Origin of the sequence: Emticicia sp. SJ17W-69 (assembly GCF_051209875.1) — a bacterium.
Classification (GTDB): domain Bacteria; phylum Bacteroidota; class Bacteroidia; order Cytophagales; family Spirosomataceae; genus Emticicia.
In genome coordinates, this window is sequence record NZ_JBNTQY010000001.1 from 922,746 (window position 1) to 980,416 (window position 57,671).

Sequence of the window (57,671 nt, forward strand, 5' to 3'; positions counted from 1 at the left end):
TCTTCTTGCTTTGATATTTCATTGATATGAACTGTTTTGAAATTCATTTTAGACTTTTTCTCAAAAACAACCGATGATTGGAAAGTTAGCGAATCAGGCAATTTATTGGAGTTTTCGCTCGAAAATTCGATTTTTTTCGATGCAATGCTTTGTATCTGAAAATCTAATTTTCGAGGAATATTTGTTTTATTTTTCTTGAAACTTGACGCTTTTTCCTGCTTTTCTGAATGGATGATGTGTTTTTTTTTCTCACCCATAGCGATGGTCGCCCCAACAGGAGGGTGAGAGTTAGAAGAACCCTCCCTATTGGGTTGGGCAGGGTGGGGTAAAATCCACCAAGTCAATAAAACCACCAAACACGCTGCTGCTGAAATCCAATATCCAACTAAACGTTTAGGTTTTCGTAAATTTTGTTGGATATTTTCCCAAAGTAAAGTTTCGTCAAAAGCAGAATTTTCGGGTAATGTATCTTGTATGTTTTCTGTCTTTTTTTTGAAAAAATCATCTATATTTTGTGCCATAATCATATCCTCGTTTTTGTAATGCTGTCTGTAAAATGATTCGTGCTTTATGCAATTGAGTTTTTGAAGTATTTTCACTGATTTTGAGTTTTTCAGCAATTTCTTGGTGACTGTATCCTTCAATGGCAAAAAGATTAAAAACCGTTCGGTAGCCATCGGGAAGCTTTAATATTAAGTCATAAATTTCTTCTCCATCAATGTTTTCATAAAAGGAAAAGTTGTTAATTGGTTCACTATCAGCTATTTCGTCTAATGAAATTGTTGAAAATTGCTTTTGCCGAAGAAACATCAAACATTCATTAATCATTACTTTTTTCAAGTAAGCTTCAATAGAATTTTCGCCTCGAAACTCAATTTTATCAATCGAACGAAAAAATTTCAAAAAGCCATTCATCAATAATTCTTGGGCATCTTCCTCGACACGCACATACCGAATACATAGTCTAAACATTCGTTTTACGAACGTATCATACATACGCTTTTGCACGAATGGATTCTGTTTTTTCAGTTCTGCAATTAGTTGATTTTCAAGCATAAAATCTGTTTGGAGTGCCTTCAATGGTATATATGCAGAAAAACGTAGTTGGGTTGTCTATGGTATGAAAATTTTATATATTTGATAAAAATTCAGCAATTATGATAGCAACCAAAAGCATCAAAGAAACCATTTTAGAGAGGCTCGAAACCAACGAATTTGTCTGTATTCCCGCTTCGGAAGAAGATTATTTGTCCTTGGCTTTTGAAATGCCCTTTAAAATAGAATACCACAACAACGAAATTATAACGATGGGATTATCTACACCTTTACATGAAGCTCTTGTTATGAACATGGGCACAATTTTAAATATTTTATTTGGCGACAATGAAGATATAATGGTTTATGGTAGCAATGTGGGCATCCAAATTCCAAAGTTCGAAGGTGGGTACTATATGCCCGATGTGTTGGTTGTAAAAGGTGAACCAATTTTTAAAGAAAATTCAACAGCAATTATTACAAACCCGTATATTGTTGTTGAGGTTTTATCTAAAGCAACAGAGAATTTTGATTTGTCAGAAAAGCTACATGAATATAAACTTTTACCCAGCCTTCAACAAGTTATCTTTATCAACCAAAAGAAGGTCGGAGTAATGAATTTCCTGCGTTCGGAAAATCCTGATGTGTGGTTAAATCAAGATTTTTATACTGAAAATGATATTATGAAAATAGATGGAAAGGCAGTTTCAGTAAAGGATATTTACAAGAAAATTAAATTTTAATACTGACGGAGTAGGAAGTCTGTCTTACAAATAAGGCTATAAATGATTGATTATCAATCGTTTATAGCCTTATTTTATGTTTTCATCTAAAAATCAAAACTCTTCATCAAGCGAGAAAGCCATATCACTTTTTTGTGACATTACACCTGATTTTTGGTATTCGCCTACACGTTTTTCAAAGAAATTGGTTTTGCCTTGTAATGAAATCATATCCATGAAATCGAATGGATTTGTTGCATTATAAGTTTTAGCCAAACCAAGAGACTCTAACAAATGGTCGGCTACAAACTCAATGTATTGACACATCAATTCGGCATTCATACCAATCAATGAAACTGGCAAAGCATCAGTTACAAATTCTTTTTCTATTTCAACCGCATCACGTACTAATTCGTAAACTTTGGCAGCAGGATATTTATTTTGGATGTATTTGGTATAAAGCAAACATGCGAAATCACGGTGCAAACCTTCATCACGAGAGATAAGTTCGTTTGAGAAAGTCAAACCTGGCATCAAACCACGTTTTTTCATCCAAAATATTGAGCAGAATGAACCAGAAAAGAAGATTCCTTCTACTACTGCAAATGCCAACAAACGGTCAATGAAATTGCCATTTTCAATCCATTTCAAAGCCCAATCAGCTTTTTTCTTCACACATGGAATATGGTCAACTGCATTGAGCATTCTGTCACGTTCCACAGGGTCTTTGATGTAGGTATCAATCAGCAAAGAATATGTTTCTGAATGAATGTTTTCCATCATAATTTGGAAACCATAAAAACATTTTGCTTCCGCAAACTGAATACGAGAAATGAAATTTACAGCTAAATTTTCATTCACAATGCCATCAGATGCAGCAAAAAATGCCAATACGTGAGAAATAAAATGACGCTCACCATCGTTTAAGTTTTTCCAATCTTGTAAATCTGGTGAAAGATCAATTTCTTCGGCAGTCCAAAAGGATGCTTCATGTTTCTTATAATATTGCCAAATATCGTCGTGTTCGATAGGAAAAAGAACGAAACGGGTTTTATCCTCAATTAAAAGAGGCTCGACTTGCATCAATTCAGCGTCAGTCATAAAAGTTTTTTGTTTGGAGGTTTACAATCAGTTATTAGTACATCATGGTGTAGAATTGCAAATCAAATATACTTATATAATCAAAACTTAGCAATGATTGTTTTTAGAAATTAACTAAAAAATTTCTAAATGATTGATAATCAAGTAAATGAAAGTCAAAATTTTTCTGCAATAAAATTTTGTCAGTTTAGCAAGAATTACTGTAACTTTACCGTCTTAACAGCTATTATCTTATAGAAGATTAGTATTTCAACATTTCTGAATATTATGCAATCATCAGGTTTAAAACTTAGACTTATCATTGGTTTGGTCATGGCAGTTGTAGCACTATTTAGCTATTACAGCAAAAACCAAGTAAATCCTATCACTGGCGAAGCACAACACATAGACTTAACTCCTGAACAAGAAGTAGCAATGGGTTTACAATCTGCCCCGCAAATGGCTCAAGAATATGGTGGACTTTATAATGACAATGAAGTGCAACAAGAAACCAAAGCTGTAGGGTATAAGCTTGTGAAACAAGTGGATGATGAAGCAAAAGCCAAGGGCGTAAATATCCCATATCAATTTGATTTTCATGTTTTGGCAGATGACCAAACTGTCAATGCTTTTGCTTTGCCTGGCGGTCAGATTTTTATCACTGTTGGACTTTTGAAAAGACTAAAATCAGAAGACCAATTGGCGGGTGTGCTTGGACATGAGGTTGGACACGTTATTCATCGACATTCAGCACAACAAATGGCAAAATCAGACTTTTATCAAGGTTTGGTAGGAGCAGTGGCTACGGCCACTTCAGATGGAACTGGTATGGGTGGTGGACAAATTGCCCAATACGTGGCTCAGATTCAGCAAATGAAATTCGGTAGAAATGATGAGCTTCAGTCTGATGAATTTGGTGTTCGGTATATGATAAAAGCGAATTATAACCCCAATGCAATGATTGAGGTGATGAAAATATTGGAAGAAGCCAGTGGTGGACAGCAACGTGATGAATTTATGAGTACGCACCCAAGTCCCGAAAATCGCATTGCTAAAATCAAAGAGCATATTGCGAAATATGGTGGTGGAAAATATTAATTTTTTCTATCAAATATCAAGGGCAGTTTTTAAGAATCTGCCCTTTTTTTATGCCTTTTGTGAGTAGAATCTTACCTTTGTGAAAAGAAAAAACAAATTATGAACGTGCTTGACTTATTTTTTATCCTTCCTTTACTTTATGGAGCTTATCGTGGTTATCAAAAAGGGCTTTTTATCGAAATCATTGGTGTAGTCGCTTTTGTGATTGCTATTGTGATTGGTTTTAAATTCTTAGGCTACGGTATGAACTTAATTGCCCCAGCCATTGGCGAAAATTTGGCGAATCGCTTTTTACCTTATTTGAGCTTTACAATTATTTTTTTTCCGACAATATTTTTAATCAATAAAATGGGGTGGATGCTTCGTCGAGCTTTACGTTTTACCATTTTAGGTACGATTGATGGTTTTGCTGGAGCAATGGTAGGTATTTTTACTTGGCTTTTTGGAATTAGTACTTTTCTTTGGTTAATGACGAGTATTGACATAAAATTGCCCGAAAAATTAGTGAAAGAATCACTCACATATCCTGTTGTGGCAAAAGTTGCACCAACAGTTATTTCAAAGGTTTCTGATTGGATTCCTGCGGGAGGAAATATGATAAAAAAATTGACAGAAGATAATAAGAATAAAATTTAACCGATTTTTATGGTGAAGAAAATTAAAGGATTTTTAATGCGAGGAAATATTATTGACCTTGCGACGGGAGTGGTGATAGGTACAGCTTTTCAGAAGATAATTTCAGCTTTGGTGGATAAAATATTTATGCCTTTGGTGGGCGTAATGGTAGGAGGTGTAAATTTAAAAGATAGATATTTTGAAATTTTGTCCGTAAAACTTGGTTGGGGCGAAGCCTTTCAAGCATCCTTCGATTTTATCATTGTTGGTACAATTCTATATTTTTTCTTGCGTGCATTGGGACAAAATACCGAAGCAAAACCTCAAGTAGATGATTTATTGATTGATATTTTGGCCGAAATGAAGAAATTGAATGCAAAAAAGTAAAACTTACTTCTCAAACAAACGCATCAAACGTCCCGCCACAAAGCTAAAAACCAAGGAAATACCTGAGCCAGCAAAAGTGGCAAACATCGCCAAATCGGCATTGACGGGTTTTACGAGTTTTAGAAAATGAACTGTCATTAATACACAAATTTGTACCAACGCCAAAGCCCAACCTCTGTGGGGTTCTAAATAACCCATCAAAAACGCCGATAATGCCAAAGATGACATGGCAAGATATGCACCCGAACCATAAGTATGGTAAATGACATAAATGACTACTGATGAAACTGCAAGTGTAATGCCTATATTTCGGAGAAATGTGAGATTCATATGCTTAAACTTTAAATTTAGGACAAATGTACTAAAAATAAATTTAGAACAAACGTTCTAATAAATATTTTTTTCGTAACTTCGCTTAATTTCAAGCATTTTTATGACAACCAAACAACGAATTCTCAATACTTCGCTTCAATTATTTAATCAACAAGGTATAGATACGATTACTGTGCGACACATTGCTAAAGAATTGGGTATGAGTCACGGTAATTTATGTTATCATTTCCCCAACACCGATGTAATTATCGAAAAACTGTATGAACAACTCCTTAATGAATTGAATGAAACATTGACAAATCCAATGCTTTTGCAAGAGCTAAATTTGAAAATGTTTTACGAATTAACAAGTTTTATTTTTGGGAAATTGTATAAATATAAATTTTTAATGCAAGACTTTGTCAGTATTATGCGTCGAAATCCTAATTTAAAACAAAAACATCGAGCGTTGGTAAGTAGCAGAAGAATGTTGTTTCAAATGGGAATTGGTGCCGCTATTGAAGTCGGAATGTTGAAACCCGATATTATTGAAGGGCAATACGAGAACTATTTTGAACAACTTTTTATCATCAGTGATTTTTGGTTATCGAGTGCTGAGATACTCTATGAAGGCACAGAAGAAAATAAACTTGAAAAATATATTAATATCACTTTTACACTCATAGTTCCTTATTTAACCGAAAAAGGGTTAGCAGAATACCAAGAGATTTTGAAAAAATAAAAGCAAAAAGACATCTAAGTTAGATGTCTTTTTGCTTGAAAATTAACAATTTACCATTATATTAGTTTTTTCCACTTCCCGAAACACCACCTGGGGCAGTAGTACCAGGTGCAGCAACTTTTTTATCAAAATCGCCAGCTTTTACAATAGTGATTTTCTTTGGATCAATGAATTTCTTCATTGCAGCATTTACTTGTTCAACCGTAATTGCCTCAACTTTTTTCTCGAAATCGGCATCAAATTGAAGTGTTCTGTCCAAATACAAGTAGTTGTTCAAACGTCCTGAAAGTTCGTTATCTTGTGAGCGAGAAACGCTACGACTTTGTAACCAACCTGCTTTTGCAGCTTTTAATTCTTCTGCAGTGAAACCTTCGTTGACAACTTTGGTAATTTCTTCATAAAATGCTTTTTCTAATTTTTCAGCATTTTCAGGAGCATAAATAGCATAAGTCATAAAACTACCCGATTTATCCATCGGACTACCACTTAAATTTGAACCAACACCATAGCTGATACCTTCTTTTTGACGAATTCTAACCGCCAAACGTGAACTCAAAAATCCACCACCTAACATATAATTCCCTAAAACCAAGCCTGGGTAATCTGGGTCAGTATCTTGTAATTGTAGGTTTTGGCCTGCCAAGAAAAGAGCATTGGCTTTGTCTGGCGTTTTGATTGCATTGGCTGTTGGGGCAATGTCTTGGAAAACTGCTTGAATGCGTTTGAAAGGAATAGGAGATTTCCAAGAACCAAAATTATTGCTGATAATTTTACGAACAGTAGCCTCATCAAAATCTCCAACTACCGAAACTGTTGCTGCTGATGCTCCATAAAAATCTTTGTAAAATTTCTTGGCATCTTCTACTTTAATGGCTTTGTTATTCTCCAATTGCTCATCAATGGTAGCAACATAACGAATATCTGACTTTGGATAAGGATTCATTGTGCGTTGGAAAGCATTGAAAGCCAAACCTTGTGGATCACTTTTTTGAGATTCAATTCCAGCCAAATTTTCTTGACGAAGTTTCTCAAATTCCTCTGCATCAAAAGTTGGGTTTTTCAAAATATCAGTTACAATTTCTAATACTTTTGGTAAATTATCTTTAGTTGTTTCGATACTTGCACTCACCGAATTACCGCCACCGCCAATGTTTACTTGTGCCTTCAATTTATCCAAAGTATCTTTCAATTGCTGACGGCTCATGGTTTTTGTGCCTTTATTAAGCATTGAAGCAGTATAACCGGCTACTGTTGATTTATTTTGTAAACTTTGTTCATCGCCAATGCGAAGTGTGATATTGGCTCTAACGCTATTTCCACGAGTTGATTTTGGTAATAGAGCAAACTCAATTCCGCTTGCCTCTTGTCCACGTTTGGTTCGGCTTTCGATATTAGCTGGCGATGGGTCGAATGCTTCACCTTGAGCAATCAGTGCTTTTCCTTTATAATCTTTGACTAAAGCATCCACGTCAGGCGTAGCAGGTATGATTACTCTATCAGGTTTTTCCTCTGGAATAAATACACCTATCGTGCGATTGGAAGGCTTGAAATAGAATTTTGCCACTCTTTTTACATCATCCAAAGTTGTTTTTGTTACAGCATCACGATACAAAAATGCCAAACGCCAATCACCTGCACCGATGTATTCACTCAATTGTAAGCCAATTCTATCCGAACTTTGGAAAGTAATGCCAAAGTTTTTCAAAATATCATTTTTAGCTCGCTCCACATCTTCTTTGGAAATCTCCATTGTTGGCACAGCGTCAAGTGTCGAAAGCATCGTTTTCTTAACATCCTCTAAGTCTTTATCTTTCAAAACACCCGCTCCAAAATAAAGGAATGTAGGGTCTTTGTTTGTGAAAGAGTAGGCGTATTGGTAGGATGCTTTTTTGCTATCAATCAAGGCTTTATAGAGAGTTCCTGCTGGTTCGCTTGTCAAAATAACTTGTAAAAGATCTAATGCCGCATAATCAGGGTGGCTTGATGCACAAATATGGTAAGCAGCTCCGATAGATTGCACATCGCCTACACGACGCAATGTTACTGAACGCTCGCCATCTTGGGTTGGTTCAACAGTATAGGTCGGTTGAAGTTTACGAGTTGGACGAGGAATGCCACCAAAATATTCTTCATTAATCATTTTCAAGGTTTTTGCCTCATCAAATTTCCCTGCAACTAACAAAACAGCATTGTCAGGTTGATAATATTTACGGTAAAACGCTTGTAAATTATCAATTGGCACTCGCTCGATGTCTTCACGAGAACCAATCGTTGAATTTCCGTAATTATGCCATAAGTAAGCAGTAGCAATGATTCGTTCGCTTAAAACACTTTCAGGGTTATTTTCGCCAGATTCAAACTCATTACGAACAACTGAAAACTCTTTATCAAGTTCTTCTTTTTTGATGAAAGAGTTTACCATACGATCTGATTCCAAATCTAATGCCCAACGAAGGTTTTCTTCGGTGGCGGCAAAAGTTTCAAAATAATTGGTACGGTCGAGCCAAGTTGTACCATTAGGTCTTGCTCCGTGGTCAGAAAGTTCCTTAGGGATGTCAAGATGTTTGGTTGAGCCTTTAAAAACCATGTGTTCGAGCAAGTGAGCCATACCTGTTTCGCCATATCCTTCGTGGCGTGAGCCAACCAAATAAGTAATATTTACAGTAGCCGTTTGCTTAGAAGGGTCGGGGAAAAGTAATACACGAAGCCCATTCCCTAATACATATTCTGTAATACCTTCAACAGAAGTTACTTTTAAAGGAGCAGGAATAGGTGCTTTTTCTTCAACAAGAGCAGTTTTGTTTTTCTTTTTACGCTTTCTTTCTTTTTTCTGGGCAAAAGCATCGCCTCCCAAAAAGAAAATACCAACAAGCATTGTAATCACTAATTGCCTGAAAGTGAGGGTTCGGTAACAGTTTAACATAATTTTTGAAATGGATTAAATGTGTAAGATACAAGGTTAGACAAAAACTATAAATTTTTGTCATTCAATAACGAAGAAAGTCGTTAAAATAATTTATTCCAAATAGAAAATGTTAAAATGCGTTAATCGTTGATAGAAGGTTGTAATTAACTATTCAAACCTTCGAGGCCTCTTTCAGACGGGTCACCCTGATCTTACAGGTTTTTTCACTTATCTTTGTCTTATGCAAAAACTCCTTAAAACATATCTTCGTCGGCTAACAAACCTAACTTCGAGAAATCGCTCATTGCTATTGCTCAATTTACCCCAAGAGCAATTCCTTGATTTGAACGAACTCAATTTTTTAGACGGAAAGCCTTCTTTTGAATATATCAATCAACTCATTGTTCAAAAAACAACGATTCCACTTTGTGATTTACTGGATAGTCGCATGGAAAAAGTCAATGAAGCAAGCAAACGTCTGAAAAAAATTGCTCGTACCGAAGCTTTTATTGAAGAAGAGCGTGGTTCTGAAGATTTGTATGTAGGTTATCCATTTGTAAAAGGCAAGCTTTCAGATGGAACGGTGGTGCGTTGTCCGCTGTTGTTTTTTCCTGTTACCTTAAAAAACAACAGCAAAAAGTGGATTTTGGAAAAGCGAGATGAAGCAATTTCGCTCAATCGGAGTTTTTTATTGGCTTATTCTCATTTTAATCAAATTCGTATTTCAGATGAATTTTTGGAAACTTCTTTTGAAGATTTTGATAAAGTTAGCCTTGTTTTTCGCACGCAATTATACGAATTGTTGAAAGAAAGTAAACTTGAAATAAATTTCAATCAAGATTTATTCACTGACCAACTAATTGATTTTCAAAAACTTACAAAAGCTGATTTAGAACTTTCTGAACTTAATGGCGAACTCAAACTTTTTCCACAAGCTGTACTTGGTATCTTTCCGCAGGCAGGGTCATATTTAGTGCCAGATTATGAGAAGTTATTAACCCCACCCCTTCCCCTCCCCGATGGAGAGGGGTATAATAAGGAAAATGTTTTTTTTAGAACCCTCCCTATCGGGGAGGGCAGGGAGGGGTTGGTCAAAGAAGAAACAACCTTTCTGCCATTTGCTGTGGATGCTTCGCAAGAAGCGGCCATTAAACAAATAAAAGAAGGAAAATCATTGGTGGTGCAAGGCCCTCCAGGAACTGGCAAATCACAGTTAATTGCCAATTTGGTTGCTGATTTTACGGCAAGGGGCAAACGGGTATTGGTGGTTTGCCAAAAAAGAGTGGCCTTAGATACTGTTTTCCAAAGGTTAGAAAAAGTCAAAATGGGCAATTTCGTGGCTTTAATACACGATTTTAAAAATGACCGAAAAGCCCTTTTTGAAAAAATAGCTAATCAAATTGAACAAATTGAAGATTATCAAAAGAAGAACAAAGGCTTAGATGCGATCTTCTTAGAACGAAATTTTACGCAAATCAGCAGAAGAATTGATAAGATTTCTGAAGAATTACAAGGCTTTAAAATTGCACTTTTTGACGAGTCAATCTGCGGACTTTCAGTAAAGGAATTGTATCTTACGAGCAGTTTGGAAAAACCATATATCAAGCTAAAAGAATTATATAAATCATTTGTATTCAATGAATTAGCTGATTTTGAAGGTCGATTGAAACGCTATTTTCAATATGAAGAAAAATTGCAAGAAACTGAAGAATATGAGTTTTGGAAAAACCGAGTTTCGTTTGCAAAATTTACAAATTCTGACCTGTCTAAAATCATTGGAACGGTGGAGGATGTGGAGAATTTTCAAGCAAAAAACACCACTGATTTTTCATTAATAGCACTCAATAGTTTTGATGAAAAACAAGTAGAGCAATTTTTGAAATTGCTCGAAAATAACGATATAGTAAAGATATTTGAAGCTATTTTATATGAAAAAAAATATCTAGAAAATCGACAATTCGATTTAACCAAAATCAAAGATGAAATAGAAAATCTGAATACAAATGATTGGATTGAAACGATATTGCCACAAACAGAGCTTCTTGTTAGAAAAACACAAATTGAGAAAGCATATTTGGCAAGTAAATCTGGATTAAATTGGTTTGTATGGAAGTTGTTTTCAAAAGATAAAAAAGATATTGAAAAGTTAGTTTTTCAGAATAAATTATCCTTGCAAACCACTGATTTAGAATTACTTAGTAAAAAAATAGACAACCGAATTTCTTTCGAGCAAATCAAAGAAAAGTTAGCTAAAAAAGATATTTTGATTGATCCACAAGATGATTTTGATTGGATTAGTCAAACATTAAAAAATTATATTTTGGCCAATAAAGCAAATGTAATTTATCAAGCCAATGGTTTTCTTAAAAAACCTGATTTTAGCCTTCCATATTATCATTATTTAGAGACATTAATTCTTGAAACTAAGCAGAAAATGCTTGTTTGGAAGCTGTATTTGACAAAAGAGCAGATTGAAGACTCTGGTGAAGCAACAAGTGAAATGTCGATAAGGTTTTTACGACAAAATTTCGATTATCTCGTTGAAACTGATCAATTGAAAGAATCATTCAGTCGAACAGAATGGGAAGTGGTCAAAAAACTCAGTGAAAATCCAAAAGATGCGATTGCTATTTTTCAAAATTCTTTGCGTTTGGCTTGGACAGAGCATATTGAAAATTTATATCCGATTTTAAGAAGTGTGAGTTCTTTGAAAATGAGTCAAATGGAAGAAGAATTACAAACTTCTATCAAACAAAAACAGGCATTAAGTGAAGAGATTTTATTGTTGAAATTGCGAGAACAAACCTATAAAGATTTAATAATCAATCGTTTACAAAATGTAGTAACATATCGAGAATTACAACACCAAACCACCAAAAAACGTAAAATTTGGTCAGTAAGGAAAGTTTTAGAACATTATTCCGATGAAATTTTCAAACTAATTCCTTGTTGGATGGCTTCGCCAGAGTCAGTTTCTGCTATGTTTCCAATGAATGTAGGAATGGATGAAAAATTGTTTGATTTAGTCATTTTTGATGAAGCATCACAATGCTTTGCGGAGTACGGTATTCCTGCAATTTTTCGAGGAAAACAAGTGCTTATTGCGGGTGATTCTAAACAATTACAGCCGAATGATTTATATCAGATTCGTTATGAAGAAGACTTAATTGATGAACCGATTTTAGAAATTGATTCATTACTTGATTTGGCGGCTCAGTATCTCCCGCAAGTTTCTTTACAAGGGCATTATCGGAGTCGTTCTTTAGATTTAATTGATTTTTCAAACCAGTTTTTTTACAAAAACTCTTTGCGGTTATTGCCTGATTATGAGGAAATTAATAAAAATAAACCTTCAATAAATTATATAAAAGTGGAGGGAGTTTGGGAAAAGAATACCAATGAAATTGAAGTGCAAATGGTGCTTGGAATTATCAAAAATTTGAAAGAAATTTCTCCTGAAAAAAGCATTGGAGTGGTAACTTTCAACCATAAACAAGCCGATTTGATTGAATTGCGAATGACCAATGAGATTCAAAAACAAACGCAAGTTTCTATCAAAAATATAGAGAATATTCAGGGAGATGAGTTTGATATTGTTATTTTTTCGATAGGATATGCCCCCGATGCACAAGGAAAAATGTTGATGAATTTTGGTAGTTTGAACCAACAAGGAGGCGAAAATCGCTTAAACGTAGGAATTACGAGAGCAAGAGAGAAAATTTATATAGTAAGTAGTATTTTTCCAAACCAACTCCGAGTAGAAGATGCCCAAAATCAAGGGCCCAAATTATTAAAAAAATACTTAGAATATGCTCTGGAAGTTTCTGATGGAAAGTATTTACCTAAGATTGTTCTCAATGAAAACTTCCGAATGGATTGGTTTTTAAAAGAGCAGTTGAAGAAAGATAATCCATTGTATATCAGCGAATTACCATTTGCTGACATTACTGTTAAAAACAATACAGGCAACTATGAATCACTTATTTTAACTGATGATGATTTGTATTATGCAAGTATTTCACCAAAGGAAGCTCACGCTTATTTGCTTCTTAACTTACAAGAAAAAGGCTGGAAAGTTGAACGCTTGTGGAGTCGAACTTATTTAAGATAAATTTATCGTTGAGCAAGTAATTTTGGAGAATTGGTAAGTGATTTCTTCAAAATATAATGAGCAACTACTGGAAAATGGTCTGAAATATTGATACCTGACAAGGTTGTGCAAGACTGAACGTTCCAGTCGGAGCTGAAAAATTGTTGATCTATTCGAGCATAGTAAGGTTGGCGGTTGAGCGTAAATCCCATGCCATGTCCTGCTTCTTCAAAAGCATTTTTAAAACTTAGTTTGAGTTTTCCGTAAGAATAACCAAAAGGGGTTTCGTTGAAATCTCCACAGATAATTACTGGGTATTGACTACCAGAAACATACGATTCTACTTCTTTCATTTGCTCATCACGCTTTTCAAATCCTTCTTTTAGCCGATAAAAACTATCTAATAATTCAAAAGTAAAGGTCTTGATTTGACCTTTTTTGAGAGCATCAAAAGCCAAATTAATACGAACCCCCATTGACCATAAATGAACATTTACCACCCGAACCGTATCTTGATTATAGGCAATATCCGCACACAGATAACCATTGATATTGGGTTGGTTTCTTCTGTCCCAAATTTTACTGTATTGCTTCAATATTGGATATTGAGAAAACAAAGCAAGTCCTATCAATTTGTTATTCTCAAAAGTAGTAAGATTTACAATGTTATTGGCGTATTGTTTTTCAATGGTTGGATTAGGTGAATATTCTTGAAAACAGGCAATGTCGGACTGTAAAGTTGACCAATAACGGTCATTTTTATTGCTTTTATCAAAAGATTCGCCATTGAAACTTAATACTTTTAGTGAAGATACTGGCTGAAAATTAATTTCTCCATTGCCTATTCCTACCATCCTTTTAACTAACGGAAAAGTAAATAAAATCCAAATAAATCCCGCAGTTGCGATCATTTTTTGCTTCTTGACCAATAGATAGCATGAGGCAATAAGTCCACCTAAAATGGCAATAGGAAGGCTCATCATTACAAATCCAGTTATCCAATGGTCGAAAATTGGGTAGTAGCAAAATGCCATTGTCATAAATAGGTAAGCTATGCTTATGTAGGCTGTTGGATATTGACGAAATTTTTTGAAAATGAAATGAATTATTTCAAAAAACATTTCTCCAAAAACATGAGTAATGGCCAATAAAAATATTTTAAAATCGTAGAATGTCATGGCTAAATTAATTGGGTATGGCTAATTTCAGGGTTTGCAAACTTGGTTGTTTGCGTATTTTTCAAAAAAAAGACGGTATATGTTAAACACATACCGTCTTTGAGGCTACGTTTTTTTATTTTACTTCAAAAGCACCTCTTCCTATTTTGAAGCCCTCTGAATACAATTCTACATTGTATTTTCCTTTGCTATAAGTTGCACCCTTTCCTGAGATTATATTTACCTTTTGGTCGTTGTTCTCAAACGGAACGCTTTGTTTGAAACTGTAACCAATCTCTTTTCCGTCAATTTGTGCGATACCGCCATTACCATTTTCAAGCACAGCACCGTTGGCATCAAGCACTCTCACATAAATATCTTTGTTGTTTTGCACTGCTACTGGATTAGATGGCATGATGAATGACACTTTCAATTGATCAATTCTTGATGCTTTATAAGCTCCTCCATCGCGTTCTTTTCCTTTTGATGACAAGGCAGTGACTTCAACATTTACTGCTTTCATGGCTGAAGCCAAAGTTACTTGACGTTTTAGGTCATTGTTTTTAGCTGTAAAATCATCAACAGTTTGGGTTAAAGTTGTTGATAATGCCTCTTTTTCAGTTTTTAAGCTTGTATTTTCAACCAATACTTGTTGCTTTTCGGTTTCAAGTGTTTGGGTACGAGCTACTAAAATACCATTTTCTTCTTTCAATTTGCGAATATCATCGTCTTTAGCAACCAAGAAAGTTTCGTATTCTTTGATTTTAGTTTCATATTTTTGAAGTGAAAAACTAAAATCAGATTTTAATTTTTTCTTGTCACTTTCCAATTGAGCTTTTACTTCTTCTAATTCAGCGATATTTCCACCTAAACTTTGAACTTCTGCGATTTTGAGATCTAATGATTTTGAAATTGAATCGAGTTTGATTTGTGTGGAGGAAAGTTGTTCTACCTTAGAAGTCAAAGATTTTTGTAATTCGATAGTTTCGTTTCTTGCTCCCATGAACAAATAGCCTAAAAGAGCTAAAATCCCAACAAGCACACCGATGACTACTTTTAAAACACCTTGATTGTTTGATTGAACAGTTGTCGTTTCCATAGGTTATATTGATTTTGTTTAAACTTAAATTATTTGATAATGCAAATCAACAACACCAATGTTAAGCACGACTTAAATCGACTTTAAATTTAGCTTAAAATTCCATGATCGGTAAATTTCTTGTTTGCTGAATGATTTAAAAGAAAGTTACTTTACAAAATTCAGTGTAAAAGTAGTACCTTCATTATTTGAAACTACACTAATAGTCCCATTATGAAGTTTAGTTATTTGTGCAACAATTGCTAAACCTACCCCATGACCTTTGGTAGCTTTTGCTGTTGCATTACTTCTGTAGAATGGATGAAAAATATAAGGCAAATCAGCTTCGGGAATAATAGGTCCTTTATTAAAAAATGAGATTTTTATTTCACTAATAGATGCTTCAAAATTAACAAATACAGTTTTATTATCTGAAAACTTACAGGCATTATCCATGAGATTCATCATTGCAACTTTCAGCGAAGCCTCATTGCCTTCTATGATTAATGCTTCTTCGTCTTCTGGGAAATCCTCAAAATTAATTTGAATATCATAATCTTCATGCCATTTTTTTAATTGACTTTTTGCCTCCCATAAAAGTTCATCAACTCTAATGGCTACACGCTGAATAGTCTCTGAACTAACAACAGTATTTGCCAAGTCGAGAAGGGTGTTGGTCAGTTGTGTAAGTGTTCGTGTATCTTCTTGAAGTGCTTTTAGACTTGTTTCATAGACCTCAGGAGTACGTCTTTGAAGTAAGGTAATATCAATTTGTGAGTAAATTTTAGTTAATGGGTTTTTGAGTTCGTGCGAAACATTGGCAATAAACATTTTTTGCATCACTAATGCCTCTTCGATGCGGTCGAGAAGTTGATTAAAAGTAGCTACAAGTAAGCCAATTTCATCAGAACGATTGGGGTGCTGCACTCGTTTTTCGACATTAGCTGGAAAAATATCATTGACTTGTCTGATAATACTCGACATAGGAGCGAGGGCTTTATCAGCAAAAAACCAACCTGAGATACCAAGTAGAAGAATGCCAATCAAAACCATCACCACCAAAATCTTGCGTAAGTCTTCGAGGGCTTCTTTTCCATTTGTATCAATGGCACTTACAATAACCCAATAACTAAAAGCTCCTTTTTTGAGTTGAATGCCAAGCGTTTGATAATAACCTGCATGAAAATAGGTTGGTTTATTTTGTTTTTGAATATTAGGAATAAGCTCTTTAAATAATCCAGAATAAGGTTCTTGTGTGGAGAAAATGATTTTTTTTTGTTTTTCATCATAAACAAAAATACTTTCATCACTTAGAAACTCTTTTTCTGAAGCATTAACCATTTTCAGGACTGTTGTATTGGCCGTTTTTAAATCAAAAAGTAATGTTGTAGTAGTGATGGCACGGTCTTGTAGGCGTTTAAAAAAACGTTTTTCGAGATAAAGTTTGCTAAAAAAATAGACACCTACCGAAAAAAACAGTAGAATGGCAGTTACAATTGCCATAAATTGGTAGGTAAGTCGAGAGCGAATATTTATCATGATAAGAGTTCTGAATGCTGAGTTCTGAATTCTGAGTTTTTTAGAATGTTACAGAGAATGAGCCACTTATAGCCCAAAACTCAGAATTCTGAATCTGTTAGAAAGTTATAGAGAATGTGCTACTCAGAACTCAAGACTCAGAATTCAGCACTCTTTAGGTTGTTACTTTCATTACATAGCCCATACCAATTTGGGTATGTAAAAGCTTTGGTTCAAAGTCTTTATCTATTTTTTTACGAAGGAAATTAAGATAAACCTCTATCACATTTGTACCAGTATCGAAGGTGATATCCCATATTTTTTCTGCTAATTCAACTTTTGAAATCACTCGTCCTTGGTGTCTAATGAAATATTCAAGTAGGGCAAATTCTTTGGCAGTAAGTATAATTTCCTTGCCATTTCGAGTGACAGTTTTGGCATCTAAGTCCATTTCGAGGTCGGCAATTTTGAGTAAATTAGCTGTTTGAATCGAACCAAAATTTCGGCGAGTCAATGCCCTTATTCGAGCCATTAATTCTCGAAATTCAAATGGTTTTACCAAATAATCATCCGCACCAGCATCAAGACCTACAATTTTATCATCGGTTGTGCCTAAAGCTGTCAATAATAAGATAGGAGAAACAACTCCTTTTTCTCGGAGTTTTCGACATAAATCTAAACCACTCATTCCAGGAAGTATGATGTCCGAAATAATAATGGCATAAGGACTTCGGGTAGCCAATTGTAATCCAATTAGGCCATCGTAAGCCACATCAACTTCCCACTGCTGTTCTTCCAACCCTTGTTTGATGAGTTGAACAGTTCTTGCTTCATCTTCGATTACTAATATTTTCATAGCATTACCATTGGCTTTGCGTCAAAATTAGGAAAATTTAAAGATAAACGAAGAAAAGAGTTCAATAATTAGTGTTGGGATAAAAAAACTATTGCATTTCTAAAGGTGTCAGTGTTACTTTTTCTAATAAACCCGAGGGCAATGGTTGCCAATTTTTGGTGGTAAAATAGCCTTCTTTTCCTAAGTTTGGTCTGAGTCTGGCCGATACATTGATGTTATAAAACTTTTGCCAAACCTCACCTTGTTTTTCAATTGCTATTACTCGGTTTGCCATAGAATTGGATACATTGATGACCAAGGTATTTTGAGCTTTAAACATGCTATTGGGGACAAATACTTTATAAGTTGGGCCAAGTAAAGTACCTAAAAAATGCCCATTTATTGTCACACTTGCACTTTCTGCTACTTTGCCTAAGTCGAGCCAATACCCTGATGTTGAGCTACTTGGATTTGAGAATTCAAGCGAATACGAGGCTGTTCCTGAGAAGTTTTTGTAACTTTCGTCATCTAAATTTGTCCATGAGCCAAGTGTTTGGGTTTCAACTGTTTTTGGCAAACTTGGACCACCTTCGAGGAATGTAATTTTCCATTTTCCAGTTAATTCTTGAGGCTCGGCTTTTGTTTTCCAGTAGGCATATTCTGTGCTTTTTATTGGTGTTTTATAGGTTTCAATGATGCAAGATTCGCCAGCAGCTAATTGTAAATAAACTTCGTTGGTTTTTGAATTAAACTTTGCCATGCCTAAAGCTCCTGTCATTGGGTTGTATAATGCAGCCGATTTCGCAATTGCCTCTAATTTTACCCAACCTTCATAGGCTTTTGAAGTTTTGTTATTGATAAAATAATAATTGCCTTTTTCAGAGCTTTTTCTGATAAACTGCAAACCATTATCAATCATTGTTTCACGATGAATTTTAGCGAAGATCATCATTTCTTCTAAGTTCTCGCCTACCAAAATGGATCCTTGACCAATTTTGGCTTGACTAAACCCTAAAGCTGTTTTACTAAAATTTAATTGAGCTAAAATATTCTTAAATTTAGTTCTTCTTGCTTCTAAATTTCCTAAACCTGGCACATCAATAGGGAGTTTTTTATGAAAAATAATATTGGCCCCTTGCTTTGCTAAGGTGACTAATTTTTCAAAAGTTTCAAGAGGAATTTGCTCACTTTCGGCTAATAAAATAGTTTTATAGCTAATGCCACCAGTCAAAATTTCTTGATTTTTAGCATTTAAATGGCCAATTTGTTTGTCTGAAATAAAATCGAAGCCATAACCACGGTCGAGGAGTTTTTGCCCTAATTCTTTAAAATCTGTGCCGTTGAATTCTGGCGTTACGCCATCAAAATGCTCCAATAAACCTTTAGGAGAAGGCTCGGTCAGGCGGTCAGTAATAGGAAAGTAAAATAATACATCGTTGTTTCCCTTGCTATCTTGAAGGAAAGTTTGACATCGAGCTACGTAATTGTTTAAAGTACCAAAATCTTTCCAAAAAGGATTGTGAGGCGTAAAATGTACGGCAGCATAAAATAACCAACCTGGAAATGCAGCTTCTTTGGGCGAATAATTGGTGCCATGATAAAAAAGATGATTGATGCCACCCACCATAAAAAGGTCTAATGCTCGCTTCACATCAGCTAAATTTGAAAGAAAATGCTCATTTTCCCAAGTTGCCGACTCGGCTGATGCGAGTTTTTTACCCATTACATTGGCTGCAGATGAAGCAAATTTTATTCTCAACAAATCTGTTCCTTCGATTTCAGGAATATCAACGACACTATATAAGTCCAAAGTATTAGCAGGCGAACCATGAGCTTGATTTCTAACAATTTTGCCACGTGCATGAGCCCATTTTGCCCATTCAGTCGTATATTTTTCAAGAATCAAATCGCCAATTGTCGCTCTATAATCAAACAAAACTCGGTGATTGAGGTCAGTATTTTCTTTATTGAAAAGATCGGGTAAATGGTTACGAAGGTCATAACCTCGACGAGTTTTGAATTCATCAAATAATGCCTCAGTCCAATCAGATTGCCCACGAGCATCATCGACTTCGTAAGAATCATTGAAGAATGCCCTCATACTTGAAATATCATCTTTCGACAAAGCCTTATCGAAAGCTGTAAGGTGATTTTTGATAGCTTTTGCCGAAAAATGGTCGATTACATCACCTTCGCCACCTGGGCCAGCACGTTCCACCATTTTGCCATGCCAACCTTGAAAAATGGCATAAAGTGCCCAGTTGCCTGTTGGGGCTTTCCAGTTAAGTTTTCCTTCTTTGCTTACTTTTTCTGTTAAATTTAAAACTTCACCTTTATCTGAATAAGCCATTAAAGTCTGTAAAGGCATTGCCTTCTCAAAACGTACTTGGTCAATGGCCAATTCTTGTAAATTTTCATTGGCTGAAATCGGGTATTTCAAAGCTCCAATTTCAGTCTTTTTAGGTAATACATATCTCAATAAAGGCGTTTGATTGAGTGCGATGGTTTCATTAAGTTGTTCTCCTTCTTTCAAAAGGTAAGTTTTATGAGCAACATATTTGCAGGCATCTTCTGGTGTAACCCAACGTCCTCCAAATGGCCAACCCGAAGCATTTGCCAAGTCGATGCCCATGCCTAAGCGAGTTCCTTCTTTGAGGGTATGCTTAAACATATCAACCCATTTGGGTGAAAGAAAATCAATAAACTGTGATTCGTAACCTTTTACACCATAAATAGGCGTAATCTCCAAACCTCCTAACCCTACTTTTTGGTAATTTTCCATATTGTAGGTCAAATCTTTTGGGTTTACAGCATTACCTTCCCACCACCAACGAGACCAAGGTTTGGATTGCTGAGTAATAGGCTTCCATTTTGGTTGAGCAGTAGCAATAGTGTTTGTAAGAAGGATTATAATTAATCCTACTCCTAAAAGTGGGAGGAAGATAAAAACCCTCCCTATCGGGGAGGGTTGGGTGGAGTTGTTAGTAGAGAATACTTTATTAAACATTTTTGTAAAATATTAATTATCAATGTTTTATTTCATTTTATAAACCTCAGCACCAGCCAAAAGGAAGCAGCCAACACCAAAATCATCAAAGTTTGGTACCTTGTCATAACTTAAAGGCTGACCGTCTTTTGGCTCTTTTCCTGTGCCTTGTACATAACCCAAAAATCCATTTGGATGGACACAATCTTTTATCATGGCATTCATGGCTTTGGCAATGATAGGGGTATAAGTTTTTTTGTTCAATAAACCTTTATTCACGCCCCAAGCCATTCCATAAGTAAATAATGCAGTGCCGGTAAGTTCCTTTCCACCAAAATCAGATGCATCCGTAAGGCTTACATTCCAAAATCCATCAGTTCGTTGGAGTGGGGGCAAGGCTTGCATCATTTCCAAATAGGTTTTTTCATATTCCTCTCGGTGTGGAGCATTTTTAGGCATAATATCCAACACTCGAACCAATGCCGCTATTACCCAACCATCCCCACGAGACCAATAACAACTTTTGCCCGCTGGTGTTGTATAGGGTGGGTCAAAATCCTTATCTCGGTACCAAAGTTTTTCAACGGGATTGTACAAGCCTTTTTCACCTTGAACTGTTTTGGTGTGCATATACATTTGGTACATTTTTTCATAATAGCGGTCATCTTTGTAAATCACACCTAATTGGGCAAAAACAGGCATAGCCATTTGTAAGGCATCAATCCAAGTCCAATCATCCTTTTTTTCGCTATTCACCATATTGTCTATGCACTCCTTGATGTCTTTGATTCGTTCTGGTTTTGGGTCAATCAAATACAAATCTATGTAGGTTTGTCCGCAACATTGGTCATCACCATTTCGAGTTTTTGTGCCATTACGGAGTCCCCATTGATGTGCTTCTCCCCACGAAACTGCATAGTCGTAGTAACGTTTTTGTTTATCAACTTTATAAAGAGCCATGAGTCCTTCGTAATAAACACCCCTAGTCCAAATATTACTTGGACGAGTTTTATCAATTGCCCAAATGGGTTTACTGACATCTGACCATTCATTCATAAAATAGTCATTTGCAACCGTTAAGGCTTTCAAAACTTCAGTTTTTGGCGGTAATTTTTGTGCTTTTAATTGACTAAAAATAGAGATAAGTAGGAGGAATATGATACGCTTTTGCATTTTTATTGATTTTAAATAATAGGTAGTAAGTAAATATAAAACGACTTTAATTAATTACCAGCAACTTAAACGAGTTTGCCCTCAGCCATTGTATTACTAAAAAAACTTTTTACTACTTATGAAAAATATTCTTTGCTTGGATAATAGATTTTAGATGCTATCTGAATATATCATGAGTCAACTTTGCCCACACAAAATTGAATTTTTGATTGAGCAAAGTTGCTAAAAATAAAAAGTTTATCAGGCTATAAATGAGAAATATTTTGCTTACTATTATTGAAACTTTATTACAATTAATGTAACAAATATAAGCCGTTGGTCATTTTTTAACCCTCCTGTGGTCTCACGGATCACTAAAATTTTAGAGTTGAAGAAGAAACCTAGTTATCGTTTAGATGATTTTCTGATAATTAGTTCGGGCGAAAGAACGATATTACTTGAAGCAGATGGATGAGTAATCTGTTTCAAAAATAACTTAGCGGCCTCCTCGCCAATTGGTTGACTTTGGCGGCCTACCGTACTAAGAGGAGGATAAAAATATTGCGAAATGGGTGAATTATCAAAGCCGATAATTGCTATTTCTTCTGGTATTTTGATGCCCTTTTCACGAATAACTTTCAATGCTCCAAAGCAAACTTGGTCATTTACGCCAAAAATACCGTCCGGGGGATTAGCTAAATCTAAAAAATATTGGGTCGGCTCTATTGCACTTTCTGGCTTGAAGTTAGAAAATCGAATTAGTGCTTCATCAATAGGGAAATGATGCTTTACCAAGCAATCTTTATAACCATTAAGACGTTGTTCGGAAACTGTTAACCCTTTTGGTCCACGCAAATGTGCGATCCTTGTACAACCTACATCAATAAGGTGTTCGGTAGCCATAAATGCTCCATGATAGTCATCAATTGTGACGCCATCGGCCTTAATTTCATCATATTTTCGGTCGATAAAAATCAAGGGAATGTTTCGGTGAAAAGCCATTTGAAGATGCTCATACCGACCTTCATTATACGTTTCTTGTGAAATTGAGATAAAAATTCCATCCACCCGATTGGCTAAAAGTCGCTCAGTATATTCTTTTTCAATTAAAAAATGCTCATTTGTTACACAGATATTCAATAAATAACCCAATGGTTGCAAAATTGATTGTAAACCTTCAACCATCGAGGATTCATGAAATTGGCTAATGTTTGGTAGAATGATTCCAATCGTTTTGGTACTTTTATGAAGTAAACTCAATGAAAGGGAATTTCGTTGATAACCCATTTTTTGAGCATATTCTTGAATGGTTTTTCGTGTTTCAATATTGATAGTCGGATGGTCATTTAAAGCCCTCGACACTGTTGAAGGAGAACATTTGAACTTTCGAGCAATGTCTTTAATCGTTATATTAGGATTGGTGTTCAAGGTGCAACTACTCTTTTTTTAGTAAATCTACACAAATTAACAAGATTTGACAGGTAATTTCAAAATGATTTTTTCTTACCAGAATTCATTTGCCAAAGCTGCTAAATGATTAATAAGTAAAATTACGCTTTGATCAGCTTAATTGACAAAACCTACGGGGAAATTTTCGTGTAAAACAATACAAGGTATTTGAGTGGTTTAATTCTTTTTTTAATCGAGCTGATTTCATAAATCTATGTCAAATGACCTATTATGGCTTTTGGAGCTTTATAAAATCAAGTGCTTTTCAACCAAAAATACCTAAGAAACTCCAAGTTATCGAAATATCTTCTGCTCATGCCTATCTAAGGATTAACTTCGTTAAAAAAAAGCTTAGTGCCAATTAAGCAATGCTATGAAAACAAAATCTTATCTTTTTTTAGTATATATTATTGCTATAACTCTTAGTCTTGCAAGTTGCTTCCCTAAAAAAGATATTGCTCCAATAAATGCCATCCCTGCCACAGCAACATCATCAATGGAAGCCCTTCATGTTCCACTAAATTTTGATTATAAGACAACCATTGAAATAAAGTTTGCGATACAAACACTCGACAATGATGATAAACCTATCAAAGGAATTCCCATAGTTGTTTATAGCTTTCCCGAACAACAATTATTATTTAAAAGTATTACACCAAAAACAGGTTTATTACAAATTAATCGAAAACTTCCAACTTATATACAAAAGGTTTTGGTAAGAACAGAATTTATAGGTTTACCCCAAGAGTTTATAGTTGATGTTGTTAATAATACAGTAGAATTGACTTTTGGAGGGAAAAACCCAGTGATCACAGCAAGCATGATTGATAATGCACTGTTGTTACCTAATTTGAATAGTTCACGTGATTTAAATAAATTAAACCAATTATCTCCAACAATCACAAACTTTGGAACTTGGAATGCCAATGGTGTCCCTCATTATTTGGAAAAAGAAAGAGATTTGATTTCTTCTGAGTTTTTAAGCATAATTGACGCTAACCTTTCGGAGAATGTAGCGGTAACAAAGGCAAATCCTAAGTATTTAAGTGCCTCAAATGTCAATACACTAAATATTACTGAAGATGCCGATGTATGGATTACCTTTGTACATGAAAGTGCTTCATTGAAGAACACGCTTGGTTTTTATACTTTCGATTTAAAAAATCCTCCAAGCAAAATTACAGAGGTATCTTCATTGAATATTATTTTCCCAAATATTTCTTATGTCGGTAATGGTGGTGGATTAAATTCGGGCGATAAAGTTAAAATAGGACGATTCAAAGCAGGTACAGGTATTGGTTTTGCCTTATTGGTAAATGCTTTTACATCCAAATCTACTGTTGAAAGCAACAATAATATCTATTATAGCCATGATGTATTGAATGTTGAAACAGTTGCCGAGAATAAACGTCACATAATCATGCTAAATGACCCCAAAACCAACCGTTTAATTTTTAGCTTTGAAGACACTAATCGACAAAATATCAGTTACGACCAAGATTTTAATGATGCTATTTTCTTTGCAAGTTCAGATCCTGTAAGAGCGGTTAATAAAGATCATATTCCTTCTATTATAGAAAGCAAAAATGATGTTGATATCGATGGTATAAGTGATTTGCATGATGAATATCCAAACGATGCAAGTAGAGCGATGAATAACTTTACTCCTTCAAAAAATACTTATAGCTCACTCGCCTATGAAGATTTGTGGCCATTTCGAGGAGATTATGATATGAATGATCTTGTGGTAAACTACCAATTTCAGGAAGTTATGAATGCTAATAACCAAATTGTAGAATTAAAAGCAAAAATTTATGTAAAATCATGCCTAGCAAGTATCATCAATGGATGGGGGTTTCAATTACCAATTCCTTCGTCAAGTATTGCTAGTGTTACGGGGCAATCGCTTTTGCATGGTGTCATTATAAATGCTGCCAATGGTACAGAAACTGGGCAAAAATATGCAACAGTTATTGCTTTCGATAATGCTTTTAAACAAGTAATAGGTAATAAAGCCGATACGCTTAATCTCAGAATTAGGTTTACTTCACCAATTAATAAATCTGATTTAGGTACAGCACCTTTCAACCCTTTTATGTTTCAAAAAGATAACCGAGGTATTGAAATTCATTTAGCTAATTTTGCTCCTACTCAGAAAGCTAACTTAAGTGTTTTGGGTACGTCCGATGATAATTCAGTGACTGCTAAGGGGATTTATTACATAAATAAAACAGGTTTACCTTGGGCATTGAACTTAAATGAAAATTTTAACTTCCCCAAAGAAACACAAAAAATTATTAATGGGTATTTGCATTTTCAAGAATGGGTAGAAAGTGGTGGCTCAAAATACCCAGATTGGTACCTTGATAAGCCAGGCTATAGAAATAACTCTTTGTTGTCAAATGAAAAATAAATTTGATAAATTATCAACAACCTGGACGAAGTGATTTAGAATTGTCTTGGATGTGAATTTTTTGTGCTTCTTTTAAACTATCGGTTACATTATGTAATTTACGAATGATTTCTTTCGCAATGGCTCCCGAAGCACACGGGCTTTGTCCAGTAATGATTTGTTGGTCGGATACTAAAAATAGAGCATAAGGAAGTAACGCTTTTTTGAAGATTGCACCTCTTTTTTTGAGCTCATTTTCAATAGAAAATGGTACGTATTTTCTATTACCAGCTAATATTTCTTCCAAATTAGAGAAAGCTGTGACTTGCTTGTTATCAACCATGTATTTGCCATTGTTGAGTCGAATATTCATTAAGCCACTGACACCATGAGCAACAGCAGCTATTACTCCTCCGTTCTCATAAATTGTTTTGGTAATTTCGTGAAAAGCTTGATTGTTTGGAAAGTCTTCTAAAGCTCCATATCCACCTGCAAAATAGATCGCATCATAATACTGAGCATTGATTTGTTGAGGAGATAGGGTATAGCGTAATTTTTCTCGAAAGTTTTCATTATTGTAGTATTCCCAATCGCTTTTCTTAGCAAATATCCAATTGAGACTGTGTTTATCAATGAGTACTTCACCACCTTTGGGGCTGATAAAAGTGTAGTTATATCCATGCTTTTCAAGTACTCGAGCAAAACGAGCAATTGTGCTAAGCCATACGCCAGAAGATGCCTTCCCACCAGGAAAAACCCGTTGGCTGGTTGTTGCAATTAAAACATTCCTACTCATTATAGTAATAGCTTTGTGTTTCCATAACGAAATTAAATTAAAAGAAGTGAGATTTCATAAACAAATATTATGTAAAATTATAAAAATGCAATATTTTTCAAAATAGAAATTAATTTAAGTGTGATGAGCCAACTAATAGATAAATTTACGGTTGTAACAAGTCTTTATCAAATAATCATAGTTTGTCTTCTGCCTCATAAACCCATTCTGGTGCATTGTTTATTTCTTGCCGTAATAATAAGTTGAGTTGTGCTGCGTGGTGCTGAACGTGTCGCATATTATAAAGTAATATTTCAATGACATTGTAGCTCATCGTTTTAGACTCATTTGTCCAAAAACTCTTTGATATTTCGTCTGTCATTTCGCCAATTAAATTTTGGCATTTTTGTCGGCAAAATAGCAAATAAGTTAACAATTCCTCTTTAGAATACACTCGTTCGGGCATTCTGTCTTCAAATTCAGAAAGTGTAAATGGCTTTGGTGGCAAAAAATTGCTTGGCTCAAGTGTGAGGTAGTAATCTAAAAAGAATAAGCAGTGATAAGCATTATACCAAAACTTCTTTTCGGTATCCCAAAATTCTGTTGGACAGAGAATAATTGCATTTTTAAGCATATCAATACTTGCTCCAAACTGCCGCCATAGTATTTGTTTTAAGGAATTTTCCATATTGTGCCTATTTTACTTTGAAGAAAACTTATCAGATTTATCGCTAAAAGATAATACCACTGCTAAGACACTTACTACAAAAGCACTGATAGCCAAAGGCAAAACGCCATCTGAAAGCTGGCTACTAATGGCTGCACCGATACTTGATCCAATAAAGAAAAAGATTGTTCCGTAAACTGAAGCAGCTAAGCCTGCGTTTTCACCCATAAACTCTAATGCCATTGCACTACTGTTGGGGTCGCCTGCGGTAGTAAATGCCATTAAAAGTGCAATAAGTGCAAAAAAATGAATCATTGGAGGTGGATTTCCTAAGAAAAAGGTTGCGAGTACAAGTAAAGCCGAAACACCGAGATACATCAAAAGTATGGCTCGAAGTGTGTTTTTTGCACCAAACTTTCGAGTAAAGAACGAATTACTCAACGATAAAATGGCCATCAGTAGACCAATCGTACCAAAAATAGTGGGAAAGAGTTGCGGTTTTTGATAAATTTCGCCAATGATTCGTTCGGAGCTTGAAACGTAGCTACTCAAAATCGCAAACAGAAGGGTGGCAATAATGGAGTAGCGTAGAAAATGCCAATCGGTAATGATGGATTTGAATTTGGGCAATAAATTTTTGATAGGTAAATGAATTCGGGCTTCTTCGGGGTGCGACTCATCAATTCGAAACGACCACAAAAGCACAATGATGGCAAACGTAGGCGGAATCAGAAATACCCATTTCCAAGAATAAAATTTTAACACAAAAGCCCCCAAAGCAGGTGCAATAACGGGCGTAAACAAGAATAACGCCAGTACTAACGACATAATTCGAGCCATTTCATCTCCCGAATACCTATCACGCACTGATGCAATGGAGGTCATCAATACGGCGGCCGCCCCCATACCTGATACAAATCGAAAAACAAACATCCACTCGATACTTGGTGCATAAACAGTAGCAAAACCGCAGGTAATATATAAAATCACACCAAACCGTAAGATAGGCAATCGGCCCATTTTATCGGTTAAATAGCCAAAAACTATCTGAGTGATTTGCCCCATAAAAAAATACGAAATCAGTTTATCGGTTTGGGCAGTTTGTTCGACAATCGAAAAATGACGACGTAAATCAGCAAAAGCAGGAAGCATAATATCAATGCCAAGAGCTGTAAGTACCATTGAACAAGATGTAAAAGCAATTATTTCTTTCGGTACTTTACTGTGGGTTTTCATTTAATATAGCGGGTAGTTTTTCGCACAAAGGTAGGACAGAATTTACACTTTATAAATAGGAGAATCTGACATTTTGAGCGAGATTGAGATAAGATTTTTGATGTAGAAGTCTTATTAAGTCTTTTGTATGTTTCTCATTCAAGGTTTATGGTACCTTTTGGAACAGAGAGCTTTAAAGAAAAAAACTCATTCTAAATAATTATCAGAATGAGTTTTTATATGTTTGAATAATATTTCACAATCAATTGCCCGCAAATGGACTTCCGAAAATCCCAACGGCTAATTCGGCCCAAATTAGAAATAGTACTATCAATATTCCTAAAATCACCCAAATTCTTGTTCCTACTTTGTTAATTTTTCGTATAGCCAGTTCAATCAGTCCGCCAGTGCCAAATAATAAAATACCCGCTACGATGAAGTCAGAAAAAGTCCAATTTACTTCGCTCGTAAACTGCATCGCCATCAAAGGTAGCAATAATAAAAGACCTGCGACTGATAAGATAATCATTAATCGGTTGTTATTTGCTGTCATAATTTTATGTTTTTAATTATTAAAAAGTACTTTGTATTACAAAGTAAATAATTAATAATTTATTTTCCAAGAAAACGTAGAAAAAATGTAAGCATCCGTATAAATAATAAACAAAGCGAATGTTAGACTATTAATATTTTAAGAAGTTTGAATTGAGGATGCTCAATTTTTACAGGAGTGTTATGTATCTTTTTATTTAGATTGATAGTTACGAGCATTCGGGCGAACGCATATATATGTAGAATTAAAAGCCCAATTAATTGTAAGGCTATTTATTTTTGTCAGAAATTTTCTGCTTGACATCCTTAACAAAGTCCACCGTAACACCTGCAATATCAGCAATCTGGTCAAGAGTTCTATTCGCCTCTTTTAGTAAATAACTTACAAACTTGGTTTGCTCTTTTTCTTTGCCTATCAAATAGGCAACATCTCTTTCTTCATCTATGAGTTACGCAATTGTGCTAAAATACGCAATTGGTTGAAATATCTTTTTAACGAAAAACCTCCTTCGGCAGTTTCTTCAATTCTGTGAATTATTTGTTTGATAGCATTTTCAGGCTCATCTTCTTTGAAATCTGCCAAAATACCCAGAATTATTTCTTCAGGTTTGTTCGATTTTAGAAATAAGTGATAGTCAAGTTTGGATAGAGAAATCAAATGAAATTTGAATTTTAACATTTCTCTGTCAAGTTGCGTGGGCATTTTAGGAATATCTGACCCAAGAAAGATGACAAACTACCTAATAGCCATTTTGTACTTTCTTTCAAGCATTATGAAATATTCAGCCATACGATAAATCATTTCAGATTCGTCTGCTACTTGAAACTCAATTTGTAAAACAAAGGTATTGCCCTGATTATCAACAACTTTCTTTAAAACATTGGGTTTTCGTTCTTTGGTGTGTTGAATATCATCAGGCAGTTCTTCCAAAGAAATAGCTTTAATTTTAAGTATATTTTGCGTGATGCTTAAAATGGCAGCTTCGATATTTTCCTTAAAAATCTTGTCGTATTGGTTTGATTGATGTGTAGTTTCATAAGGCAAATAACCTCAAAATCAATGAATTGTACAAGATTTTGTAATAAATTCAGCAAGATAGAGCTATGTGATGTTCGTAGTTAGCTAAATTTTAATTTAGTCAATGTTTAGAACGTATTAAGCAAATGCCATTGTAACAACGGCTGACATAAAAACTCAATAAATATTTAGACTAACTGAGTGACTTTTTGATTTGATGGAATGTCTTAATTTAAGATTGAAAAGCCAACATCTATATTTATTTGGATGAAGGTTCAGCTCAATCAATTATAAACTTAAATTCACATTGATTTTTTTGCAAATTTTTAATTAAAAACATTGATGAAAAAAAAACATTTACTATCTTTTCTTTTACTACTATTTAGCTCAGGAGCATGGGCACAAAACTGCGATACAGGATATGATATTATCTTAGTTGCTGGGCAATCAAATACCCATTATGGCTATCCATTAATACCTGCAAAAGATACTGTTAGTACCAAAGTTTATGCATTGAAACGATATGATGGAAAAGATTATAGAATTGATAAAGCTTCTCCAGCTTTGGATTTTTGGACAAAGGCAACAAATAGAAATAGTTTTGCAATTACATTTGCTAACCTTTATGTCAAAAATATTTTATCTAATTCTGGAAGAAAAATTCTTATTATTCCTTGTGGCTATGCTGGTACAGCTATTGCTTCTTGGATCAAAGGTACAGCTTTGTATAATGATGCTATTGATAGAACCAATTATGTATTAAACAACATACCTGGTAGTAAAGTAGTAGCTATTTTGTGGCATCAAGGAGAATATGATGCTGGTCCTACGAGTGGGTATCAAGCAACCTTAGATAAATTAATTTCAAATATGAGAAATGATATTAAACAGGCTAATCCTACCCAATTAAAATTTATTTTAGGTGGATTTGTCCCATTTTGGGCAAATGCTTATCCTTCTCGAATAGCCACAAATACTATTATTAAAAATACGCCTAATAGAATAACCTATACGGGGTTTGCCGATCCAACACTACCTTTTGTTATTTCAAAACCTAATAATTATTTGGATGATATTCACTTCGATTCTGACGGACAGCGAGAAATGGGTAAACGCTATTATAATGAATTTGTTCGTTTAAATAATCCATCAGCGAGAACAACAGATACAAATTCACAAACAAGCGATGATAATGTAGAAGAGACAGATATTCAATATTACCCTAATCCTACTAATGGATTGGTTAGATTGGAATCAAAAGAAATTATAAAATCTATTGAGGTTTATTCTTCTCTTTTGAAAAAAGTTTTGGAAGTTCAACCAACAGAAAAGATATTTACTCTTGACCTAAGACATTTGCAACCCGATACATATTTTATTCGTTTAACTACCAAAATAGATAAATTGAATAAATTTACTATTATTAAAGAATAGGATAAGAGTGTGTTTTGGAATTTATTAAAATTGCAATAAAACGAGAAGCGGCGTAACTTTGGGTTAATCAGAACTACAGTAAATAAAAATAAAATTTCAATAATTCGTCAACTCTTAAGAGCAAATTATTAAAGACCAAAGAAAGGGTAAGCATAGTTTAAGGACAAAACAAACCCAGTTTGGCTAAATGTTCAATAAGTAATATGTAGTGGGGTTATGTTTAATTTATCCTTTCGATGGCATCTTGTTTTGTAGGTTTAGGGTTGATAAATATATCTTTTATACAATATCACAACAATCTTAGCTCAATCCCAAATAAAATTAATTTTCAGTAGCGTTCGCCTTTTTCAAGCTCAAATTCCACATCGAAAGAGCGACTAAAATTACATAAACAACTGATATACAATAAGATAGAATGATAAAAAAGTCGAGGTAATTGATGCTTTTTTGGAAGAAGTTTTTGTAAAAAAGTACTAAAATACTACCCAAATAAGCATAATAGTCAGCAAATGTAATCAAGAAACCAACGGTACCCGATTTCTTAAAAGCCGCAATCATTCGTTCAAAATACAAACTATTACACATCGAATAGGCCATATAAACGCCCAAACCCAAGCTCGTAAGCCATGCCACAGGCGATAGGAGATGTTGTTGAAAAAGTAGCGTACTTACACCAATCAAAACTCCCCCTGCCAACATCAATAATTGTATGATTATAAATGCCTTGTAGTTGTTTTGTACCCAACGCATGGCAGCCATCATCAACAAAACTGTAATCGCAATCGGCGTTTCGGTTTGTGTAAAAATGGCAGAATTATTACCATAACCAAGCAATTTCCAAATCTCAGGTGTAAAATTATCTCGGAACTCCCGAAAGGTTGTGAGCAATACATAAGAAATGACAAAAATAATCATGCTTAACGAAAACTCTTTGATAAATGCCTTTCTATCAGCTTTTTGCATAGGCTTTCGTTCGGTGCGATTTTCTTTGTCGGCCTCTGTCGGTGGTGGAATTTGTCCCATTAACCAAGTACAAATAGAAAACGGTACAATCATAATGGCACAAGCTACAAACGGCATCCAAAATTGACTCACTTCAAGGCTAGTCATTACCCATTTACCGATACTTTTGGCAAAACCCGAACCCATAATAAAAGAAGCCGTCAGCACAGCAACCAATAAATCAGTTGTTTTTCTACCCTCTAAAAAACCTAAAATTGTACCATAGACCATCCCCAAAGGTAAACTCGCCATAAATATGAAAATCAGATTGAACGGGGCAGGAGTAAGGGCAAAAAATAAATAACAAATCCAAGATAAAGCAATCATTATCAATAAGTTACGTGAGCGATTGGCTGGCAACATTTCTGATACATACTTAATGCCTAAACCCTTAGAAACAGCAAAGCCCAATACTTGGGCAGTAATGATTAATATTTTAAAATTGACACCAAAAAATGCTAAATCTTCATAAGTTGCTGCAGTGTAGGCTCGCCTAAATGGATAAAAACACATATAGGTTAGAAATGCAGTGATAGAAGCAAACAAGGTAAAATTGAATGAACTACGGGCAATCAATTCGTTGAGTTTCTTAGGCATAGTGATTGATGAAAGATAGAAATCAAATATAGTTTTTTTAATGAAGAATTATTAAAAAAAATAAAATTTTGTTTCATCTACGAAAATATTCGTAATAAAATTTGGAACTACGAATCATTTCGTATTATATTTGCTACGAAATAATTCGTAAGTAAAGTTTATGGAAAATATACAATCAATAAAGCCCACCGAGTCGGAATTAGAAATTTTGCAGATTTTGTGGCAATTGGGCAAAGCCACAGTCAGGCAAGTAAATGACGAACTGCTAAAAATAAAGGAGGTTGGATATACAACAACACTCAAACTTTTGCAGATAATGCACGAAAAACACATTGTTAGCCGCACAGAGGAAGGTCGTTATCATCTCTATGAAGCAGCCATAGGAGAGGAGCAAACCCAACAGCTATTACTCGGAAAATTTGTTGATGCTACTTTCAGAGGTTCGGCAATGAAACTTGTGATGCAAATGCTTGGTAATCAAGAGGTTAGTGTAGATGAGTTAGAGGAAATAAAGAAATTAATTGCAGAAAAAGAAAAAAGTTTAGGTTTATAAAATTATCAATTCAATCAATTTATGTCTTATACCCTCATAAGGCATAATGTAAAAACTGAGGACTAAATATGAAAAAGCTATTTGAAATTATTCCATCAAACCTTAGTTCGGCATTAGGCTGGACACTTATTCACTCAATTTGGCAAGGAATTGCTATTGTGTTGATATTCAGTATTTTGTATTATTTTTACAAGCCTTCAAATACTCGTTATTGGCTAGGGCTTGGTGCTTTGTGTTTACAATTTTTATCTTCGTTAGTCAGTTTTATTGCAATTTATGAGCCCGTCAAAAATTTAAGTTATGTATCAGAAAATCAAGTATTTTCAAACTTTTTGACTCAAACATCTAATTTGGCATTTACACCCAAAAAATTAAGTTTTTTGCAACAAGTTGAGTTATTCTTGCAAAGTAATCTTGATTTATTCGTTACTTTCTGGATGATTGGTACAAGTATTTTATTGCTTCGTTTGGTGCTTGGTTTTACTTATGTACAAGGCTTGAAAGTACAACAAGTAAAGCCGATAAGTACTGATATTCAGGAGTTGATGGATAAGCTTCTTGAAAAAATACAAATGCCTACTACTATTAAATTGCTCGAATCAGCCCGTGCAACTGTACCAATGACAATTGGTTGGTTAAAACCAGTTGTTTTGCTACCAGTTGGAATAACTACTGGGCTGTCAGTCAAGCAGTTAGAGGCTATTTTGGCTCATGAATTGGCACATATCAAACGCTATGATTATTTGGTCAATATCTTCCAAAACTTTGTTGAGATCCTGTTTTTCTTTCATCCTGCAACATGGTTTATTTCGGCAAAAGTACGTGACGAAAGAGAAAACTGTTGTGATGATTATGCCGTCAAAATCTGTGGTGATAGAATGATTTTAGCAAAAGCTCTTACGCAAGTAGCAAGCTACCAACAACAACCACGTTTGGCAATGGCATTTGGGGCAAAACGCCAAACTTTTATGGATAGAATTAAAAGAATTATTGGCATAAATGACTCAAAACCAATGAGTTATGGCAATTGGGCTGCTGTATTAGGAATGATTTTGGTGGTTGCTTTGGGTGTAGTTTATGCACAAAAAGAAACAACAAAAAAAGATAAAACATTGACGAGCAAGCAATTAATTGAAACAAAAAAGTCATTGGATTTAGCTGTTAAAAATAGTGTTATGAACAAACAAAACATAGCTATATCAGATACTTCTGCTCTTGATGAAGTAGAAGCCGAAATGGAGCGTTTGGGTAAGGAGATGGAAAAATATGGCAAAGAAATGGAGATTTATGGCAAACAAATGGAAGAGAAATATGGCCGACAAATGGAAAAGCATGGAGCTGAAATGGAACAAATTCAACGCAAAATGCAGCTTCCACAGAAAAAAATTCAAGAACTTTCGATAGAAATGCAAGAGGCAAGTTTGGCAATGCAAAAATTAGAAATGAAATATGATGATGGAAAGATGCCAGCCGAAGTCAAACATAAAATCGCAGATTTACAGAAAAAAGAGCGTGAATTAGAAAAATTGATGCACCAACAAGAAGCAGAAATGAATAAAATTGAAGCAGAAATGCGACCTTTTGAACAAAAAATGAATAGTTTACAATCTCCTATGGATAGTCTCAGTCGATTGATGGAACGTTACAGTAAGCCAATGGATAGTTTGGGAAGAATCATGGAAGAAAAAGGAAAAGTACTTGAAAAATTGGCCAAAGAAGAAGAAGTACGTTTCAAAAAACAAATGCTTGATTTTGCAGATATGCTTTTCAATGCAGGTTTGATAAAAGATAAAAAAGATTTTGAAGTACGTTTGAAGGGTGAAAAGCTTTTAATTGATCTTGAACCCCAAACACCAGCAGTTTATGAAAAAGTTTGGAATTGGATTAACCAAACTTGGGGTAGTCGTCATAAAAACATTGGCGAAAAAGATTTGAGAATTAGCGTGAAAGGCGATAATATTAATTTTAACACTTATGGTAAAAACTATAATTATAATCGTTCAGGATACCTTTCAGCTCCAATGCCACCTTTGCCTTTGATGAGAGAAGTTTCACCAACTCCAAGAGTAGCACCTTCAGCTCCTCGTAGTTCGTATGCACCAACACCTACGCCACGAGTAGCACCTCGTCCAGCGAGAGTTAGCACACCAATTCCACCAAAAGCACCCAAAGTAGAAGAATGAGGACTGGTAGAGACGCATTGAAATGCGTCTCCAAAAACACATCGCACGAAAAGTAAAAAAAATGTGCCACTTTTATTAAAAGTGGCACATTCTTACAAATGTTACTAACAATTGATTACAATCTTCTAATCCAAATATTTTTGAATTGTGTTTTATTGTTATGGTCTTGCAAATGAATCACATCTTCACCATGAGCAGTAGTATATAAGTGTAAACCAATATAGTTGGTAAGTCCTAAAATCGAAGTATTATTTTGAACCAAAACGCCATTGTGCAAAACAGTGATGCGTGCAGGATAGTCTAAACGACCATCGGGCTTGAATCGAGGAGCTGTATAAATCACATCATAAGTGTTCCACTCTAATGGACTACGCATGGCATTTACAAGCGGTGCGGTGTCTTTGTAGATACTTCCAGCTTGACCATTGCGGTAGGTACGGTTTTGGTAAGAATCTAAAATCTGTAATTCATAGCGGTCTTGAAAGAAAACACCACTATTGCCACGACCTTGGCTTGCACCTGCAACTTCATCTGGTGCTGAAAATTCGATATGTAATTGACAGTCACCAAATTTCAATTTGGTTTTGATATCGCCTGTACCTGGTACGACCTCCATTCTACCATCAATAACCAACCATTTGGCTGGAGAACCGTCTTTAGCACTAACCCATTGTGATAAATCTTTGCCGTCAAATAATATGATTGCATCAGATGGGGCATCTGCACTGGTTTTACCAGGTGTTACAACAGCAACCTCTGGCTCCCAAATCTCTGTCATTTCTGGTTTCATAGGCATTGGAGAAACGGCAGGTGGAGTGGAAGTTTGTTGAGCGTTAGATGAACAACTAAAAAGCACAACGATTGTAAATGCTGAAATAATGATTTGTATTTTTTTCATCTTAATTAATAAGGTTGATTTTTGATTTTCAAATGTAATAAAGTTTTGTGAATCAAAATGAAATAGTGTACGAAAATGACATTAAAATGTACGAAAATGGACAATTTTTCGACGAAACATATTTTTTTAAATTTGTTATTTGATTATTAAAGTATTGATAATCAACTGGTTATGTGTTTTTTAACAAATCTTAATTTTTTTTGGCACGAGTTTGTCATATATATAAATATCAGAATGGCAAAATTAACTTAAAAACAAAATATTATTCTGTAATTGACTATTTACATAGTGTTTTTTATAAAAATAAAGAATTATATTTTGTTACAAGGTGTATTTTTGGCCATCTAATCTAATTACCGTTCGTCCTTTTAAAATAACCATTTGAGTAGTTTGTATTACATAGTACCAAGTTTTACCCATACCTTTGAATCATCAAACAAGGCAACAAAAATTAAAAGAGCAAGAGTAGCATTATATAATAAATGAAGTTTCATCACATAGTTTACTTACTTCATCACTAATCTTACTTGAGCAAAATTTGAGACGCTAAATTTGAGACATCAAAATAAAAAAAATAGAAAAAGCTATAAACATTAAAACTTGCGGTTTGCCGCTCACAAAATTATGAAAAAGTTAACATCAATTATCGCCATCGCTTTATTAGCAACAACAACTGTTTTCAACGCAAATGCAGAAGACAAAAAAACAGCAACAACAAACACATCATCAAGCTCGGTGTTTGAGTACAAAAGTAGCCAACTTAATGTAGGTATGTATGAATCTGGCAAAGTAAACTCAATGAAATTGAATTTAGCTTTGACTAAAGATGCAGGCAAAAAAGCAACCATCAAATTGATGGATAGCAAAGGTACAGTTTTGAACGAAGAAAGAATTGGAAAGAAATTGACGGGTTATAACTTCCGTTTCGATTTCAGTACTGTTGAGGCAGGAAAATATTTCATCGAAATCACAGAAGGTGACAGCATTATCACAAAAGAAATTATTAAATCAACGAACACTTTGAGTTATTAATTTCCATACATCAAGTAATATGACCGATTATGGTAAAACTTGAAACGCATCATTCACACAACTCATCTTATAATTGAAAAAGCTATAAAATTAAAAACATTTAACATTTGCGGTTCGCCGCTCACAAAATTATGAAAACGTTACAATCAAAAATCGCCATCGCTTTATTAGCAACAACAGTATTCTTCAATGCAAACGCAGAAGACAAAAAAACAACAACATCAAATACATCGTCGAGTACGATGCTTGAGTACAAAAGTAGCAATCTGAATGTAGGTATGTATGAGTTGGGTAAAGTTAATTCAATGAAATTAAACATGGCTTTGACAAAGGATGCTGGTAAAAATGCCATAGTAAAAATAATGGACGAAAAAGGTGCAGTATTAAATGAAGAAAGAATTGGAAAGAAATTGACAGGCTATAATTTCTGCTTCGATTTCAACAATGTTAAAGTTGGTAAATATTTTATTGAAATCACTGAGGGGGATAATATTATTACCAAAGAAATTATCAAATCAAACAATACTTTGAGTTACTAATTCCACTCATCAAGCAATACAACCGATTACGGTAAAACTTGAAACGTATAGTACACACAACACATCTTATAATCGAAAAAGCTATAAAATTTAACAACATTCAAAACTTGCGGTTCGCCGCTCACAAAATTATGAAAAAGAACTTAAAAAACTTCGCAATGGCTCTTGTAGCTGGAATCTTCACATTCTCAACAGTATTGGCAGCTGAACCAGTGGAGACAAAATTAGATGCAAACAAAACATTTGGTGTTGGTATGTATCGCATCGTAAATTCGATGAAAGTAAATGTTGCAGTTGAAAAATTAAAAGGTAATACCGTAGAGATTACTTTAAAAAATGAAAGAAATGAAACCATATATACCGAATTTGTAGGTAAAAAATTGGTTAAATTTTCAAAGAAATTTGATTTGACAGGCTTGGCTGATGGTAAGTACCGTTTTGAAATTACCAATGGGAAAGAAAAGATCACGAAAGAAGTTAATTTAGAAACACGTCAACCAATACCCGCAGATTATCGCACCGTTGAGGTTAAGTAATCATATCAAAAGATAAGAAACATTAGTATTTTAGTTTAGGGGATTTGGACAGCGTCGTGGTATTTTCCGCAACGCTGTTTTTTTTTGTTTTATGATGATATCTTTTTACTTTCGTAAAATCATATTCAAACCTAAAAAAACTAAATGAAAAAGACGTTCAAAACTTTTATTATTATTTTATTTTCTCTTTCTATGTTTTCTTTGAAACAAGACAAGCCAACAAAAATTATTTTCTTCGGAGATTCTATCACACAAGCAGGTGTCGAGCCAGGTGGGTATATTACTAAAATGAAAGAGATGCTTGCAAAACAAGGCATTAAAGATAAATATCAACTGATAGGAGCAGGTATTGGCGGTAATAAAGTATATGATTTGTTTCTTCGCATGGAAGATGATGTACTTTCTCAAAAACCAGATGTTGTTGTCATTTATATAGGTGTAAATGATGTTTGGCATAAAGCAAGCCATGGTACGGGTACAGATGCCGACAAATTTGGCAATTTTTATACAGCAATTATCAAAAAGTTGCAATCGCAAGGAATTAAAGTTATTTGTTGCACGCCAGCCGCTATTGGAGAACGTACAGATAATAGCAATCAACAAGATGGAGATCTGAATCATTATTCAAATATTATTCGTACAATTTCAGCTAAATTTGATTGTCCATTGATTGATTTACGTAAAGAGTTTATTTCATATAATCTTAAAAATAATTCGAGCAACAAAGAATCTGGCGTTTTGACTACTGACCGTGTACACCTTAATGATACAGGTAATCAGTTTGTTGCCGATTTAATGATGAAAGCTTTGATAAAATAATTTTTTGTTACCAAGAAGCTCGGTTACTACTAAGGTTCACTAAGATTTTATAGTTTATTTCTTTAGTGAACCTTAGTTGAGACCGATGCTCGGTAAAATTAGAAAACAGATGAGATTTCCTTTTTTATTCTTAATACTCATAACTTTTGTTACAAAGGCCCAAAAACAAATCGCTATTACGGTTGATGATTTGCCTTTTGTGCAAGAGCTTTCACTCAAACACGCCCAAGAATCGACCGCTAAGTTGCTTAGTAAAATGAAGAAGCAAAATCTCAAAACAGTAGGTTTTGTGAATGAGAACTCGGTATATAAATTTGGTGAAATTGACGAGCGAGTAGCTCTATTAGATGCATGGATGGCAAATGGACAGCAATTAGGCAACCATACCTTTTCTCATCCATCTTTTAGTAAATTATCCTTAGAAAATTTTGAAGCTGAAACACTCAAAGGCGAAGTCATTACTGATAAAATTAAGCAAAAATACGGACAAACTGAGCGTTATTTTCGCTACCCTTTTTTGCATACGGGTTCGGATAGCCTAAAAAAATATGGTTTTCAAGCATTTTTAACTGAAAAAGGTTATCAAAATGCCCCCGTTACCATTGATGCTGATGATTGGCTTTTTAATAAAGTTTATATGGATGCCATGAAAGCAAATAACAAAGATTTGATGAAAAGTGTGGCTGAAAAATACTTAAAGCATACCGATAACTATTTTGAATATTACGAAAAACTTACGCAGGAAGTTGTTGGTCGTCCAATCAAACATATTTTTTTATGCCATGCCAATGCTCTCAATGCTGATTATTTCAATGAATTAATAGAAATTATAAGAAAGCGAGGTTATACATTTGTTACCCTAAAAGATGCCCTTCAGGACGAAATTTATAGTCGGTCGGAAAGAGTAATAACAAGCAATGGTTTTTCATGGATACATCGTTGGCGAATAACCGATAAGAAAAAAACAAGCCTAAAAGACATAGAAATACCAGCCGATATTCAGGCTTTGTACGATGGAAAATAAAAATAGAATACTTTTTAATATAAAAACAGCAAGATTTTAGGTAAAAACTCTTAATTTGCATCATATTTCTTTAAATTAGGCTTCATCTACAATTATAATAACATTTTTTCTTTTTAAAATTCAAAAACGTTACTCATGAGTCAATCTTTGATTAAGTCAGGCGTAGTTACAGGTGAGGCATTGAATGCTTTGTTACGCCATGCCAACGAAAATGATTATGCCCTTCCTGCGGTGAATGTAGTTGGTACTAACTCTGTTAATGCCGTAATGGAAGCAGCTAAGGCTGTAAACTCACCAGTTATTATCCAGTTTTCTAATGGTGGTGCGATATTTTATGCGGGTAAAAGTTTGCCTAATAAAAACCAAGAAGCTGCCATTGCTGGAGCTATTTCGGGAGCAATGCACGTGCATCAAATCGCTGAAATGTATGGTATCCCAGTTGTACTTCATACTGACCACTGTGCCAAAAAATTATTGCCTTGGATAGATGGCTTATTAGATGCTGGTGAAAAATTCTTTGCTCAACACGGCAAACCATTGTTTAGCTCACACATGATTGATTTATCAGAAGAGCCATTGGAAGAAAATATCGAAATCTGTGCAAAATATTTAGAGAGAATGTCAAAAATGGGCATGACACTCGAAATCGAATTAGGTGTTACAGGTGGCGAAGAAGACGGTGTTGATAACTCAGACGTTGATAGCTCGAAACTTTATACACAACCTTCGGAAGTAGCTTTTGCTTATGAAGAATTGTTGAAAATTTCTCCAAATTTCACTATTGCAGCAGCATTCGGAAACGTACACGGTGTTTATAAGCCAGGTAATGTGAAATTATCACCAATTATCTTGAAAAATTCACAAGACTATATTCAAGAACATTTCGGAACGGGCGAATTGCCAGTAAACTTTGTATTCCACGGTGGTTCGGGTAGCTCACGTGAAGAAATCAGAGAAGCCATCAAATACGGTGCAGTAAAAATGAACATTGATACAGATGTTCAATGGTCAACTTGGGAAGGTATCTTGAAATATTACAAAGACAAAGAAGGATATTTGCAATCGCAGTTGGGTAATCCAGAAGGCGAAGATTCTCCGAACAAAAAATATTATGACCCACGTGTATGGTTACGTAAGGGCGAAGAAAATATGATTGCTCGTTTGAAAGTAGCTTTTGAAGACTTAGATTGTATTAACCGTAATGAAGGTTTGATTTAATTCTGAAGTTGTTTTTTGAGAAATCCTGTAAGGTTTTATAAACCTTGCAGGATTTTTTTTTATGCCAAATAAATCAAATTATAATAGTCAGCCTACACCCATTACCAATACTTGACACAACAGACAAACGTCCTTTTAAATTGGCCACACGCCTTCGAATGCTATATAAGCCATGCCCATCTACTTTTTTATTTGTATCAAATCCAATACCATTATCACGAATAGTTAAGGAGATGTTGTTGTTTTTAAGTGAAATATCTATTATTACCATTGATGCTTTTGAATGTCGAACGATATTCACCAAAATTTCTTTATATATCAAGAAAAAATGTTTTTTGATGCTATCATTTATTTGTTCCCAATCTTTCTCATTATTGATATTGATCGTATATTTCACATCCATTGGCTCAAATAAAATAGCAGGCATTTCATTAATAAAAATTGGTTTGTTTTCATTTATATCTTCTGCTTCATTATTAGTAATAATATTTTCTATTTTATAGGGTATTGTGTCAAGGGCTTTTTTCATATCATTTACATATTTTATGGCTTTTTTTGGCTCTTTGTCAAGCCATTGCAATGCTAATTGGTTGAGTGAATTAATTACACTTAATTGAGAGCCAATATCGTCATGAAGGTTACTATTGATATCTTCTTTAATTTGTTTAAGCCTAAGATGATACAAGAAGTTTTCTTGCATTTGCTGAAAAAATAAACTTTCCAATTCTTCCTTTTCAGTAGTAAATGAATATAGTTTTCCAATTAAACCATTGATCAAGAAAAAGATTTGAAAGATAGTGATGGTTTTAAAAATAATAATATCCCATTCTTTAGTATCCAATGTCATTATATAATGGTTGTAGATATTGATAAGTATATAAAAACATAATGCCAAAATACAAAATAGCAGACTCATCCATAAGGACTTGTATTTTTCGGTGGTTTTTGTCAATTGAATAAAATAAATAATTAGCCCTGACATAATTAGGTATCGAGCTATAAGACCGAATATAGGTATAAAGGAAGTTTGATAATTCAGTAAGTAAAAAATTGATCCACAGCCAGCTATGAATTGAGCTAAAAGTAAAGAAAGGTGATTGATTTTCAGAAATGTGTGGTGTTGGATATAGAAAACAACAGAATTGATGTAGGCAAGGTAAGCAAAAAAGGAAAGTATTTCGACTAAAGATTGTTTGCTACTAAAAGCGAAGTAGGCCAGAAAAAGACTTCCCGTATGTACAAAAATAGATAAATATAATTTGTACTGATAAACAATATAACTAACAAAGCAATAAAGCAACATCATCAAAAAAATGCCTGCCTGTAAAAGATGAAAGAATGTATTATTCATGTGTGGTTTTTTTTTGAATTGATATAAAATCAAGTCGAACAGTAGAGCTTGAACTATCTTCTATTGAATAGTTCATCTTTCCTTGCCAATAAAGTAATTGGGTGGACAGTAAATTTAACTCATAGATCATTTTATTTTTTGAGGCCACTTTACTTCCGTCATCTTGGATAATGACAAATATATTACCATCGTTGTGCATAGCGAAGTTGGCTATTATGTGGAGAAATTCTTTATATTTGATAAACACATCAAGTATTTTTTCATAGAATGTTAGTATTTGTTTTTCAAAATCATTTCCAATCGTTTGCCATAAGGCTGATTGATTGACATATAAGTCGAAAGAAACATTTTTTTCTGATAAGCGATATTTAGATATTTCATAAGCCTTGCTTTCAATTGATAGATTGAATTTTAAGCTATTTAGCTCATTAAATTCTCTAACAATATTTCTAATGGTTTGGATAGATTGTGAAGTTTGGGTATTGAATAGAAGCAAGTTTTCTTTAGCTCTTGCATTGTTGTTGGATTTTAATAATTGTAGGGTTTCTTCAGCAAGTGTCGATGATTGCCTCAAGTGTTGATTAAAAGTAGTATTTATCTTAATCAATATTTCTTGTTTGACATTGATGAAAATCTTATCATCATTGCCTTTTTCTTCAATACTAAGCAATATTTTTCTTTTCAAGTCTATATTAGACAATTCTGATTGTTTATGAGATTCAGAAATGCCGATAAACATAAAAATAGACTCCAGCACCGTACCCAATTCTCCATAAGTATCTGGAAAAGTAAAGGCATTTTTATTATCAAAAGTTATTAAGGAAGGGAAGCTATTGGGAAATGTTTGAAAAATACATTTCAATATCCAAGCTACTGTAATGATAGCAGAACCTATCAAATAGTACTTCATGAATAAAAATTTTAACTGATAAAGGTGATAATAAATCAGGCTGAATATGATAGCAGACGCAAAAATAGTTATACTATAAATCCATGCTATTAAGTATGTGTAATTACTAAGCTTTAGGAAAATATTTATAAAAATGGTTGCTGTTAATATTAAAATAATTAGAATCATCTTATTAAAAATATGCCGCTCTTGGATATGTACATCAAACATTTTCAACAGGAATGAACAATATAAAATAACGTTAAAGCATGTTATTTCTGGGGTAAACGTGTTTATCGAAGTATCAAAAATCCCTATTTTATGATATTGGTCTACTATATAGAACTCTAATAAGCCCGAAATTAATGCAGTGCAATAAAGTAAAAAAGCAATATTCTTATTTTTGAAGTAACTCAAAAGTGAATACAATATCATTGTTATGACCATGCCATCAGCAATATTTCTGAATATGTCATAATGTAGCGGATTCATTGTAAAAAAGATAAATTTGTTGCAAAGAGAAATTTAAATAGGTAACAGAGACGGAAAAGGTAAATATGCGTCTAAAATAAATCGTTTAATACAACTTGTTTCTTCGTGTATCTTACTTACATAAAAAATAGTTGAAGAAGCCAATGGGAAATTTGATAACGGTATAAAGATCATTGCCGTCATTTATTTTGACTTCTTTGATAACTAATATGACAATCGCTTTAATAGTTTTTTGAAATAGATTTATAATTTAAAAATACAAAATCCAAACTTTTGAGAAAATGACTATAAATATTATCCTAATTGATGACCATTTGATTTTAGGTCAAGGAATCGCACAACTGTTGGCAAGCCAACCCCAATTTAATTTTTCAGGCTTTTTTCCGAATACCGAAGATGTTAAGCCAGTTTTACAAAACTCATCCATTGATGTTATTTTGCTTGATATATCAGTTCCTCCTGATAATGGTATTGTATTCTGTAAATGGGTTAAAAACAATCATCCTGCTATAAAAACTTTATTTTTTTCAATGCACTTTGATGCTCTCATTATCAATAGAGCCATGAAAGCAGGTGGCAATGGCTATATTACAAAAGATGTTGATAGTCAAGTATTATATGATGCTATCAATGCGGTGGTAAATGGACAAATATATTATTCAAAAAATGTTGAAAACTTATTACTCAATAAAATACCACAAACCATCAGCATAAAAGACCTTCCAATTTTATCTCCAAGAGAAAAAGAGGTGCTTAGTTGCATTGTTGAAGGCTATACAAGTCATGAAATAGCTGAAAAACTGTTTATTTCTACCAAAACAGTAGATTTTCATCGGAGTAACCTTCTCGTTAAATTCGATTGTAAGAATGTTGCTGAACTAACACGTGAAGCTGTTTTACACGGATTAGTTTGAAAACTTCCGCCTAGTAAAAATACTAATATTATAGCCTACTGGTATTTAACATTAACAAGGCAATCCAAGAAAACTTTACCTTTACTACATAATACTTATCAATTAAACTTACAAGCAGCGGCAATAGTAAATAGTAATGAAAGGCACAGATATGTTCTTATCAATTCTTTAATTTAAGTTTCAATTTTGGATTAAAGACATAGAATGTAATTGTATTTTTTGCTCTTTAATCAATTTGAGTTTATATAATCACTAAAATATTCTAAGTTACTTTTAATATTTTTTTCAAATATATAATCATCATCAGCGTAGGTTTTGTGTGAATATAGGTTTTTTACTTAATGTTGAATTCTATTGCGAAACGATCAAATTTTTGAGGGTTTCTAATTTCAAATATAATTAATATTCTGAAATTATGTTAAAAAATAACTGATATTTTATCACTCCATGAAACTAATATATTATGAGACAGTTAAATCTAAAATGCGGAAATTGCGAAAGCAATCGTGTCGTATTGAATGGGCGAAACAGCAGTGGCTCCCAAACTTACAGATGCAAAAATTGTGGTTGTTGTAGAGTATTGAATAGTGTAAAGAAAAAGAAAGATATCGACATCGAAGCACTATTAAAAGTTTATCAAGAGAATAAAAGTTTACGTTTGACGGGGATTTTTTTTGGAATTAGCCATGTTACAGTTTTCAATAAACTTAAAAAAATAAGTCATTCAAGTCTTTCAACATAAAATAGCGTGACTAATTTTTATTAAAAACAATTGGCATTCTTCCGGAAGTATTATTCTTAATCATTAATTATAATTTTTGTCATATGAAAAAAATAAATATTAAAAAGAGAAATACCAATTGGAGTGATTTAGACGACATTCTTCGGCTTCTAAAGGGCAGTAGCTCAACTACCGATGATGAAATTGTGATAAGCAGAATTAAGCAGATTTTGTTTAACCCAAGATATGCAAGTTTTACTTATGAATATGATAGCTCTGTCATTGGTTTTTCTTTTTTAGAAAAGTATTTCTATATAGACATTTCATCAACATTTGTGAGGGTAATCATGTTTTTGATGAAAGAAGATTTAATGAAAGAAGAAATAGAAAGAAAAATGATAGAAGATGCTAAATCTTTGGTGGTTGATTATAAAATGGATGGTCTTTATAATACACATAATTTAACTACTCATAAATTTATTGTGTAGAAGTTTGGTAGTCAAATCATAGGTTTTTCAAAATGACTGTTGGTGATGCTGAATGCTCTCAGTCATTACTTCATAGATTTCGACCAAATTTTCATCTTCCTTGAGATAATCTAAATGCCGATTAATGATTGTTTGGTCATTTCTGATAGCAGGTCCAGTTTGTACATCAGCAGGATTTTCGACTGCTAATGCTTTCTTGAAAGTTTCACGGATAATAGGTTTTAATAAATCAAATTCTAAATCTTCACTATCAGTGATTTCTTTTGCCAAGGCTAATAGATGGTTAGTAAAATTACAGGCAAATACAGCCGCTACATGCAAAACTTTTCGCTCGTCTGAACTGATTAAATAGACGGTATTGCTCAATTCTTGTGCAATATCAACGAGTTTTTGTTCGGTTTCTTCGTCGCTGGCTTCAATACAGAATGGGACAGTTTTTAAGTCCAATTTTTTACCAATACTAAAAGTCATTAAAGGGTAAAAAACCCCACATTTTACAGGTAAATCGTGGTGAACTAGCATCAGTTTTTGTAAATCTTCTAATGATTTACTGCCCGAAGTATGAGCTAAAATGGCATTTTCAGGCAAGATTATTTGTTGACAAACTTCGCTCATCGCATCGTCAGAAACAGCTAATATAAATAATTCGGCATCACTCTCCGAAAAGTCAAGATCAGTTTTGACAGTTGCTTGGTAGAGCATTGATGCTAAATTGGATGCTTTAGATTTTTGCCGACTAAAAACTTCATAGATTTGATGGTGATGATTTTCAAGTGCAAGACCTAAGTGCCAGCCAATATTCCCTGACCCAATGATAGAAATTTTCATACAAATATAATGTTTGTCAAGTATAAGCAGATTCTATCAAATATTTAGTATTTTAAAAAAAATACTGTAATTTTTTCTTTAGTTTATAGAATATTTTCTTTAGTATTGCCGTCTCAAAAGAGAAAAACCTGTCTTTCCTTTCATTCTTAAAGGGTTATTAAACTTAGTCTTAATTACATTTTTTTTTGTAATTAATTTTGAGTTAAGTAAAACTCTCAAAACCTCCACGTCATTTTGTTACTTGTTTTGCACCGAAGCGTCTGAATAAAGACTAATGGAATGATTATGAGTAAAAGTGTCGTATTAGCACGCTCTGTGGAGCCAGACAGCTGGAAATTGACATAAAATAGCATACAATCACAACAACCATACAAATTGATATAAAAATAAAACAGGAAAAAAATTAGTTACTTAAACTCCAAAACAAATGATGAAGAATTCCCTTTTAACGCTGTCAGCGGTTATGTTGGCTTCTGGGCTTGCGATGGCTCAAAGTGACTTGCCACCAAACGCTGTACCGGGTAAATGTTATGCAAAATGTTTGAAACCAGCACAATTTACAACCCGCACAGAGCAGTATGTATCAAAAGAAGGTAGTAAAATACTTACAGCCACAGCACCAGAGTTAGCTACTGTAACAGAGCAGGTGATAATCAAAGAAGGTAGTAAGGCTCTGCAATCATCAGCAACTGCTTACAAAGCTGTTACAGAGCGAGTATTAGTTAAAGAACAAGGTAAGAGAACAGAAGTGATTCCAGGTTCGGGTTCTTATAAAGCAGTTTCGGAGCAAATAGAAACCCGCCCCGCTTATAAACGTTACGAAATTGATGGTTGTAATACAGACACTAAAGGGGGAACGTCTAAGAATAATGCGAACGAGCCATGTTTCAAGGCAATAAAGGAGCAGGTTTTGGTTCGTGAAGGTTATAAAAAATTAGAAGTGATTCCAGCTCAGTTTAAAACTGAGGCCGAAAGAGTAATTATCAAAGAGCCTTCTAAACGTTATGAAGTCATTCCAGCAGTTTATAAATCTGTGTCAGAGCAGTATATGGTAAAACCTGCTTATAATAATTTAATTGTAGATAATACTGTGGAGTTCAAAGCCGTCCAAGAAAAAGTCGAAGTACGCCCAGCCTACAAGCGTTATGAGATAGTTCCTGCACAGTTCAAAACAGTTACAGAACAAGTATTGATTCGTGAAGCTGCCTCAGCGATTGCAGGTGGACAAAAGCCAAAATATAAAACAGTAACCGAACAATATATAGTAAAAGAAGCATCAAAGCGTTTTGAAATTGTACCTGCTGTGTACAAATCAGTTACCGAAACTATTGTCATAAAAGAGCCAATTAAAACATTAATTGTGACACCACCAGTTTATGAAACAATAACTGAAAAAGTGAAAATTCGTGAATCTTATACAAAATATGAGAAGCGTAAGCTTGATCCTTCATGTTTAAGTGCAAACCCAGATGATTGTTTACAATTATGTTTGGTAGAGATTCCTGCTGAATACAAAACCGTAACAAAACAAGTATTGAAATCGCCTGCTGGAGTAAGAGAGGTAATTACACCTGCTCAAACAGCTAACATTACCAAACAGGTGGTTGCTCAAGCTGCCTCAGTGCGAGAAGTTGTGGTTGAAGCACAATTTGCAACAATCACTAAGTTGGTTTTAGATGGTGTAGAGCCATCAGGTGTAAACTTGACAGCCGTACAAGCTTTTAAAGGTGGTTCGGCTTCGGCAGAATATGCCACTATTACAAAAACTGTGATTGCTTCGCCTGCTCAATATAAAGAAATTGAAGTACCTGCTCAATATGAAACCATCACTAAGCAGGTACTTGCTCGTGGGCCTCAAGTAAAAGAAGTACCCGTTGCCGCTCAATTCGAAACCATCACAAAACAAGTAGTCGCACAAGCAGCTCAAGTAAAAGAAATTGATGTGCCAGCAGTATTTGCTACTCGTTCAAAACAAGTATTGGTAGCTCCTGCTACAACTCGTGAGATTGATGTGCCAGCAGTATTTGCTTCTCGAACAAAATACTCCTGTGCTGAAACCTCAGCTATTACAGGTAATGGTATTGTTGCTGGTAATGGTGGCTGTGGCCCACAAGTACGTGAGATTGATGTTCCTGCTGAATACCGTACAGTTACTAAACATTTAGTAGCAGGCCAACCTCAAATACGCGAGATTGATGTGCCAGCCGAATATAAAACCATCACTAAGCAAGTTGTTGCTTCTGCAGGTGGAACAACTGAGACGCTCATTCCTGCGGAATTCCGTTCTGTCACAAAGACGGTTGTGAAAAAACCAGCATCTACTTCTGAAAAAGAAATCCCAACGGAATATGGTACTTATACAACTACATCTATGACAAGCAGTGGTACTTATGCTGACTGGGTTGAAATTTTATGTGGGAATAAAATTACTTCGGCTACGGTACGAGCGATTCAAAAGTCTCTCAGAGCTAAAGGATATGATCCTGGCCCAGATGATAATGTACTTGGCCCACGTACCAATGCTGCGATTATTAAGTTCCAAAAAGATAATAATTTACCACAAGGAAACTTGAACCTTGAAACTTTAAAATCTCTTGGAGTAGAATATTAATTTATCAAAAAAACAATTTTGAAGAGGCTACCTTCCATAAGAAGGTAGCCTTGTTTTTTTACAAAAGATAAAGAAAACAAAAATATGGCTTAGTATTTGCTCTAAATAGTAATGTTATCGCCTTTAAGTAAGATTTGAGCTAAGGGTTAATTTATACTATTCTACAACTATAAAAATACGATGGCTATGAAAATGAGAGTAACATTGTTATTAGGAATCACCATTATCATACTGGCATCTTATACCAATGGTAATGATGCTACAAAAAATCAGGTGAATTTCTATAAAGGTAGTTACGATGACTTTTTACGGGAAGCAAAAAAACAAAAGAAACCGATTGTGCTGGATTTTTGGGCAAGCTGGTGTGGCCCATGCAAAAAAATGGATAATGAAACATTTTCCAATACAAATTTTGCATCTTATATGAATGCCAATTTTATGGTTTTTAAAGTTGATATCGACTCTTTCGACGGAATGGCAATTGCCGACCGATTTGCTATAGATGCGTATCCAACTTTAGTACTTTTAGATGCGAAAAGTAAATACATTGGCCGTTTTAGAGGTTTTTTTCCTCCAGATTATTTGAAAAATGAATTGGAGAAAAGTAAATATCTTAAGGGAAAACGATTTATTATTCCTAAAAATACTACTGCTTCTTTGTAGAATAGCAAAACAAATTTTTTAAAGCCATCTATTGTAAATAGATGGCTTTTTGTTTGTATAAAAAAGCCAAGAAAAGTTAGTTTAAAATGCTAATACTTCTGTTAATTTTTTTCGAAATAAATATTCCTCTTGGCCTAATTAAAACCAAATTTGATAAATTTCCGTAACTAAATATAGTAAAGCAATAGGCTGAGTTATATCTTTGTAGTATGGAATTGAAAAATGATTTAATTATACGTGCCGCCAAGGGCGAGCGTGTGGAGCGAGTACCGGTATGGATGATGCGTCAAGCGGGGCGAATTTTGCCAGAATACCGTGCGGTACGTGAAAAAGCAGGAAGCTTTATAAAATTGGCAACAACCCCTGAGTTAGCTGCTGAAGTAACGATTCAGCCTGTTGATATTTTGGGTGTTGATGCAGCGATTATTTTTTCTGATATTTTGGTTGTACCAGAAGCAATGGGTTTGCCTTATGAAATGTTGGAAGCCAAAGGTCCAATTTTCCCAAAAGTAATACATACAAAAAAAGATATAGATGCTTTAAAAATAGCCAATCCTGAAAAAGAATTGTCGTATGTTTTGAAAGCAATTGATATTGTTAAAAAAGAGTTAAATGGGAGAGTGCCGTTGATTGGTTTTGCAGGAGCTCCGTTTACTATTTTTTGCTATATGGTTGAAGGTAAAGGTTCTAAAACATTTTCAATTGCTAAAAAAATGCTTTATTCTGAACCAGAATTAGCACATGCTTTACTCCAAAAAATCACCGATACTACCATTGCATATTTGAAAGCCCAAGCCAAACATGGAGCTGACTTAGTACAGATTTTTGACTCTTGGGCGGGAATCCTTTCTCCTGATCAATATCGCAAGTTTTCATTGCCTTATATTGCTCAAATTTGCAATGCAATCAATGAAGTTCCCGTTACAGTTTTTGCCAAAGGAGCATTTTTTGCCCGTAAAGAGATGTCAAATTTAAACTGTCAGGTAATAGGCTTAGATTGGAATATGGATATTAGTGAGTCTCGACGCATGATTCCACATAAAACTTTGCAAGGAAATCTTGACCCATGTGTGTTGTATGGTTCTTTCAAAGAGATTGAAAAACACACCAAAAAGATGATTAAAAACTTTGGTGGACAAAAATATATTGCCAATTTAGGGCATGGCGTATATCCTGATACCGACCCTGATAAAGTGAAGTGTTTTATTGATACTGTAAAAAATTATACGATTTGATTCATATCAACCTTGTGGTATCTGAGCGTAGAAAAGAGATGACAGAAGGGTAAAAAAAGTTGTGGCACGTTTCAAAAACGTGCCACAACTTTTTTTATTGCCAATCTTTTTATTTCAAAATAGGTTCTAAATCTGCTCTATTGTCAGTAATCCATTGCGTAATATCTTTTACAATTTGTTCAACTCCAATTTCTGGTTTCCAACCTGTCAAAGCAGTGACTTTTGAGTTATCTGTAATGTACAAGCGAATATCAGCTGGTCTATTTTCTGCTATTTTGGTAATTGGGATGGTTTTCCCAGTAACTCTCTGACATATTTCGGTCAATTCTTGTAAAGAAACACTTACCTCAACACCTCCACCTGCATTTAGTATTTCACCATTTACTTTATCAATATTGTGCAATTGCCAGTCTATCAAGCGATAAAGATCGTCAATGTGCATGATGTCACGGGTTTGCTTACCTTCGCCACCATAACCAATATAAGATAGTTTTTGCTCAAAGAAATGTTTGGCAATCCAAAGCACCATTACACCCTGATCAACTTTTCCCATTTGCCAAGGGCCAGTCAAGACACCACAACGATTGATAACAGTTTTTAAATTATAAAATTCGTTATATTCCTGAATAATTAACTCTGATGCCAATTTGGTTGTTCCGTAAAGTGATCTTGCTCCATCCAATGGAAAATCTTCCGCAATACCTTTAGAGGAAACGCCTTTAATAGTTTGATTATCAGTGAGTTCAAAACGAGTTTCTTGTTCTATAAAATCCAATGTTTCAATGGTTTTTATAGGATAAACTCGGCTTGTTGAAAGAAATATAAATTCGGCTTTACATCTGACTGCATAGTTGAGGCAATTGACTGTTCCAAATAAATTAGTATTGATTAGATAGTCAGGAGTGCCCCCATTGATTCCAGCCAAAACAGAAGGCTCGGCAGAGGCTTCAATGACAGTATCAACTATCGGAAGAGCATCGAAATCTTCTTTACTTCGAATATCTCCATGAATAAAATTGATATCAGCTTTGCCCAAACGAGCTACATTTAACTCAGAACCTTTACGGCGTAGGTTATCAAGACAATAGATTTCGTAAGATGGATAATTTTTTTTGAGTGAAATGGCAAGTGCTGAACCAACAAACCCAGCTCCACCAGTAATTAAGATTTTTTTCATGTAAGATGATTAAAAATAAAACATAAAGAAGCATTACGCTTTATGTTGTTTTGATATGATTTTTTCTCAATGCCCATTACCAGTCCAAGGGATACGTTTGAGATTAATATTATCCAAAGCTTTAATAACAAAAGGAACTTTTTCGACTTTTACCGCACTGCTGTCAAGACCGAACCATTTATCTTCTGAAGGAGTATATTGTTTAATAAAGAAATAAGCTCGCATTACTAAACCTTCCCAAAAAGGCAACTCATTTTCATAAGACAAGAATCTTTCGAGAACGACAAAACGGAAGTCTCCAATGACATTATGTTTATTTAAAGACTCATAACGGCTACGAATATCTACTTCACCACATTTTACCATATCTTCCAAAACTCGACGGAAATAAAGGTTTATTTTATGAGGAACTCTAAATCCTAAACGGAAATTTACTTTATACACATCATCTTCTGCAACAGTCATAACTTTATACTCCATTGTGTATGGGTCGTCAACAGTATCTACGTGAACAAACCAATATACATCGGCACGTTTTGGACGTTTTTGGAATATAGAATAAATAATTTTATTTTCAATCTCAGAAGCTCGACCAGCATTACTTAAAAAAACCAAGTGTGTAGCATATTTTGGAACAGTAATATCTGCACTTAACTCTTGGAGTGATTCGGTATATTTATCTAATTTCTCGTATTCAGTCAATCGGGCTTTTATTCTAAATGCCCTAATCCAAATATACATAACCAAAGCAATGATACCTGCAATAATTAAAGAGACATAACCACCATGTGGGAATTTTTGAAGGTTGGCAATTAAGAAAGAGACTTCAATACAAGTGTAAATCGCAATAAATAGGATTATTCCCCAAATATTGAATTTTTTGGCATATAAATAATATGCCATTAGCATGGTAGTCATTAGCATGGTCATTGTAATTGCCAAACCATAAGCAGCCTCCATAGCTGTTGATTCACGGAAGTAAAGAACAACGCCCACACAACCTATCCAAAGCAAAATATTAATGCTTGGTACATAGATTTGACCCTTTTGATCAGAAGGATAATTAACTTTAATTTTCGGCCAAAAGTTTAGACGAATTGCTTCAGAAATTAAAGTAAACGATCCACTTATTAAGGCTTGACTGGCAATAATAGCTGCCGAAGTAGCAATAAAAATACCAAAAGGTAAAAACCATTCAGACATTAGATTATAGAAAGGATTTCTATCACCGAGCATTTGTCCATTAAGGCTCATTACATACACCCCTTGCCCGAAATAATTAAGCAACAAACAAATTTTAACAAAAATCCAACTAATACGAATATTTCCACGACCGCAGTGTCCCAAATCCGAATAAAGAGCCTCGGCTCCAGTTGTACATAAAAAAACCGAACCTAAAATCCAGAAACCCCCAGGATGATGCACCAATAATTCAAAGGCATAATAAGGATTTAATGCTTTCAAGACACTTAAATCTTTGGCTATCCACAAACCTCCTAAAACCGCCAACATTGAGAACCAAGCCAACATAAAGGGGCCAAATAGGTATCCCACTTTTTTTGTACCAAAAATTTGAACAATAAATAGCATTGATATAATAGCAATAACTATCTTGACAATGGTATCTTGTTGAATGTTAGGAAATTTGATCCGAAGCCCTTCAATGGCCGATGCCACTGAAATTGGGGGAGTAATGATACCATCGGCAAGCAAGGCACTCGCTCCAATAATTGCAGGGACAGTAAGCCAGCGTGCGTGGCGGCGAACAAGAGCAAAAAGGGCTAATATGCCACCTTCTCCACGGTTATCAGCACGTAGGGTTAAGATAACGTACTTGATGGTTGTTTGCATGGTGAGTGTCCAAAACACACATGATAATGCCCCTAAAATAATTTCCTCATTAATCGGCTCTGTACCTGCGATAGCTTTTAAAACGTAAAGTGGAGATGTACCAATATCGCCATAAATAATTCCCATAGCGATGAGTAACCCAGCAGCAGAAACTTTGTCAAGATTGTGGTGATGGTGTCCGTTGCCGTTACCATTTACCAATTGATTCACTTCCATTTAATAAAAAATTATGAAAAAAGTTTGCAAATATAGGTCTTCATAATGAATTAGTAGAAATTTTGAATAAAAATGTTTTAATAAGTCACATAGATTTGCAACTTTTGACTAAATTTAATGAACATTTTTTCTTTACTCATCTAAATCAGGTACAGCAAACAATAAAACTTTGATAATCAATCATGTACGAAAATATAATATTTGATATTTCTGGGCCTATCGCCACGATCACACTTAATCGTCCACAAGTCTATAATGCACTCAGTACAGCCTTAATAAGAGAAATTACTCAAGCAATAGAAGTAGCAGCAAATGAAGATGCCATCAGAGTAATTATTTTGACAGGCTCGGGAGACAAAGCCTTCTGTTCGGGTGCAGATTTGAAAGCAGGGATGGATGCTGGCCTTACCTCACTTGGTGAATCTTTGAGAGAGAACTATAACCCAATGATTCTGGCTATCAGAAATGCTGAAAAGCCAGTAATATGTCGGATGAATGGTGTGGCAGCGGGGGCAGGAATGTCCTTAGCATTATCATGTGATATTATTATCGCCAATAAAGAGGCATATATGAGCGAACTTTTCGTAGGAATTGGACTAATGCCTGATGCAGGGTCTATGTTTTTTTTACCAAGAATTGTAGGACTTCAAAAGGCATTTGAACTATGTAGCACTGGTCGAAAAATTTATATGGATGAAGCTTTGAATTTAGGGTTAGTAAGTAAAATAATTCCTTATGAAGAATTAGATCAAGCTGTTGCGGAATTGGTAAGTTATTATAAAACAGCTCCAACTAAAGCCATCGGGAAGATGAAAAAAGTGCTAAATCAGTCATTCAATAGCTCAATTGATAAGATTTTAGAGCATGAGGCCAATAATCAAGATATTTTGGGAAAGACACATGATTTTGCCGAAGGAGTAATGGCTTTTTTACAAAAGAGAAAGCCTGCTTTTAGAGGTAAATAGTAGCCAAATGTAACCTTGCTTACGTTTTGCAAGGTTTATAATATAGCTGCAGCATACAAACCTATTATGAAATTATAATGATACGTAGTTTTACTATTTTTATCATCACCATCATTTTAGCTTCAATTAATGTTGAAGCTCAATTGCCTGATGGATTTGTTGACCAACTACATTCCAGTGATTGGCAAGCTCCAACAGGATTAACATTTGATGCCAGTGGAAAAATGTATGTTTGGGAAAAAGATGGAAGGGTATATATAGTAAAAAATAATGAAAAAACCCTTTTTATTGATATATCAGAAGAGGTAGCCACTTATGGAGATTATGGGATATTGGGTTTTGCTTTAGACCCAAACTTCATGACTAATGGCTATGTATATCTATATTATATTGTAGATAGGTATTATTTACTGCATTATGGAGAAGAAGAATATGACCCATACATGTCTTGGGAAGGAGCGACGATTGCACGAGTTACAAGATACACTGCTCCCCAACCAGCCATTCCAAATGCTGTTGATTATAAGAGTCGATTAGTATTAATAGGTGAAACCAAATCAACAGGTTTTCCAATTACTGGAACAAATCACGGAGGAGGGGGTATGGCTTTTGCCAATGATGGGACTTTATTTGTTAGCTGTGGTGATGGAGGATTAGGTGCTGATTATGATGCTGACGCTTTGGCTGATGGAATCATAACAGAGGCCGAAAATGTAGAGGATAGAGTTTATCGATGTCAATTGATTAATTCTTTAAATGGGAAAATTGTTAGAATTGACCCTAAAACGGGTAATGGCCTTTCAAATAACCCTTATTTTGATGCAGAACATCCCCGTTCTGCTCAGTCTAGGGTCTGGGCTTTAGGTTTTAGAAACCCATTCAGGATTGCCGTCAAACCAAACTCTGGTATGCCTGGCATATTATATGTTGGAGATGTAGGTTGGAACAGTCGTGAAGAAGTGAATATTGTTACAATGAAGGGGCAAAATTTTGGATGGCCTATTTATGAAGGTCTTGATTTGATAACGCCTTGGACTAATCCAATATATATACCAGAAAGTTATCAAAAACCAATCGTTGAGTGGAGTCATATTGATGAGAATAGTCCAACTGTTGGGACGGCAAAAGTCCTCATCAATAATATAATCAGTGAGGTTGGCTCTACAGAGTTTCCTGGCCTGAGTTTCAGTGGTTCATGTTCAATAGGGGGTGTTTGGTATAAAGGAACTACTTACCCTGAAGAATTCAAGAATACTTATATATTTGCAGATTTTACCTCTGGTTGGATAAAGAGCTTTTCCTTTGATAATAATGAAAATCCTACCTCTTTTCGAAACCTACACACCTCGGCAGTAGGAGCAGTGGGTATGGCTTACAATCCTGTTGATGAATCTATTTATTATTTAAAATTAGGTTTCAATCAAAGTGATCCAATCGAAATACGTAAAATAAGCTATGGTATATCCAATGTGCCACCAGTGGCAAAATTTACACTTACTTCTTCTTATGGAGTATCTCCATTATCAATTTCATTTGATGCCTCTGCCTCAAATGACTATGAGAATGCAAACCTAACATATACTTGGGACTTTGGGGACGGCAATACAGATACAGGTATAAATGTTACGCACGTGTACGATAATCACTCGGCTGAA

49 protein-coding genes (2 of these 49 cut by a window edge) are annotated in these 57,671 nt (G+C 34.4%); 24 read left to right on the top strand and 25 right to left on the bottom strand.

Features of this window, described 5'->3' with window-relative positions:
• On the bottom strand, window positions 1-521 hold the 5' portion of the coding sequence (locus ACQUQZ_RS04050) for a hypothetical protein (RefSeq protein ID WP_435353469.1). Its footprint begins 112 nt before the window's first position; 521 of the gene's 633 nt are visible here — the first part of the coding sequence; it begins with the start codon at window positions 519-521; the stop codon falls past the left edge of the window.
• Entirely contained in the window at window positions 502-1,056 is a 555-nt protein-coding gene (locus ACQUQZ_RS04055; protein ID WP_435353470.1) for an RNA polymerase sigma factor, read from the bottom strand. The genes ACQUQZ_RS04050 and ACQUQZ_RS04055 overlap by 20 nt, the downstream gene beginning before the upstream one ends.
• Before the next feature lie 101 nt (window positions 1,057-1,157).
• Between ACQUQZ_RS04055 and ACQUQZ_RS04060 the strand changes: the two genes are divergently transcribed.
• On the top strand, window positions 1,158-1,778 hold the full coding sequence (locus tag ACQUQZ_RS04060) for a Uma2 family endonuclease (RefSeq protein ID WP_435353471.1): 621 nt from the start codon (window positions 1,158-1,160) through the stop codon (window positions 1,776-1,778).
• A gap of 93 nt (window positions 1,779-1,871) precedes the next feature.
• On the opposite strand, the gene ACQUQZ_RS04065 is transcribed toward ACQUQZ_RS04060, so the two are convergent.
• Window positions 1,872-2,858, bottom strand: a complete 987-nt coding sequence (locus ACQUQZ_RS04065; RefSeq protein WP_435353472.1) for a ribonucleotide-diphosphate reductase subunit beta — start codon at window positions 2,856-2,858, stop codon at window positions 1,872-1,874.
• Between the two features lie 267 nt (window positions 2,859-3,125).
• On the opposite strand from ACQUQZ_RS04065, the gene ACQUQZ_RS04070 reads away from it, so the two are divergent.
• The 3 genes from ACQUQZ_RS04070 (at window position 3,126) to mscL (ending at window position 4,937) form a co-directional block, all read left to right on the top strand.
• On the top strand, window positions 3,126-3,935 hold the full coding sequence (locus tag ACQUQZ_RS04070) for a M48 family metalloprotease (protein ID WP_435353473.1): 810 nt from the start codon (window positions 3,126-3,128) through the stop codon (window positions 3,933-3,935).
• 99 nt (window positions 3,936-4,034) lie between these two features.
• Window positions 4,035-4,571 (top strand): CvpA family protein, encoded by a 537-nt coding sequence (locus ACQUQZ_RS04075; protein WP_435353474.1) that lies wholly within the window; start codon window positions 4,035-4,037, stop codon window positions 4,569-4,571.
• A 9-nt stretch (window positions 4,572-4,580) separates the two neighbouring features.
• Window positions 4,581-4,937 carry a large conductance mechanosensitive channel protein MscL gene (gene mscL, locus ACQUQZ_RS04080; RefSeq protein WP_435353475.1) on the top strand — a complete coding sequence of 119 codons (357 nt, stop codon included), beginning with the start codon at window positions 4,581-4,583 and terminating at the stop codon, window positions 4,935-4,937.
• Window positions 4,938-4,940: 3 nt separating this feature from the next.
• Here mscL and ACQUQZ_RS04085 read toward each other — a convergent pair whose 3' ends face one another.
• Window positions 4,941-5,267, bottom strand: a complete 327-nt coding sequence (locus ACQUQZ_RS04085; protein WP_435353476.1) for a hypothetical protein — start codon at window positions 5,265-5,267, stop codon at window positions 4,941-4,943.
• A gap of 103 nt (window positions 5,268-5,370) precedes the next feature.
• On the opposite strand from ACQUQZ_RS04085, the gene ACQUQZ_RS04090 reads away from it, so the two are divergent.
• Window positions 5,371-5,991, top strand: coding sequence for a TetR/AcrR family transcriptional regulator (locus ACQUQZ_RS04090; protein WP_435353477.1), 621 nt, complete (start codon window positions 5,371-5,373; stop codon window positions 5,989-5,991).
• Window positions 5,992-6,052: 61 nt separating this feature from the next.
• Here the strand turns inward: ACQUQZ_RS04090 and ACQUQZ_RS04095 are convergent, their stop codons facing one another.
• Window positions 6,053-8,914 carry a M16 family metallopeptidase gene (locus ACQUQZ_RS04095; RefSeq protein WP_435353478.1) on the bottom strand — a complete coding sequence of 954 codons (2,862 nt, stop codon included), beginning with the start codon at window positions 8,912-8,914 and terminating at the stop codon, window positions 6,053-6,055.
• 223 nt (window positions 8,915-9,137) lie between these two features.
• Between ACQUQZ_RS04095 and ACQUQZ_RS04100 the strand changes: the two genes are divergently transcribed.
• Complete coding sequence (locus ACQUQZ_RS04100) at window positions 9,138-13,007, top strand: AAA domain-containing protein (protein ID WP_435353479.1); 3,870 nt, start codon at window positions 9,138-9,140, stop codon at window positions 13,005-13,007.
• A 2-nt stretch (window positions 13,008-13,009) separates the two neighbouring features.
• Here ACQUQZ_RS04100 and ACQUQZ_RS04105 read toward each other — a convergent pair whose 3' ends face one another.
• The 7 genes from ACQUQZ_RS04105 to ACQUQZ_RS04135 all read right to left on the bottom strand — a co-directional run bounded on the left by ACQUQZ_RS04105 (window position 13,010) and on the right by ACQUQZ_RS04135 (window position 23,140).
• On the bottom strand, window positions 13,010-14,164 hold the full coding sequence (locus tag ACQUQZ_RS04105) for an endonuclease/exonuclease/phosphatase family protein (protein WP_435353480.1): 1,155 nt from the start codon (window positions 14,162-14,164) through the stop codon (window positions 13,010-13,012).
• A 115-nt stretch (window positions 14,165-14,279) separates the two neighbouring features.
• Entirely contained in the window at window positions 14,280-15,242 is a 963-nt protein-coding gene (locus tag ACQUQZ_RS04110) for a hypothetical protein (protein WP_435353481.1), read from the bottom strand.
• A gap of 147 nt (window positions 15,243-15,389) precedes the next feature.
• Entirely contained in the window at window positions 15,390-16,760 is a 1,371-nt protein-coding gene (locus tag ACQUQZ_RS04115; RefSeq protein WP_435353482.1) for an ATP-binding protein, read from the bottom strand.
• 154 nt (window positions 16,761-16,914) lie between these two features.
• On the bottom strand, window positions 16,915-17,595 hold the full coding sequence (locus ACQUQZ_RS04120) for a response regulator transcription factor (protein ID WP_435353483.1): 681 nt from the start codon (window positions 17,593-17,595) through the stop codon (window positions 16,915-16,917).
• 88 nt (window positions 17,596-17,683) lie between these two features.
• Window positions 17,684-20,581 carry a glycosyl hydrolase gene (locus ACQUQZ_RS04125; protein WP_435353484.1) on the bottom strand — a complete coding sequence of 966 codons (2,898 nt, stop codon included), beginning with the start codon at window positions 20,579-20,581 and terminating at the stop codon, window positions 17,684-17,686.
• Window positions 20,582-20,608: 27 nt separating this feature from the next.
• Window positions 20,609-21,733 carry a glycoside hydrolase family 88/105 protein gene (locus tag ACQUQZ_RS04130; protein ID WP_435353485.1) on the bottom strand — a complete coding sequence of 375 codons (1,125 nt, stop codon included), beginning with the start codon at window positions 21,731-21,733 and terminating at the stop codon, window positions 20,609-20,611.
• Window positions 21,734-22,117: 384 nt separating this feature from the next.
• Entirely contained in the window at window positions 22,118-23,140 is a 1,023-nt protein-coding gene (locus ACQUQZ_RS04135) for a LacI family DNA-binding transcriptional regulator (protein ID WP_435353486.1), read from the bottom strand.
• 394 nt (window positions 23,141-23,534) lie between these two features.
• Between ACQUQZ_RS04135 and ACQUQZ_RS04140 the strand changes: the two genes are divergently transcribed.
• Complete coding sequence (locus ACQUQZ_RS04140; protein ID WP_435353487.1) at window positions 23,535-25,574, top strand: LruC domain-containing protein; 2,040 nt, start codon at window positions 23,535-23,537, stop codon at window positions 25,572-25,574.
• Between the two features lie 13 nt (window positions 25,575-25,587).
• On the opposite strand, the gene ACQUQZ_RS04145 is transcribed toward ACQUQZ_RS04140, so the two are convergent.
• The 6 genes from ACQUQZ_RS04145 to ACQUQZ_RS04170 all read right to left on the bottom strand — a co-directional run bounded on the left by ACQUQZ_RS04145 (window position 25,588) and on the right by ACQUQZ_RS04170 (window position 29,807).
• Window positions 25,588-26,349 carry a type 1 glutamine amidotransferase domain-containing protein gene (locus tag ACQUQZ_RS04145; RefSeq protein ID WP_435353488.1) on the bottom strand — a complete coding sequence of 254 codons (762 nt, stop codon included), beginning with the start codon at window positions 26,347-26,349 and terminating at the stop codon, window positions 25,588-25,590.
• A gap of 175 nt (window positions 26,350-26,524) precedes the next feature.
• Entirely contained in the window at window positions 26,525-27,016 is a 492-nt protein-coding gene (locus ACQUQZ_RS04150) for a DinB family protein (RefSeq protein WP_435353489.1), read from the bottom strand.
• A gap of 12 nt (window positions 27,017-27,028) precedes the next feature.
• On the bottom strand, window positions 27,029-28,231 hold the full coding sequence (locus tag ACQUQZ_RS04155; RefSeq protein WP_435353490.1) for an MFS transporter: 1,203 nt from the start codon (window positions 28,229-28,231) through the stop codon (window positions 27,029-27,031).
• Between the two features lie 241 nt (window positions 28,232-28,472).
• A complete protein-coding gene (locus ACQUQZ_RS04160; protein ID WP_435353491.1) occupies window positions 28,473-28,763 on the bottom strand; it encodes a hypothetical protein in 291 nt (96 codons plus the stop codon).
• Between the two features lie 441 nt (window positions 28,764-29,204).
• Window positions 29,205-29,465, bottom strand: a complete 261-nt coding sequence (locus ACQUQZ_RS04165) for a hypothetical protein (RefSeq protein WP_435353492.1) — start codon at window positions 29,463-29,465, stop codon at window positions 29,205-29,207.
• Between the two features lie 33 nt (window positions 29,466-29,498).
• Window positions 29,499-29,807, bottom strand: coding sequence for a hypothetical protein (locus ACQUQZ_RS04170; protein ID WP_435353493.1), 309 nt, complete (start codon window positions 29,805-29,807; stop codon window positions 29,499-29,501).
• A 315-nt stretch (window positions 29,808-30,122) separates the two neighbouring features.
• Between ACQUQZ_RS04170 and ACQUQZ_RS04175 the strand changes: the two genes are divergently transcribed.
• Window positions 30,123-31,214, top strand: a complete 1,092-nt coding sequence (locus ACQUQZ_RS04175; RefSeq protein ID WP_435353494.1) for a sialate O-acetylesterase — start codon at window positions 30,123-30,125, stop codon at window positions 31,212-31,214.
• A 321-nt stretch (window positions 31,215-31,535) separates the two neighbouring features.
• On the opposite strand, the gene ACQUQZ_RS04180 is transcribed toward ACQUQZ_RS04175, so the two are convergent.
• On the bottom strand, window positions 31,536-32,813 hold the full coding sequence (locus ACQUQZ_RS04180) for a DUF5690 family protein (protein WP_435353495.1): 1,278 nt from the start codon (window positions 32,811-32,813) through the stop codon (window positions 31,536-31,538).
• Window positions 32,814-32,973: 160 nt separating this feature from the next.
• Here ACQUQZ_RS04180 and ACQUQZ_RS04185 point away from each other — a divergent pair, with 160 nt between their 5' ends.
• Both ACQUQZ_RS04185 and ACQUQZ_RS04190 read left to right on the top strand, forming a co-directional pair.
• Window positions 32,974-33,366 (top strand): BlaI/MecI/CopY family transcriptional regulator, encoded by a 393-nt coding sequence (locus ACQUQZ_RS04185; RefSeq protein WP_435353496.1) that lies wholly within the window; start codon window positions 32,974-32,976, stop codon window positions 33,364-33,366.
• A gap of 68 nt (window positions 33,367-33,434) precedes the next feature.
• Window positions 33,435-35,549, top strand: coding sequence for a M56 family metallopeptidase (locus ACQUQZ_RS04190; protein ID WP_435353497.1), 2,115 nt, complete (start codon window positions 33,435-33,437; stop codon window positions 35,547-35,549).
• Between the two features lie 115 nt (window positions 35,550-35,664).
• On the opposite strand, the gene ACQUQZ_RS04195 is transcribed toward ACQUQZ_RS04190, so the two are convergent.
• Window positions 35,665-36,447 (bottom strand): 3-keto-disaccharide hydrolase, encoded by a 783-nt coding sequence (locus ACQUQZ_RS04195; RefSeq protein ID WP_435353498.1) that lies wholly within the window; start codon window positions 36,445-36,447, stop codon window positions 35,665-35,667.
• A gap of 624 nt (window positions 36,448-37,071) precedes the next feature.
• Between ACQUQZ_RS04195 and ACQUQZ_RS04200 the strand changes: the two genes are divergently transcribed.
• The 6 genes from ACQUQZ_RS04200 (at window position 37,072) to fbaA (ending at window position 41,615) form a co-directional block, all read left to right on the top strand.
• Window positions 37,072-37,479, top strand: a complete 408-nt coding sequence (locus ACQUQZ_RS04200; protein WP_435353499.1) for a T9SS type A sorting domain-containing protein — start codon at window positions 37,072-37,074, stop codon at window positions 37,477-37,479.
• A 131-nt stretch (window positions 37,480-37,610) separates the two neighbouring features.
• The gene (locus ACQUQZ_RS04205) at window positions 37,611-38,018 is read left to right on the top strand and encodes a hypothetical protein (RefSeq protein ID WP_435353500.1); all 408 of its coding nucleotides are present in this window, start codon (window positions 37,611-37,613) and stop codon (window positions 38,016-38,018) included.
• 131 nt (window positions 38,019-38,149) lie between these two features.
• Window positions 38,150-38,554 carry a hypothetical protein gene (locus ACQUQZ_RS04210; protein ID WP_435353501.1) on the top strand — a complete coding sequence of 135 codons (405 nt, stop codon included), beginning with the start codon at window positions 38,150-38,152 and terminating at the stop codon, window positions 38,552-38,554.
• A 144-nt stretch (window positions 38,555-38,698) separates the two neighbouring features.
• Window positions 38,699-39,373: an SGNH/GDSL hydrolase family protein gene (locus ACQUQZ_RS04215; RefSeq protein ID WP_435353502.1), complete on the top strand. Its 675-nt coding sequence runs from the start codon at window positions 38,699-38,701 to the stop codon at window positions 39,371-39,373.
• Window positions 39,374-39,482: 109 nt separating this feature from the next.
• Window positions 39,483-40,397, top strand: coding sequence for a polysaccharide deacetylase family protein (locus ACQUQZ_RS04220; protein ID WP_435353503.1), 915 nt, complete (start codon window positions 39,483-39,485; stop codon window positions 40,395-40,397).
• A gap of 135 nt (window positions 40,398-40,532) precedes the next feature.
• On the top strand, window positions 40,533-41,615 hold the full coding sequence (gene fbaA / locus ACQUQZ_RS04225) for a class II fructose-bisphosphate aldolase (protein ID WP_435353504.1): 1,083 nt from the start codon (window positions 40,533-40,535) through the stop codon (window positions 41,613-41,615).
• A 73-nt stretch (window positions 41,616-41,688) separates the two neighbouring features.
• Here fbaA and ACQUQZ_RS04230 read toward each other — a convergent pair whose 3' ends face one another.
• Together ACQUQZ_RS04230 and ACQUQZ_RS04235 are read right to left on the bottom strand one after the other, a co-directional pair.
• Window positions 41,689-42,966, bottom strand: a complete 1,278-nt coding sequence (locus ACQUQZ_RS04230; protein WP_435353505.1) for a sensor histidine kinase — start codon at window positions 42,964-42,966, stop codon at window positions 41,689-41,691.
• Window positions 42,959-43,876, bottom strand: coding sequence for a hypothetical protein (locus ACQUQZ_RS04235; RefSeq protein WP_435353506.1), 918 nt, complete (start codon window positions 43,874-43,876; stop codon window positions 42,959-42,961). The genes ACQUQZ_RS04230 and ACQUQZ_RS04235 overlap by 8 nt, the downstream gene beginning before the upstream one ends.
• 752 nt (window positions 43,877-44,628) lie before the next feature.
• Here ACQUQZ_RS04235 and ACQUQZ_RS04240 point away from each other — a divergent pair.
• From ACQUQZ_RS04240 to ACQUQZ_RS04250, 3 genes are all read left to right on the top strand, one after another.
• Window positions 44,629-45,261 carry a LuxR C-terminal-related transcriptional regulator gene (locus tag ACQUQZ_RS04240; RefSeq protein WP_435353507.1) on the top strand — a complete coding sequence of 211 codons (633 nt, stop codon included), beginning with the start codon at window positions 44,629-44,631 and terminating at the stop codon, window positions 45,259-45,261.
• 463 nt (window positions 45,262-45,724) lie between these two features.
• Window positions 45,725-46,003: a transposase gene (locus ACQUQZ_RS04245; protein ID WP_435353508.1), complete on the top strand. Its 279-nt coding sequence runs from the start codon at window positions 45,725-45,727 to the stop codon at window positions 46,001-46,003.
• 83 nt (window positions 46,004-46,086) lie between these two features.
• On the top strand, window positions 46,087-46,470 hold the full coding sequence (locus tag ACQUQZ_RS04250) for a hypothetical protein (protein WP_435353509.1): 384 nt from the start codon (window positions 46,087-46,089) through the stop codon (window positions 46,468-46,470).
• A 27-nt stretch (window positions 46,471-46,497) separates the two neighbouring features.
• Here the strand turns inward: ACQUQZ_RS04250 and ACQUQZ_RS04255 are convergent, their stop codons facing one another.
• On the bottom strand, window positions 46,498-47,298 hold the full coding sequence (locus tag ACQUQZ_RS04255) for a Rossmann-like and DUF2520 domain-containing protein (protein ID WP_435353510.1): 801 nt from the start codon (window positions 47,296-47,298) through the stop codon (window positions 46,498-46,500).
• A 427-nt stretch (window positions 47,299-47,725) separates the two neighbouring features.
• Here ACQUQZ_RS04255 and ACQUQZ_RS04260 point away from each other — a divergent pair, with 427 nt between their 5' ends.
• The 3 genes from ACQUQZ_RS04260 (at window position 47,726) to hemE (ending at window position 51,807) form a co-directional block, all read left to right on the top strand.
• Window positions 47,726-49,909, top strand: coding sequence for a peptidoglycan-binding protein (locus ACQUQZ_RS04260; protein ID WP_435353511.1), 2,184 nt, complete (start codon window positions 47,726-47,728; stop codon window positions 49,907-49,909).
• 186 nt (window positions 49,910-50,095) lie between these two features.
• A complete protein-coding gene (locus ACQUQZ_RS04265) occupies window positions 50,096-50,572 on the top strand; it encodes a thioredoxin family protein (protein WP_435353512.1) in 477 nt (158 codons plus the stop codon).
• A gap of 209 nt (window positions 50,573-50,781) precedes the next feature.
• Window positions 50,782-51,807, top strand: coding sequence for a uroporphyrinogen decarboxylase (hemE, locus tag ACQUQZ_RS04270; RefSeq protein ID WP_435353513.1), 1,026 nt, complete (start codon window positions 50,782-50,784; stop codon window positions 51,805-51,807).
• Window positions 51,808-51,916: 109 nt separating this feature from the next.
• On the opposite strand, the gene ACQUQZ_RS04275 is transcribed toward hemE, so the two are convergent.
• Entirely contained in the window at window positions 51,917-52,984 is a 1,068-nt protein-coding gene (locus ACQUQZ_RS04275) for an NAD-dependent epimerase/dehydratase family protein (protein WP_435353514.1), read from the bottom strand.
• Window positions 52,985-53,050: 66 nt separating this feature from the next.
• Window positions 53,051-55,051 carry a KUP/HAK/KT family potassium transporter gene (locus tag ACQUQZ_RS04280; protein WP_435353515.1) on the bottom strand — a complete coding sequence of 667 codons (2,001 nt, stop codon included), beginning with the start codon at window positions 55,049-55,051 and terminating at the stop codon, window positions 53,051-53,053.
• Window positions 55,052-55,233: 182 nt separating this feature from the next.
• Here ACQUQZ_RS04280 and ACQUQZ_RS04285 point away from each other — a divergent pair, with 182 nt between their 5' ends.
• Both ACQUQZ_RS04285 and ACQUQZ_RS04290 read left to right on the top strand, forming a co-directional pair.
• Window positions 55,234-56,016, top strand: coding sequence for an enoyl-CoA hydratase/isomerase family protein (locus ACQUQZ_RS04285; RefSeq protein ID WP_435353516.1), 783 nt, complete (start codon window positions 55,234-55,236; stop codon window positions 56,014-56,016).
• 77 nt (window positions 56,017-56,093) lie between these two features.
• Window positions 56,094-57,671: the beginning of an NPCBM/NEW2 domain-containing protein gene (locus ACQUQZ_RS04290; RefSeq protein WP_435353517.1), read on the top strand. Its footprint extends 1,635 nt past the window's final position; the window shows 1,578 of its 3,213 coding nt (coding positions 1-1,578); its start codon is at window positions 56,094-56,096; its stop codon lies beyond the right edge, outside the window.

Excerpts from the sequence above, each read along its gene's own strand:
- ACQUQZ_RS04105 (WP_435353480.1), bottom strand. The coding sequence starts at position 14,164 with ATGACATTCTACGATTTTAAAATATTTTTATTGGCCATTACTCATGTT.
- ACQUQZ_RS04060 (WP_435353471.1), top strand. The coding sequence starts at position 1,158 with ATGATAGCAACCAAAAGCATCAAAGAAACCATTTTAGAGAGGCTCGAA.
- ACQUQZ_RS04145 (WP_435353488.1), bottom strand. The coding sequence starts at position 26,349 with ATGAGTAGGAATGTTTTAATTGCAACAACCAGCCAACGGGTTTTTCCT.
- ACQUQZ_RS04255 (WP_435353510.1), bottom strand. The coding sequence starts at position 47,298 with ATGAAAATTTCTATCATTGGGTCAGGGAATATTGGCTGGCACTTAGGT.
- ACQUQZ_RS04125 (WP_435353484.1), bottom strand. The coding sequence starts at position 20,581 with ATGTTTAATAAAGTATTCTCTACTAACAACTCCACCCAACCCTCCCCG.
- ACQUQZ_RS04085 (WP_435353476.1), bottom strand. The coding sequence starts at position 5,267 with ATGAATCTCACATTTCTCCGAAATATAGGCATTACACTTGCAGTTTCA.
- ACQUQZ_RS04260 (WP_435353511.1), top strand. The coding sequence starts at position 47,726 with ATGATGAAGAATTCCCTTTTAACGCTGTCAGCGGTTATGTTGGCTTCT.
- ACQUQZ_RS04280 (WP_435353515.1), bottom strand. The coding sequence starts at position 55,051 with ATGGAAGTGAATCAATTGGTAAATGGTAACGGCAACGGACACCATCAC.
- ACQUQZ_RS04165 (WP_435353492.1), bottom strand. The coding sequence starts at position 29,465 with ATGCCCACGCAACTTGACAGAGAAATGTTAAAATTCAAATTTCATTTG.
- ACQUQZ_RS04205 (WP_435353500.1), top strand. The coding sequence starts at position 37,611 with ATGAAAACGTTACAATCAAAAATCGCCATCGCTTTATTAGCAACAACA.
- ACQUQZ_RS04190 (WP_435353497.1), top strand. The coding sequence starts at position 33,435 with ATGAAAAAGCTATTTGAAATTATTCCATCAAACCTTAGTTCGGCATTA.
- ACQUQZ_RS04200 (WP_435353499.1), top strand. The coding sequence starts at position 37,072 with ATGAAAAAGTTAACATCAATTATCGCCATCGCTTTATTAGCAACAACA.
- ACQUQZ_RS04245 (WP_435353508.1), top strand. The coding sequence starts at position 45,725 with ATGAGACAGTTAAATCTAAAATGCGGAAATTGCGAAAGCAATCGTGTC.
- ACQUQZ_RS04120 (WP_435353483.1), bottom strand. The coding sequence starts at position 17,595 with ATGAAAATATTAGTAATCGAAGATGAAGCAAGAACTGTTCAACTCATC.
- ACQUQZ_RS04090 (WP_435353477.1), top strand. The coding sequence starts at position 5,371 with ATGACAACCAAACAACGAATTCTCAATACTTCGCTTCAATTATTTAAT.
- ACQUQZ_RS04160 (WP_435353491.1), bottom strand. The coding sequence starts at position 28,763 with ATGACAGCAAATAACAACCGATTAATGATTATCTTATCAGTCGCAGGT.
- ACQUQZ_RS04175 (WP_435353494.1), top strand. The coding sequence starts at position 30,123 with ATGAAAAAAAAACATTTACTATCTTTTCTTTTACTACTATTTAGCTCA.
- ACQUQZ_RS04110 (WP_435353481.1), bottom strand. The coding sequence starts at position 15,242 with ATGGAAACGACAACTGTTCAATCAAACAATCAAGGTGTTTTAAAAGTA.
- ACQUQZ_RS04210 (WP_435353501.1), top strand. The coding sequence starts at position 38,150 with ATGAAAAAGAACTTAAAAAACTTCGCAATGGCTCTTGTAGCTGGAATC.
- ACQUQZ_RS04070 (WP_435353473.1), top strand. The coding sequence starts at position 3,126 with ATGCAATCATCAGGTTTAAAACTTAGACTTATCATTGGTTTGGTCATG.
- ACQUQZ_RS04220 (WP_435353503.1), top strand. The coding sequence starts at position 39,483 with ATGAGATTTCCTTTTTTATTCTTAATACTCATAACTTTTGTTACAAAG.
- mscL (WP_435353475.1), top strand. The coding sequence starts at position 4,581 with ATGGTGAAGAAAATTAAAGGATTTTTAATGCGAGGAAATATTATTGAC.
- ACQUQZ_RS04185 (WP_435353496.1), top strand. The coding sequence starts at position 32,974 with ATGGAAAATATACAATCAATAAAGCCCACCGAGTCGGAATTAGAAATT.
- ACQUQZ_RS04095 (WP_435353478.1), bottom strand. The coding sequence starts at position 8,914 with ATGTTAAACTGTTACCGAACCCTCACTTTCAGGCAATTAGTGATTACA.
- ACQUQZ_RS04130 (WP_435353485.1), bottom strand. The coding sequence starts at position 21,733 with ATGCAAAAGCGTATCATATTCCTCCTACTTATCTCTATTTTTAGTCAA.
- ACQUQZ_RS04265 (WP_435353512.1), top strand. The coding sequence starts at position 50,096 with ATGAAAATGAGAGTAACATTGTTATTAGGAATCACCATTATCATACTG.
- ACQUQZ_RS04075 (WP_435353474.1), top strand. The coding sequence starts at position 4,035 with ATGAACGTGCTTGACTTATTTTTTATCCTTCCTTTACTTTATGGAGCT.
- ACQUQZ_RS04055 (WP_435353470.1), bottom strand. The coding sequence starts at position 1,056 with ATGCTTGAAAATCAACTAATTGCAGAACTGAAAAAACAGAATCCATTC.
- ACQUQZ_RS04195 (WP_435353498.1), bottom strand. The coding sequence starts at position 36,447 with ATGAAAAAAATACAAATCATTATTTCAGCATTTACAATCGTTGTGCTT.
- ACQUQZ_RS04250 (WP_435353509.1), top strand. The coding sequence starts at position 46,087 with ATGAAAAAAATAAATATTAAAAAGAGAAATACCAATTGGAGTGATTTA.
- ACQUQZ_RS04235 (WP_435353506.1), bottom strand. The coding sequence starts at position 43,876 with ATGAAGTACTATTTGATAGGTTCTGCTATCATTACAGTAGCTTGGATA.
- ACQUQZ_RS04065 (WP_435353472.1), bottom strand. The coding sequence starts at position 2,858 with ATGACTGACGCTGAATTGATGCAAGTCGAGCCTCTTTTAATTGAGGAT.
- ACQUQZ_RS04150 (WP_435353489.1), bottom strand. The coding sequence starts at position 27,016 with ATGGAAAATTCCTTAAAACAAATACTATGGCGGCAGTTTGGAGCAAGT.
- ACQUQZ_RS04100 (WP_435353479.1), top strand. The coding sequence starts at position 9,138 with ATGCAAAAACTCCTTAAAACATATCTTCGTCGGCTAACAAACCTAACT.
- ACQUQZ_RS04115 (WP_435353482.1), bottom strand. The coding sequence starts at position 16,760 with ATGATAAATATTCGCTCTCGACTTACCTACCAATTTATGGCAATTGTA.
- hemE (WP_435353513.1), top strand. The coding sequence starts at position 50,782 with ATGGAATTGAAAAATGATTTAATTATACGTGCCGCCAAGGGCGAGCGT.
- ACQUQZ_RS04140 (WP_435353487.1), top strand. The coding sequence starts at position 23,535 with ATGAAAACAAAATCTTATCTTTTTTTAGTATATATTATTGCTATAACT.
- ACQUQZ_RS04230 (WP_435353505.1), bottom strand. The coding sequence starts at position 42,966 with ATGAATAATACATTCTTTCATCTTTTACAGGCAGGCATTTTTTTGATG.
- fbaA (WP_435353504.1), top strand. The coding sequence starts at position 40,533 with ATGAGTCAATCTTTGATTAAGTCAGGCGTAGTTACAGGTGAGGCATTG.
- ACQUQZ_RS04215 (WP_435353502.1), top strand. The coding sequence starts at position 38,699 with ATGAAAAAGACGTTCAAAACTTTTATTATTATTTTATTTTCTCTTTCT.
- ACQUQZ_RS04285 (WP_435353516.1), top strand. The coding sequence starts at position 55,234 with ATGTACGAAAATATAATATTTGATATTTCTGGGCCTATCGCCACGATC.
- ACQUQZ_RS04180 (WP_435353495.1), bottom strand. The coding sequence starts at position 32,813 with ATGCCTAAGAAACTCAACGAATTGATTGCCCGTAGTTCATTCAATTTT.
- ACQUQZ_RS04240 (WP_435353507.1), top strand. The coding sequence starts at position 44,629 with ATGACTATAAATATTATCCTAATTGATGACCATTTGATTTTAGGTCAA.
- ACQUQZ_RS04155 (WP_435353490.1), bottom strand. The coding sequence starts at position 28,231 with ATGAAAACCCACAGTAAAGTACCGAAAGAAATAATTGCTTTTACATCT.
- ACQUQZ_RS04275 (WP_435353514.1), bottom strand. The coding sequence starts at position 52,984 with ATGAAAAAAATCTTAATTACTGGTGGAGCTGGGTTTGTTGGTTCAGCA.